Source organism: Longimicrobiales bacterium (genome assembly GCA_035764935.1).
Lineage (GTDB): Bacteria > Gemmatimonadota > Gemmatimonadetes > Longimicrobiales > RSA9 > DASTYK01.
In genome coordinates this window covers 1-41,525 of the sequence record DASTYK010000188.1, presented here as the reverse complement: position 1 = coordinate 41,525, position 41,525 = coordinate 1, and the positions used below count along the sequence as shown (strand labels likewise).

The window sequence follows — 41,525 nt, the reverse complement described above, 5'->3', positions numbered from 1 at the left end:
CAGCGGTGAAAACAAAAAGCGCCCGGCGAGTAACCCGCCGGGCGCTTCGTCGAAGCAGCGCGCCTCAGGTCTCAGGCCGAGCGGATCGCCTCCGTCAGCTTCGGCAGGATCTCCTGCGCGTCACCGACGATGCCGTAGTCGGCCACCTTGAAGATCGGCGCATCGGGATCCTTGTTGATGGCGACGATCGTGCGCGCACTGCGCATGCCGGCCAGGTGCTGCATCGCGCCCGAGATGCCGACGGCGAAGTAGAGCTGCGGTGACACCGTCTTGCCTGTCTGCCCCACCTGCTCGGCGTGGGGGCGCCAGCCGGCATCCACGACGGCGCGCGAGGCACCGAGCGAGGCCTGCATGCCGAGCGCGTCGCGCAGATCCTCGAGCAGGTTCCACGACTCCGGTCCCTTCATGCCGCGGCCGCCGCTCACCACGATCGCTGCCTCGCCCACGTCCGGGCGATCACCCGAAGCGGCCTTTACTTCGCGCACCCGGACGCGCGCCTGCGACGGGTCGAGCGCGGGCTCGATCGTATCGACCACCCCGCCCTTCGCGTTTTCCGTTGCACGGAAGACATTCGGTCGGATCGAAACCAGGCGCGGTCCGCCGCTGAACGTCAGCGTGGCGAACGCGCGGCCGGAATACACCGGGCGTGTCACGTTCAGCTCACCGCCACTCGCATCGATCGCCGTCACGTCCGCGGCCAGTGGAACATCCAGCTTTGCCGCGACGCGCGGGGCGAGGTCGCGACCCTGCGCGCTGGCAGCGAACACGATCGCGTAGGTGTCGCCGTCGGCCTGCGCCGCGATGGTCGCCGCCGCGACCTCGGGCGAGTACTGCGCGAGCGCGTCGTTCTCGACGACGAGCACCCGGTCCGCACCGTAGCGGCCGAGCTCGCCGGCCGCGCCGCCGACACCCGAGGGGCCGAGCAGCACTGCGTGCACCTCTGCGCCGACGGCGTCGCCGATCGCGCGCGCTGCGCCGACCACTTCATTCGATACCTTGCGCAGCGCACCCTCGCGCTGCTCCACGACTGCCAGGATCTTTGCCATTGTTCCCCTACAGCACCTTGGCTTCTTCGCGCAGCAGTCGGACCAGCTCCGGCACTGCGTCCACGCCCTGACCGACGATGCGACCCGGCGGGCGGTCCGGGGGCGGGCTCATCGCGGTCACGCTCAGCCTGCTCTCACCGAGCTGCGCCGGCTTCTCCTCGAGCGGCTTCTTTTTCGCCGCCATGATCCCCTTGAGCGATGGATAACGCGGCTCGTCCTTGCCCTTGGTGATCGTCAGCACCGCCGGCAGCGGCGCCTCGACCACTTCCACACCGCCCTCGATCTCGCGGTGCGCGACGACCTTGCCGTCTTCGACCTGGAGCTCGGATACGACCGTAACGCACGGCAAGTCCAGGAGCTCGGCAAGCATCGGCCCGACCTGCTGCTGGTCGTGGTCGACGCCCTTCATGCCGAGCAGCACGAGATCAGGTGTGGCGTCCTTCAGCTCGGCAGCCAGCGCCTTGGCCGTGGCGAGCCCATCGGGCGTGACCTCGCCCCTGAGCAGCACCGCGCGATCGGCGCCCATCGCGAGTGCGGTGCGGAGCTGTTCGCCAGAACTGGCATCACCAACGCTCACGACGACGACTTCGCCCGCGCCCTTCGACTCCTTCAGTCGCAGCGCTGCCTCGAGCGCGAACTCGTCGTACGGACTGATCACGTGCTTGATGCCGGCAGGATCGATCGCGGCACCGTTCACCTTGATGCGCGCCTCCGTGTCCGGAACGCGCTTGATACACACGTAGATGTTCACGTCACTGCCCCCTGAATGGCCTGAGTACGGCGGCCCGAAAACCGCGGCCAATGTAGGAGCCGGCCGGACGCGTGTCTACCAGATGCCAGGAACGGCACGCTGAACGAAGAGGGCCTCCGAGTGGAGGCCCTCCGTGATCCTCGCGCGACCGGTGAAGCGAGCGTCGCGGCGCGTGCCTGCGCGGCTACGGCACGGCCGCCGGCTCGCGCGCGGGCTCGATCTCTCGCTCGGGATCGTACGGCTCCGGCATCCAATCCGGCGCCTCGCGGGCAGGTGCGGCCTCCCGCCGATCCGGCTCCGATTCGCGCGGCGGTTCCCGTCGCTCGGGGGCGCCGGGGCGCGGCAGCGGTCCATCGGGACGTGGTCCGGGAACGGTCGACATGTACTGCCTCCTTCTGCTGCGAGTAGCGTCCATGCCGAAGGGTGCAGAAGACGTGCCGACGGGTGATCGTGCGCGCTACCAGCGCGATACGTGCGGGTTGCCGCGCTCGTAGAATCGCAGCGGCAGATCGTGTGCGCGCGTGATGCCCACGCGTGTACGCGTGACCACACGTCGCGCGGGCACGCGCGCACCCTCGAGAATGCAGAGCGGCGGCGAGTCGAGCGGATGACCATCCTGTGCACCGGTGATGCCCAGCGCCTGCGCCAGCTTGCCGGGGCCGCTGCACAGGTCACGCTCGGTGCGTACTACCGAACGACGCACGCGCATCACGTCCAGTCCCTCGATCGGCTCCAGCGCGCGGATCAGGACCGCTGCCGGGTACTCTGCACGGTCGGTGACCACGTTGAGGCACCAGTGCACGCCGTAGATGCGGTACACGTACGCGATTCCGGGAGGGCCGAACATCGACTCGTTGCGCATGGTCCGCCCGATGCGCTCCGCCGCGTGCGACGCATCGTCGTGCGGACCGATGTACGCTTCGGTCTCGACGATGCGACCGACCGCACGCGTTTCGCCGATCGTCGAGACGAGGAGCTGGCCGAGCAGCGCACGCGCGACGCGCTCCGCGCCGCGCGCATAGAACGACTGCGGCAGCGGGAGCGCGTCAGGCCTGCGGGCGCTCACTTCGACGGGCTGGTCTTCCTGGCTGCGCGGCTCGACTTCCGTGCCGTCTTGCGCGCGGTCTTCTTCGCCGGTGTGCTGCCTTCCGAACTGGCCTCGATCTTCTTCGCGGCTGCCCCGCCCTTCGACGCGGGCTTCTTCGCCGCGCCGCGCGCACCGGTCTTTGCGGCCGCCTTGCTCGCCGGCTGCTTCGCGCCCCGGCGTCCGCGCTTCGCTGCGGGCCGGGCTGATGACGCGTCTGCTGCAGGCGCGCCGCCGTTCGCGTTGCGATCGGCTTCGAATGCAACCAGGAGCGCATCACCCCGACGTTTGCCGAGCAGCTCCCGCACGCGGTCCGGCTCACTGGAGAGCACGCCGAAGATGCTGCCGGAGCCAAACGACTCCACGAGCTGTTCGGCCGTCCTGCGCCCGACACCCTTGTAGCTCGACAGGTGGCTGAGCAATGCATCGGGCTCGCTCGGGAACCACGCAGGCGCAGCGGCGGACGCGGCCGGCTGCGCGGGCTGCGCGACTGACGACTCGGGCGTCGGCTGCTTTGCCGCCTGCGCGACCTTCGCACCGCCGGCAACGTTCAGTGTCTGCCCCTCGAAGAGCGGCGGCGGACCCGACGGCGCTCCACCGCGGCTGCGCGACCCGCGACGCAGCCCGATCGGCTGCGGGGGGCGGGACGTGCGCGCCGGTGCCGCCTCCTCGAACATGGAGGGCTGCTCACTCGCTTCGGGCTTCGTACGCGTGGTGGATGCCGCAGCCGGCTGCTCCGGTACGCGCGGCTTTGCTGCCTCCGCGGCGGGTGCCGTGGCCTTCGCTGCAGCCGGTGCCTTCGGCTGCGCTGCCGGCTGCGCGCCCTGCGCGGCGGTCTCCGACGCTGCGGGCGCAGCCGCGGCCGCACGCTCTTCGCGCGCTGCGCGCGCGGGCGCCTCCGACCGGCCGCCCGAGGAACGGCCGCGTCCGCGTCGGCCTCTGGACTCGTCGATCACGTCGGCCACCCCGGCGGCCACCTCGTAGTTGCCGTTGTCCAACCGGTGCAGCGTAACGACGTCCTCGTCGTGCGCGCGCCGCAGGAAGCGGCTGAACTTGCTGAACCCGAGGTTCGACTCGTCCCACTCCGGATCCAGCTCCAGCAGGCGACGCTTCACGTCGGAATCGCGCGCGACACCGCCACCCGCGGAGCGCTGCGCGTCCTGCGTCGCTCGCCGGAGCAGCGCGAACGCGGCATCCAGATCGTTGCCGACCGGCGCAACGCGTTCCGCCTCCGGCTCCCTGCGCGCGGGCTTCCGGTCCGCGTCGCGCCCCGGCTGCTGCGCAGCACCTCGGTCCGCAGTGCCGGCGCCGCGGCGTGCGCCCTCTGCAGCAGCCCGGTCGGGCCCGGCGGCCGGTGCAGCCGGCTCGGCAGCCGCGCCAGGCTTCGCGGCTGGTGTGGCCGTCGCGGCAGCCCGGTCGGCTGATCGATCGGCGGAAGGAGCGGCAGAAGCGGCGGTTGCCGCCTCGGCGGTCGCGGGTGCGTCCTCCGGCTTGCCGGCGGCAGCCGGCCTCGCTTCCTGTGCTTCGGTCGCTGCTTCCGGCGCCGCCGTCTGCTCGCGCTCCTCGCGGCCGCGGCGCCCGCGCCCGCCACGACGCCTGCGGCTGCGCTGCTCCTCCTCGTCTGCGGCGGGAGGCGTGCCGTCGGCCGGTGCGATCTCGAACTGGCCGTTCTCCTGCTTGCGCAGCGATAGCACGCCGCGGTTGGCCGCCTCCTGCAGGAACTTGTTGAACTTGGTGAAGCCGAGCGCCTTCTCGTCGAAGTTGGAGTCCAGCTCGAGCAGCACCTGCTTCAGGCGATCCGAGCGCATCACGTCGTCGTTGTCCGCCATCTGCCGGATCGCGACGTCGACGAGCTCCCACGGATCCTCGCTCACCGCAGGCGCTTCCTCGCCCGCCCGGGTCAGCCCCGTCAATGCAGAGTACGAGTAGTACTCGTCGCAGTTCTGCACGAGCAGGTCACTCGCGGACTCGCGGATGCCGACGCCGATCACGTACTTGCCGTACTCCTTCAGCTTGAGCACGAGGCTGCTGAAATCGGAGTCGCCGGAGAGCAGGATGAACGTGCCGATCTCGGGACGGACGAAGACCAGCTCGAGCGCATCGATCGCGAGGCGGATGTCGGTCGCGTTCTTCTTCGCGCTGCCGTAGGCGGGCGCGAAGATGAGGTCGACGGAGCTCTCGGCGAGGGGCACGATGTACTGCGGGTAGCGCCGCCAGTCCGCGTAGGCGCGCTGCACCGCGACCTTGCCCTTGATGATGTCGCTGTTGAGGAGGTTCTTCAGTTCCTTGGTGAGGTCGCTGCGGATGCCCATCGTGACGTTGTCGAAGTCGATGAGCAGTGCGGCGTGCGGCGGATTGGACGACTGGCCGGTGCGCCCCTGTCCCTGGTGGGGTGCCCGTGCGAACTGTGCTGACATGTCTTCCTGATTCCCCTGCGCGCATCCTTGCGCGCGGTCGGCGGGCCCCCTTCCTCTGCTCGCGGCGGCTGCAGGAGGGCGGCGGGCCGGCGGATTTTCGTGTCCGGCGGCGCGCGGCTCTCCGGTCATCGTCGCGAGACGAGCCGAAGGAGGCGTCGCTATTCTCTGTACGCGTGCGTCACCACGACGCACGCGCGTGTTGCCCGCAGGACGCGGGCCGCCGGGCGGCCGCTATGGCCGCCGGCTCGACTCCTCGGCGCTGACCATGCGGGCCAGCTCGACTCGGCGAACCTTGCCGCTGCCGGTTAGCGGGAAGGAGTCGAAGAACCGGACGAGGTCCGGTACTTTGTAGTCCGCGAGCGTGCCGCGGCACCATTCCTTGATCTCTTCGCCCGTCACGATCGCACCTTCGACGGGCACCACGCACGCGCACACGACCTCGCCCAGCACTTCGTGCGGCAGCCCGACGACCGCGACGTCCAGCACCGCGGGATGCGCGTGCAGCCGGTCCTCCACCTCGCGCGGATAGACGTTGAAGCCGCCGCGAATGATCAGCTCCTTGCGACGACCGACGATATGCACGAACCCGTCCTCGTCGATCATGCCCAGGTCGCCCGTGAGGAAGTAGCCCTCGTCGTCGAAGACCTGCGCCGTCTCGCCGGGCTGGCGGTAGTAGCCCTTCATGATACCGGGCCCACGCACCGCGATCTCACCGAGGCTCTCACTGGGCAGGATCGTACCGTCCAGGTCGAGCACGCGCATCTCCGTGCCCGGCAACGGGCGCCCCACGGTGAAGAGCTTCTTGTCGAGCGGGTCCTCCGGTCGCGTCATCGCGACGGTGGAGCTGGTCTCCGTCAGCGAGTAGGCGACGTGGAGGTTCGGGCAGAGCGCGTCGCGGATCCGCTGCACGAGCTCATCGCCGATGGGGGCACCGGCCACGATCCCGACGCGGAGTGACGACAGGTCCGCCTCGGTGACGTCCAGCTCGCGCATCTCCGTGACATACACCGTTGGCACGCCATAGTGCACCGTCACCCGGTGCTGCTCGATCAGGTGCAGCGCCTCGTCAGGCAGGAACTGCTCCTGCAGCACCAGCGTCGCGCCCGCCATGGCGGTCCCGATGATGCCGGGGCCGAGACCGAAGACGTGGAAGACCGTCGTGACACCGAAGACGACGTCGTCCGCCGAGAGCCCGATGGCGTCGGCGGTGAGTGCCGACGTCGAGATCAGGTTCTCGTGCGTGAGCGCGACCCCCTTGGGCTTGCCCATCGTGCCCGATGTGTACAGGATCGCGAACGTATCCTGTACCGGATCGAGCTCCGGCGTCACGACCTCCGTTCCGGACTCCCCGCTGGAGACCAGATCCTCGAACTGGTAGATCCGGTCGTCGTACCACAGGTCCTCCTCGCCTACCGTGACCAGGTACTGCAGCTCGGGCAGCGACGTGAGGAAGCCCTCGAAGAGCTGGAGGTAGTCCGTGCCGCCGAAATCCTCGGCACTGATCACCACCGTGGCTTCCGAGTGCCGCAGCATGTACTGCAGCTCGGGCACGGTGTAGCGCGGATTGAGCGGAACGATCACGGCGCCGAGCTTGGCCGCCGCGAAAAGGGAGACGACGAATTCCGGCCAGTTGGGGAGGTCGACGGCGATCCGGTCCCCGCGCTCCACGCCCAGCTCGATCAGCGCCGCGGCGAGTGCCGTGGACCGGGCATTGACCTGCGCGTAGGTGAAGCGGCGATTCCCCGCAATGAGGAAGACGCGGTCGGGGTTCTCGGCAGCCTGCGCTTCGAGGACGCCGGCGACCGTGTGCCCAGCGAAACGCTGGTCGAGCGCCATTACGCCTCCAGAGCCGCCCACCAGGGGCCCACCGTCGCGGTCCGCCGACATACCGTCACGCCGCCGAAGATAGCGGACGCCGCGCACGGCAGTCAAACACTTGCGTCGCGTCGTTCCCTCGGCTGACAGCGGCTCAGCGCACGCAGCGCCACGGCGTCCTCCACCGCGATCGTATGCGAGCCGCTGCGGTCCGTGGCCGTTGAGCCGGCCTCGCTCAGCAGGGCGTAGCGGATGCGCGCCGCGCGCGCCTTCTTGTCCGACGCGGCAGCGCTCAGGATGTCGGCAGGCGCGAGGCCGGCGGGCAGCGCCGTCGGCAGGCCGAGCCCCTGGAGCACCCTGCGCAGCTCGGCCGCGGTGCCCGGCTCCGTCACCTCCGCCGCCTCGCCGATCTCCGCTTCGGCGACCATGCCGATCGCTACGGCGTAGCCGTGTGGGACTGCATAGGCCGAGAGTGCCTCGATCGCGTGTGCGACCGTATGGCCGAAATTCAGGATGGCACGGACGCCCCGCTCCAGCGGGTCGGCCTGCACGACGGCGGCCTTGATCTCCACGGAGCGCCGGATCAGGTGCGCGAGTGCCGTCGGCTCCCGCGCCAGCAGCGCGCTGGTGCTCGCACCGATCCAGCGAAGGTAGTCGGCATCCGCGATCGCCCCGTGCTTCAGCGCCTCGGCCAGCCCCCCGCGCAGCTCCCGCTCCGGCAGCGTCCGCAAGGCCAGCGGGTCGATCGCGACGAGGCGCGGCTGCAGGAACGCGCCGACCAGGTTCTTGCCGGCAGGCACATCCACCGCGGTCTTGCCGCCGATCGAGGCGTCGATCATCGCCAGCAGCGAGGTCGGCACCTGCACACAGGGCAGGCCGCGCATGTACGTGGCGGCAACGAACCCGCCCAGGTCGCAGGCGACGCCGCCACCGAGCGCGATGATGCAGCCATCCCGGCCGAGCCGGCGCGCCAGCAGCGCGTCCGTCATCTCCGCCCAGGTCTCGCGTGACTTGTGCGCCTCGCCGGCCGGAAAGGATACGACGTCCGCCCGCACGCCCTCCTCGCGCAGTGCGGTCGCGAGCGGCCAGGCATACGTGTCCGCTACGTGGCTGTCGGCCACGATGCCGTAATGCGCCGCGGGCACGGCCTCGAGGATGCTGGACGGGACGACTTCCAGCAGGCCGGCGTCGATGTAGACGTCACAGCCGTCCGGCGGAAGTGCGAGTTGGAGATGGATCAAAAGGCGGCTCCTTGCTGGCGGGCAAGGTAGGCCCATGTGCGCGCAGCGGGCAAGCAATCGCCCGCTCCGGCACGCCCCCGAACAACCCCCTTACGCACGGGTGGGTCGTGCATTATATACGATGTCGGCGCGTGTGCGCCGGACATCATGAGCACGACCGGACAACCGCGTTTCTGCCCGAGAGCGAAACGCGCTTTTTCATAGGGGTAGCGTGCAGGATCTGCGCATCGGCTTCGCGTTCAACCAGAAGCCAACCGAGGATGCCCCGGAAGGGGAAGACGAGCCCCCAAGTCTCGGCACCCACGACCGCTACGCGGAGTGGGACGACCCCGCCACGATCGACGCCGTCGCCGCCGCGCTTGCGCGTGCGGGAACGGTGATCCGCCTCGAGGCCGACGCCGACTTTCCTTCGCGTCTGCGCGATACGCACCCCGACATCGTCTTCAACATCGCCGAAGGGCTGCACGGCCCGAACCGGGAAGCACACGTCCCGGCGATCTGCGAGTTCTACGGAATCCCCTACACGGCGAGTGATCCGCTGACGCTCACGCTCGCGCACCACAAGGCGCGCGCGAAGCAGGTGTTCGCGGCCGCGGGCGTGCCGACGCCGGAGTGGTGCGTGGCGGCGCCCGACATGCCGTTCGCTGCGCCCGGCAGCGGGCCGTGGTTCGTGAAGCCCGTGCACGAGGGCTCCAGCATGGGCATCAGCGAGGCGTCGCTGTGCACCACGACGGCGCAGCTCGAGGCACACGTTCGTGCGATGCATGAGCGGTACGCGCAGCCTGCACTCGTCGAGCGGTTTCTGGGCGGGCGCGAGTTCACCGTGGCAGTCCTCGGCAACGGTGCGGAAGCACACGCGCTCCCGCTGGTCGAGATTGCGCTCTCCGCGCTGCCGGCTGGAGCCGTGCCCATCTACGGCTGGGAGGCGAAGTGGGTGTGGGACGTGCCGGAGAATCCGCTCGAGATCTTCGCGTGTCCGGCGCACGTGGACAGTGCGCTCGCACGCGGGATCGAGGATGCGGCGCTACGCGCATACCACGCGCTCGGCTGCCGTGACTGGGGACGGGTAGACGTGCGGCTGGACGACGCCGGCCAGCCGCATGTACTGGAGATCAACCCCCTGCCCGGCATTCTTCCCGACCCGCGCCAGAACTCCTGCTTTCCCAAGGCTGCACGCGCAGCCGGCATGGACTACGACACACTGATTCTCACCGTGCTCGACACGGCGCTCCGGCGCATCGGACGGGTCGCATGAGAGCCGCCATCGTGTACGACGCGCACGCGGATGCGCCCGGCGCAGCTCCGGACGTCGCCGGCGTGCTCGAGACGGTGGATGCTGTTGCGGCTGCGCTGATGTCGCTGGGGCACGGTTGCGTGCGCATCGGCGCTTCCGCGACCGGCAACTGGATGCACGCACTCGAAACCTGCGCGGTGGACGTCGTATTCAACCTGTGCGAGGGACTGGACGGCGATGCAGCGGCGGAGGCCGACGCCGCGCGGGCGATCGCTGCGTCGGACCTGCCCTTCACGGGTGCCGACGCGGAAGCCCTTGCGCTCGCGCGTCGCAAGGACCGGGTGAACCTGCTGCTGCAGTCGCGCCTGCCGGTGCCGCGGTGGGTGCTTGTGGACGAAACGTTCGATACGCAGACGGACTGGACGCACTTCCCTGCCATCGTGAAGCCGGCCGGCGAGGACGCGGGAATCGGAATCGGCCAGAGCGCGGTCGTGCACGACGCTGCGGAGCTCGAGCGTGCGCTGCATGACGCGCGCGCGCACGTCCCACTGCTCGCTCAGCAGTTTCTCGATGGCGTGGAGCTGGTCGTCGGCTTCGTGGGTGATACGGCACTGCCCGTTGCGCAGATCGACTACAGTGCGATGCCCCCGCAGCTCCCGCGCGTGGTGGGATACGCGGCAAAGTGGAACACGGGCTCGGTCGAGGACACCGGCACGCGTGTCGTCTGCCCTGCCGGCGTCACGCCCAGGCTCGCGCAGCAGGCGATAGAGACTGCGCATACGGCGTGGCGTGCGATCGCGCGTCGTGGGTACGGTCGCGTGGACCTGCGCGCAGACGCGCACGGTGTGCTGCACGTGCTGGACGTGAATCCCAACGCGGACCTGGCACCCTCCGCCGGCCTGGCGCGCATGGCGCACGTGGCAGGATGGAGCTACACGGAGCTGGTCGAGCGCATCCTGGACGATGCGCTGTCTGCGGTGCACGCATGAGCTCGCCCGTGACCGACGCCGTCTGCATCGGCGGCCTGCTTCCCACCCACCGCGCGGCGCTCGAGCGTCTGCTGCGCGACACCGGCTACTTCCGCGCGGACGAGATCGACGTCGCGCTCGAGGTGTTCGACGCGTACTGCGCGGCGCCCGATACGGATTACAGCGCTCACGCCGCGCTCGCGGCGGACGGCGCGCTGGCCGGCTACGTGATCTATGGCCCCACACCGTGCACGGTCGGGACCTGGGACATCTACTGGATCGCCGTCGCACCCGCACTGCAGCGCGCGGGCGTCGGTACACTGCTCATCGACGAGGTCGAGCGCCGGCTGCGCGGACGCGCCCGCATGATCCTCGTCGAAACGTCCGGCCAGGAGCTCTATGCGAGCACCCGGGCGTTCTACGAACGGCGCGGCTTCACGGAAGTCGCGCGCGTGCCCGATTTCTACGCCGATGGCGATGATCGTGTGATCCTCGCCAGACGCGTACTCTGACCCGGACGGGTGCCATGGAGAGCTGGCAGGAAATCCTGCGACAGAGTGTCACGACAGTCGACGAGCTGGTGGAGCGTTTCGGCGCGGAGAACATCGACCGCGAAGCCGTACAGAAGGCCATCGATCGGTTCAACCTGCGGATCACACCGGCCGCGCTCGCCAAGATCCAGGCGCCCGGCGATGCGTTCTGGCGGCAGTACGTGCCGACGCCGGCGGAAAACGACATTGTCGATGGCATCGTCGACTCGCTCGACGAGGACGCGGATTCCCCCGTGCCGAACCTCACGCACCGCTACCCGGACCGCGTGCTGTTCCTGGTGTCGCCGGTGTGCGCGAGCTACTGCCGCTTCTGCACGCGCCGTCGCAAGGTGGGCGATCCCGAGAAGATCCCGCTGAACCAGTTCGACTCCGCGTTCGCCTACCTGCGCGAGCACACGGAAGTACGCGACGTCATCCTCTCGGGCGGCGATCCGTTCCTGCTGTCGGACCGGCGCATCGAGTTCTTCCTGAAGACGCTGCGCGAGATCCCGCACATCGAGATCATCCGCATCCATACGCGCGTGCCGAGCCACCTGCCGCAGCGCGTTACGCCGGAGCTGGTACGGATGATCCAGCAGTACCATCCGGTATACGTGAACGTGCACTTCAATGACCCGGCCGAGATCACGCCCGAATCGGAGATTGCACTCGCGCGACTCGCGGACGCCGGCATCCCGCTCGGCTGTCAGACGGTGCTGCTCAAGGGCGTCAACGATGACCCGGCCGTCATGAAGCTGCTCATGCAGAAGCTGCTCAAGAACCGCGTCAAGCCGTACTACATCTACCAGGCCGACGTGGTGGCGGGCGGGGAGCACTTCCGCACGTCGATCGAGAAGGGCATCGAGATCATCCGCGCGATCCGCGGCTGGACCAGCGGGCTCGGCGTGCCGCACTTCGTGATCGACGCGCCCGGCGGTGGCGGCAAGATCCCGATCCTGCCGGAGTACGTGCAGTCGATCACCAACCGCGAGGTCGTGCTGCGCAACTATGCAGGCGAGGAGTTCCGCTATCCGTTGCCGCAGGACGAGACGACCGGCGATGTCGTGCCGATCGAGCGGAAGCGGAGCGCGCGGAACCGCGTCGGCGGTGCGCGGCGGGCGACGGGTACCAGCGGCAAGGGGCGGCCGCGCCGCCCGCAGTCGGACGGCGGCCCCGTCTGGCTCGACGTCTAGCTACTCGACGATGCGCGGCGGCAGCTCGGGCAGTGCCGCCGCGCCACTGACGCGCCGCAGCACCGACACCGCCGGCATGCCGTCTACGGTCGCGCGACGTACCTGCAGCCCGCCGCCGTTCGCCGGCACGCGTGCGGCCGCGTCGGCAAACCTCTGCGCCGACGCCTCGTCGTCCCACACCGACCACCAGACGAATGCGGTGTCGCCCTGTTCGGTGGCGATGAGCTGGAACGCGTCACCGTCCCACCCCTGCGACGCGCGCGACGCGCTCACGCCCAGGTGCTCGCGCAGCCAGAGCCGCGTCTCGTACTCCCCCAGTACGTTGCCGTAGACGGGCTGCCAGCCGTCGGGTACCACGAGCTCCAGCGCGGTCGGCTCATCGACAGCCGTGAGGTACCGCTCCTGTGGGTGCAGCACCTGTTCGGTGGACGTGGGAATGAGATCGGTGAACGTCGGTACCCCGCGCGCGGTCCATACGGTGTGCACGAAGCCCGCACCGGAGACGTACGGAAAGATCATCGTCTCCCGGATCACGGCGGGTGCCCGCTGGAAGACCGGGAACTGGCTGTTCTGCGCCTGCATCGACGAGCCGAGCTGCATGGCCGGATTCGGCAGAGCCAGCGGATCGATCGTGCGGCCGCTCATCTGCTCGGCGAGGAAGGCGAGCATGACGAGCGTCGCGTGACCCTCGATGGCCGCCTGCGCCGCGGTCTGCCGGTCATTGCCATCCAGCACCGCCTTCTCGACGCCGGCCTCACTCGCGATCAGTGAATCGAGATTCACGTGCTGATCCTGCAGCGCGTGCACGAGCTCGTGCACCAGCACCGGTCGCAGCAGCTCGCGGTCGACACCCTCGATGACGTACAGCCGGTCGGTCTCCGGGTCGTAGTAGCCGATCACCTGCTCCGTGTACAGCTCGAGCAGCAGGGAGCGCAGGTCCAGCGTGTCCGGCATCAGCCCGAGGGCCGCGTAGCTCTTGCGGATCGCCTGGATCCGTTCGGGCGGCATCTCCCGATCGAGCTGCCGCTCGATGTACGCGCGAGCTTCGTCGCGACTCTGCATCGCCATCTGCAGCGGTTCGCGGCGCTCCAGCCCCGAGAGCCGCTCGAGCCCGGGGATCAGCGAGTCGACGAGCGCCTCGAGTGAGGGATCCACGTCCTCTGTGGCAGCGCGCTCTCCGTTGCTCGTGCATGCGCCGAGCAGCAGTGCAGCCGCTCCGGCCAGCAGCCATCTCGTCATCGTTGCTCCCCGGCCGCGTCGCGCGGCAGAATTCCGTTACTCATCTAAGTCCAGCAGTGCAGCGCCGTCGGCGACGCGTTCGATGCCCTGCCCCTCCACTTCAGCCAGCCGATCCGCCCAGCGTGTGCCGTCACGCGGGTCACGCAGGTCCGGGTCCAGATCCGCAAGCGGTCGCAGCACGAACGCACGCTGCTGCATCCGCGGATGCGGCAGCACCGGCGCCTCCGTGCGGATCACGTCGTCGTACTGCAGCACGTCGATGTCGATCTCGCGCGGTCCGTCCCGGAACCGCGGCATGCGGCCGAGCCGCACTTCCACGTGTTTCACTGCTGCGAGCAGCGACACGGGCTCGAGCTCCGTGCGGATGCGGACCACGAGGTTCCAGAAGTCCGGCTGCGCCGCGAAACCGATTGGCGACGTCGCATACACCGGTGAGACGGCCTCGATGGTGCCGAGCGCGCTGATCGCACGCAGCGCCCGCCGCAGCATGGCCTCCCTGTCTCCCAGGTTCGTACCAAGACCCAGCCATGCAGTGGCAGCGGCCGGCCCCTCAGTTCCGGCCGTAGCGGTCCTCCAGTCGAACCACGTCGTCCAGGTGGGCCGTCGACGCTTCCAGCAGGTCCGTGTCGCTCACCGCGATCATCCGGTGCACGGTGCCCGGCACGACCCGGAAGCTGTCCCCTTCCTTCAGCTCGACGTCTTCGACGCTCTCGGCCGAGGGGCCGGCGAGGAAGCGCAGCGTGCCGCGCAGCACGTGGATGGTCTCGTCCTTGGTGTTGTGGTACTGCAGCGAGAGCGCGTGTCCTGCCTTGATGTGCAGGATCTTGCCCACGTACTGATCCGTTTCCGCCCAGATCAGCTCGTGGCCCCATGGCTTCTCCACACGGCGCGGCGTGTGGCGTCCTGACCCCTGAGTCATGTCCCTTCTCACGTTTCTTGCCTGATCCGTACTTGGACAGCACCTTGGAGGAGACTCACCGAGCCCCCGCACTCATGCGAAACCGCGGCCTCCCCCTGCTGTGGACCCTCGTCCTGCTCTGCGCCGCTTCGGCCGCAACGGCACAGGTGCGCGTGAGTGGCCGCGTTCTCGCCAACGACACCGGCGAGCCGCTGGCCGGCGCGGAGGTCACCGCGCGTTCGACCTGGGGCCGCTTCCTGCGCCAGGCGGTCACCGACGCCGACGGCCGCTTCGAGTTCATCATACAACGTACGGCCGCGGTCGACCTGCGGGCGAGTCATCCCGCCTACGAGGCGAACACGGCACCGACGCTCTACTTCGATGAGCACACGTTCTTCGAGATCGAGATCCGGCTGGATCCCGACGTGATGCTGCTCGCACCCCTCGCCGTCGTCGGCCGCTCGCGTGGTCCCAGCCCCTTCCTGGAGGAGTTCCGGGAGCGTGTGCGCCGAGGCATGGGCACCTACATAACCCGAGCGCAGATCGACCGCCAGCGACCCATGTTCGTGACCGACCTGCTACGCGGCGTTCCGGGTGTGGAGCTGCGTGGTGGCGGCGTCGGCAGTCGTCCGGTCGTCGCGGTCGGGCGCTCGACGGGCCGGACCTGTACGGCAAGGATCTTCGTCGATGGCATGCTGCTCAATCCGACCATGATGACACCGAGTGGCCCGCGTGCAGACATCTTCCGCATCGACGACGTCGTGCATCCGTCATCGGTCGAGGGCATCGAGATCTATCGTGGCATGAGCACGATGCCACCCGAATTCCTGACGGCGGACGCGGAATGCGGAGTCGTTGCCATCTGGACGCGACGCGGCGGGTGAAGCGCCCGCGCCACCCGCGCTGCACCTACTCGTTGTCCGGCGGACTGGTACTGATCACGATCGCACCCGCCACGTGACGGGAGCCGAGGCCCGGCAGTGTAGCCGACGCGGTCGCTCCATCCAGCCAGCGCAGCTGGTACGCCATGTCGGGCGACAGCTGCTCGAGTGTTCCCAGACCTCCCAGGAACGACTGGTTCTGGTACACGACGATCTCGGTGGACAGGCCGAAGCTGCGTTCGCCTCCGCGCGCCTCCAGCCAGCGCGGACGCAGGCGCTGCACGACCTCATACAGTGAGCTCACGCCCGAGACTCCCATGATCTGCTCGCGCGTGAGGACGTCCTGGCGCGAGGCGCCTTCATCAGATCTCGTCGCGCTCGTGCATGCCGTGAGCGCTGCCACGCACAGGAAGAGGCAGACGGCTGCAAGGCGCGGTACGTTCCTTCGCATGATCGGTGCTCCAGTTCGAGGATGTGCTGCAGAGTACTGTTAAGAACGGTGGCGGCGCTCAATCGAACACCAGCGACATCCCGACACCGAAGCCGCGAGGAGCGCTGTCCAGCCCGAACTGCGCGTTCAGGTGGCGGCCGAGCCGGAGGAACATACCCGCCAGGAAGTTGACGCTGCTCCCATTCTCGTCGGGAGAGCGCACCCAGTAGACGCCGCCCAGCCCCCGCGAGCCGGTCGCGTCGACGTACTGGCGGTACATCGTTTCGCGTGCGTAGCCGCCACCCGCGTACAGCATGAGGGAGGGCGTGACCGGTCGAACGACAGCGATATTGAAGCTGCGCCAGCTACCTTCGCTGTCTCGATACTCGTCGCCCAGTTCGCTGTCGACCTCGGCGGCGGTCAGGTCGGCTTCGTACGTGTCGCCGCGCGCCGGACTGTCGACGTCGAACTTCGCGTCGGCGTACAGGCCGATGCCGCCAAGCGCCGGGACGACGAACCAGGCGGCGGCGCCCGCGAGCAGCTCCGGCGCATTCGCGGCGTAGCCGACGCCGAAGGCAGGCCCATCGACTGCCGCCACGGACTGGGCCATCGAGGTGCCGGGCAGCAGCAGAATCCCGGCAAGTGTACAGATCGGTGCCTGCACCAGCTTGCTACGTCGCATGCTCTACCTCCGCCTTATCGCAGAGTGGTATGCACCGCAGGGGAAAATCTTGCGCGACCCCGCCTGCTGTGTCCAGACTTGAGAAGCAACGGCTCTCATGCACGGATTCCCTCGAGGGACATGACGATCAACCACGTTCGACTGATTCCTGCGGCCGTAGTCGTCTTTTGCGGATGCGTGACCGGTACGGAGCCCGAGATCTACCCGTGGGAAGGCAGGATCGTCGGCAGCGAGGTCAGCGGGAACGTGGCCGTGCTTTCCCAGTTCGGCCGCACGGAAGTATCCATCCAGATTGCAGGTGCCCAGCCGGATGCCAGCTACGCCTGGCGGATCAATGAAGACACCTGCGCCCACGAAGGGGCCCTGGTAGGCGGAGCCGCTTCGTACCCGGCCCTCGAGACGGATGCCTCGGGCTCCGCCGTGCAGGAAAACACGCTGCCCGGCATGCTGCGGCACGGCCGCGCATTTGCAGCACGAGTCCTGGACGGTGCCTCGGTTGTGGCGTGCGGAGAGCTGGAGCCGGCGAGCTGAGATCACGGTTACGCTGGCCGCCAGCCGCACGTTATATTTCAGCGTTGGTCACCCTTCAGGAGTGTCGCGCGATGAAATCGATCCGCCTTCTCTTCCTGTCCGGCGTTCTCGCGGCCGCGGCGTGCTCCAGTCCGACCGAGCCGCGCATGCCGCAGCCGAATCCTGATGAGGACGAGGAACCGCCGGTCCAGGGTCTGATCGAGCCTGCTGCACCGCTCCTCTCGGTGTACCTGGCCTGAGCCCTGGTTGCCCCGGGCCGGACGCAGGTCACGAGAACCGCTGTTACGAGTGAGGGGGCGCCGAAGCGCCCCCTCGACTCGTTTCTGCCTATGCTCCTTCGTGCGGCCAGTCGTAGTTGCTTCCCGGTGAACCCATCTCCCCACCGAGCCCGCCGTAGGAGTTGCACTCCGGCAGCGAAAGCACCTGGACTTCCTTGCACGGGACGGGGAACTGCAAGGGCGTACCGATCCACAGATCACCCCACCCGCGGCTGTCGAAGTACCACGGCGCGCCGAGCAGGCCCTCGAAGACGACTTCGAGTCGCTTCTCCCACTTGAGCATCTCGAACAGATCGCCGCAGGTCTCATCCGGCAGGCGTGGCACACAGCTCGTATTCGTGCCCGCCGCGTCGGTCGCGTTAAGGCCGGCAGCAACGCGCGTCACGTTGATGAGGTCGGCCGCCGCCTGCAGCTGACCCTGCCGGTAGAGTCCCTCCGCCTCCAGCAGACGCATCTCGTTGTAGTCGATCTCGTTGTGTGTGAAATCCGACCACGCGTTGTACAGATCGTGCCGGTAGTCCTTGTAATAGGACCAGCGCCAGGTGCCACGATCCGGGCGGGCATGCACATTGGCAATGTTCGTCGGCGTCTTGAAGTAGATGCCAGAGCTGTCCTGCTGCTCCTCCAGCGTGGTACCCTGCGGGAAGCGCAGGTCGGGCGTGATAATGAGAACGGGATCACCGTTCGGCAGATTCACGTCCTTTGCAGAGAGCGGCAGGTCCAGCCACGCCTGGTAATTGCCGGACTGGTCAGCCATGCCGTAGATGAAATACGGTGACTGGGACCAGCCGCTGGACGTGCCGTAGTCCAGCATCTCCTGGTACCAGCCGTTGTTCGCATCCATGTCCATCGAGAAATCTTCGGTGATTCCGGCCCGGACGTCGGCAATCACGGCCGTCCAGTCCACTGCAGCGCGTTCCTCGGGTGTACGGGCAACTGCCGCCCGGTAGCGAGCCTTGAAGGAATGCGAGATCAGCGCCAGGTCTTCTGACGTCAGCCCTGCAGCCTGCAGCCAGCTCGTCGGAATCTCGAACTCGTTGGCCTCGGCAAGCGCGATCGCTTGATCGAAGTAGCCCAGAGCTGCGTCGAGCATTTCCTGGTAGCTCACCGCAGGCAGAGGGATCGGGAAGCCCTGCTCGTCGAATACCGCGACCGTCTCATCGACGATGAAGCCGTTGTCGAAGAGGATGGCCAGCGTTGCGTGCGCATTGGCGAGAACGAACTTGCCGAACGCCTGCGCACGCACGATCTCGGTCGCTGACAGTTCTTCTGCGATCGCCGGGTCCTCCAGGGAGCGCAGCCCCTCCGAGGCACCCGCGATCGCGCGGTAGGACTGATACCAGGCCGACGTAAGGTGCAGGTACTCGGGATGTGCCGGGTCATTGGCCGTGGCCTGGCGGGGGATACGGCCATAGAACTCCATACCTCCGTTCGCCCACGGCGCCGTGTGCTGGAACGAGGCATTGCTGAGGAACAGCCCCGGTCCATCGTAGGAGTAGTTACCAGTGAACCAGGAGTTATAGCTGCTGGAGATCAGCGACACGACGTCGCCAGCGCTCGAGAGCGCACGCTCCTGGTTCGCGTCGTTCGGGTTCGCCACGTCCAGGTCGGCGCAGGCTGCAGTTCCTGCCAGGAGCAGCGCACCGACGGCAAGCTTCCGGTGAAGATGTCTCATCAGTATCGGCTCCTTAGAAGACCACGTCGATGGCTGCGGTGAACGTGCGGAAGTTCGGGTACTGGAAGCCCTCCACGCGCGCGAGCGCGGCAGAGCCCGTCTCGCCACCACCCTTGCCGACTTCCGGATCGAACCCGCGGTAGTCCGTCCATGTGTAGAGGTTGCGGCCGGTCAGGCTGATCCCGATCGAGTTGAAGCGGCTCAGGCCTGGAACGCCGCTCAGCATATCGCTCGAGAAGCGGTAGCTGACCGATACCTCGCGCAGCTTCGTGAACGTCGCGTCCTCCACGAACAGGTTGCTCGGCTGGAGTCCGCTCACCCCGTACATCGCGTCGTAGTAGCCGATCGGCTTCTGCTGCGCCTCCGGCACGCCGGTCTGGTCCATGATGCCCGAGTAGCGCTTGAAGGTGCCCCACTGCAGCGGCTGGTTGTAGACATCGAAGCCGTGCGAGTGTCCGAGCAGGGCGTACAGGCCGATGCCCTTGAAACTGAAGTTGGTGGAAAGCGCCGCGTTCCAGTCCGGCATGCTGTTGCCGACGGGGCAGAACAGCGTGCGCTGACCCGTCGAGCGGTCCGTGCACTCACCGGCGAACGGCGTACCCCACTTGACCCTGGCGTTGCGGATCGTCACGTCCGAGTCCGTGCCCCACTGCGGGTCGTCGAGCCCGCTGGCACCAACCCACACCAGCAAACCATCGTCGTTCACGGCGAAGCCGTCGCAGCTCATGCCGGTCGGCAGGTCCGCGCAGCTCGTCGCATAGTGCGTTCCGTAGAACGTGCCGATCTCCTCGCCGGGCCGCGCGTAGAACACCGAGCCCAGTCCCTGGCCACCGACGCCATACTGGAAAACGGGCACGTTCAGCTCGGTGATGTCCGAGCGGGTGCGGTCGAACAGCAGCTTCGCCGACCAGTTCACGTTGTCACGGTTCAGCAGGCGCGCATCGAGCGTGACTTCCCACGTCTTGCTTTGAATGGTGCCAGCGTTCTGCCACTGTGTCTGGTAGCCTGTGTACGCCGCCAGCGGCACGGGCAGGATCAGGTCCTCGGTGCTGGCGTTGGCGTATGTCAGGCCAAGGCCGATCCGGTTGTCGAAGAAGCTGGCATCGATGCCGGCCTCGTGCTCCGTCGTATGCTCCGGCTTGAGCAGCGTGTTACCCAGAGTCACCGGACGTACGAAGCCACCGGAGACGCTGAACGTCTCGTACTGCGCCTCGAAGTTCGGACGGCCACCGGCGGTACCGAGCGAGTAGCGCAGCTTGAACTCGTCAATGCCGGGAATGGAGAACCAGGGCTCCTGCGACAGGCGCCAGGCACCCGCCACACGGTAGTACCACTGCCGACGCTCGTCCTCGCCGAACAGTGAGCTGCCGTCGTTGCGGACCAGGCCGTCGATCACGTACTTGTCGAAAATGTCGAAGTTCGTGATGACGAAATAGCCGTCGGCGCGGATCGTGTTCTCGTAGGATCCGCTGCTGAGCGTAGACTGGTCCAGGTTGTCCAGCGTCGGCACATCGCGAACCGCGAACTGCGATCCTCCCGATTCGACCTGGCTCCGGTCCTGCGCCTCATAGAGGTAGCGCAGCTGGGTTCGGTTCGTGATCCCATCCGTGAGATTCAGTCGGAAGGTACCCGTCAGGCTCGCGTTGATCGCATCATCGCGCCGGCGGAACTCCCAGAGGTTGCCCTCGTTCAGCGAGGCCGACGAGTTGATCGTGCGGTAGCCCTTCGGATAGTAGTCGCGCTGATCGAGATCACGCCGGTCGTAGCTCGCATTGGCATCGATGTCGAACCAGGAGATCGGGCTGAATCGCGCGTTCAGCGACCCCAGGAAACGACTGTGCCCCTCCGAGTACTTGCGGTTGAACATCTGGTACAGCGGATTCGGGCTCTCGTTGTTCGTCGGGTCGACGAGCAGCACGATCTCTCCCGGCGCATCGGGATCCTCCGACATCAGATCCACACCCGCCGGCATGCGGGTCAGGTCGAAGAGCGGGTTGCCCTGCGACTCGGGGAACTGGCCCTGGTCCGACGTGCTGTAGAACGCGCTCGCCTGGACCTGCAGCTGCTCCATCACCGCCTGGTCCACGTTCACGCGCAGGTTCGTGCGATCGAACCCCTCCATGCCCGGCATGACGCCTTCGTCCTGAAGGTTGCTCACCGAGACGTGGAAGTTGGTGGCACCCGTCCGCCCCTCCGCGGACAGGTAATGCTGCATGAAATTGCCCTCTTCGAAGAAACGGTCGACCTGGTTGTAGGTCGTGCCCGGCCAAGGCACCGCCTGCACCGTGTTCCACGCAGTGCGCGCCTGACCCGGCGCCGCCCACTGGCCCGCCAGCCGCGGTGACGTGCACGCGAGCCAGTCGCATGGCTGGCCGTTGCTGCTGTTCACGAACTGGCCGTTGGTGACCTCATACTGGTGAGAGCGCGTGAGCAGCTGGTCGGGAATGCTGGCCAGCGCGGAGCGGCCGAACTCACTTCGAACCGTGTAGCGCACGTCGTTGTCCATCATGTTGCGACCGCGCTTGGTGCGGATCTGCACGACGCCGTTCGCCGCACGCGACCCGTACATCGACGCCGCCGCAGCACCCTTGACCACCTCCACGCTCTCGATGTCCAGGGCCGACATGTCAACCAGGCTCGAGCCCAGGATCACGCCGTCCACGATGTACAGCGGCTCCTGGTCGCGACCGCTCGCATTCAGCGACGTCGGGCCGCGCAGCAGGATCGAGGGCGCCGAGCCCGGTCGGCCGCTGCCCTGCACGACCGTCACACCCGACACTTTGCCCTGCAGCGAGCTCGCCGGGTTCGGTGTCGGCACCGGCAGGTCCTCGAAGTTGACCTGCGCGACCTCGAACGGGAGCTTGGTGCGCTGCGTCGCTCCCGCGACACCCGTCACCACGATCTCGCTCATCGCGATCGCCTCGGACTCCATCCGCAGGTTCACTGTGGTCCCCTGTCCCGCCGTGACGGTCACCGTCTGCGTCACCGTTCCGTAGCCGATCAGGTCGGCCCGCACCGTCTGCTGCCCCGCAGGGACCTGCAGAATCAGGTACCGGCCGTTGGCCTGCGTCAGCGTACCCAGCCCCGTCCCCTCGATGCTGACCTGGACGCCGGCGAGCGGCTCCCCGGTCCCCGCACTGGTGACCGTTCCCGTGACGGACCCGGTCTGCTGCGCCGCTGCCGGCAATGCCGTCAGCAGCCCTGCAGCCAGGCAGGTGAGTGCGCTTCTGAGCGAAATCACACAACCCTCCTTGGTGAGGTGTATGCCGCCGCCACGCAATACAGTGCGTGCCCCACCGATCCGAACGAACGTTCGATGGAAGGCACGTCCATGTGCGCGGCAACGACTCAGTTACGGCCGACGCGGTCGGCCGAAGCTGCTGATGCTGGGTGCTGCTGGTGCGACTGGAACGCCTGGTACTGACTACCGATGTTGCGGCTGGCGGATGGCTCTGGTCAGGGGATTCGACCCCGGTTGCGCGCCGGTGAGCCCTCGCCGCCTACGGTTCATCCCAAGCTGAGAGTGACACGGCCAAGCTAAACCGCGACTTCGCGACGCGAAAGAGGGTTGTTGAGGGGATTCGGGGCACTGGCGGACAGATCCCAGGGCGCCTGCCGGGTTGGCTCCCGACGCCGCTCCTCTGTCCAGCCGATTCTGGCTCACGCCTGAAAATGCACTCTGACGAAGTGGCGCTTCCCCCGCTGCAGCACCGCCGAAGCGCCGGCGGCCGCCGCGACCCTGCCGTTGCGGTCACTGGTCTTTGCGCCATCGACACTTACGGCGCCCTGCCCGATCAGCCGAATCGCCTCGCTGTTGGAGCCGGCGAGGCCCGCGGCCACCAGCAGGCCGGGGAGCCAGGCACTTCCGTCCTGCACGCGCAGGCTGGGCTCCGTCAGCCGGAGTGTCACCTCGGGCATTTCGTCGGGCGCTGCGTGCTCACGGAACAGTCGGTCGAAGTGCGCCTCGGCAGCGTCGGCGGCCGCCTCATCGTGATAGAGGGACACGATGCGTCGGCCGAGGGCACGCTTGGCCCGGTACGGGTTCGATGCCGCGTCCGAGAGCGCCTGCTCCAGCTCCCTGCCCTGCCATGCACCGGCCAGGCGGATCCATTCCTCCAGCAATGAGTCCGGCACGGACATGGTCTTGCCGAACATCTCCTGGGCCGGCTCGCTGATGCCGATGTAGTTGCCGTACGACTTGGACATCTTCTGCTCGCCGTCGGTGCCGCGCAGGAGGGGCATGATCAGGCAGACCTGCGGCTCCTGGCCATATCGCTCCTGTACGGTGCGCCCGACGAGCAGGTTGAACTTCTGGTCGGTCCCGCCGAGCTCGACGTCGGCCTGGAGCGCGACGGAGTCGTACGCCTGCATGAGCGGGTAGAGGAACTCCATGACAGAGATCGCGCGTCCCTCGGCATAGCGCTTCGCGAAGTCGTCGCGCTCGAGCATCCGTGCGACCGTGTACGTCGCGGTCAGCTCGAGGATTGCGGCGAGATCGAGCGGTGCGAGCCAGCGCGAGTTGTACTCGATGCGCACGCGCGAAACGTCCAGGATCTGTCCGGCCTGCGCGGCGTACGTCTTCGCGTTGTCGTCGATCTCCTCGGGCGAAAGGCGCGGTCGCGTTTCACTGCGGCCCGTCGGGTCACCGACGCGCGCGGTGTAGTCGCCGACGACGAAGATGACGTCGTGTCCGAGCTCCTGGAACGTCCGCAGCTTGCGCATCGACACGGCGTGGCCGATGTGCAGGTCGGGGCGAGTCGGATCGAAGCCCTGCTTCACGCGGAGCGGGCGTCCGTCGCGTGCGCTGCGCTCGAGCTTGCGGGCGAGGTCTTCCTCGGGGACGAGCTCCACCGCGTCGCGGCGAATCTCGTCCATCTGTTCGTTGACGGGTGCGAAGCGATTCATGGCGCGGATACTACGCGCCGAGCGGAACACGCGCGAGGCGGGTGGCGCCGCGCGCGGCGTCGATCGTCCGCTCGTGCAGGCGGTACTCGAGTCCGGTTTGCTCCAGTGCAGCGCAGATCGCGGCCCGCAACGGTCCGCCCGGCCGAGCGAGGCCTCCTGCCAGTGCCAGCTCGGGTGCCGTCTTCCACGGCGCCAGCCGCTCGTGCAGCACCACGACATGCTCGGCCAGGGCATGCGCCGCGTCGTCGCGCAGAGCGACGGCGGCCTCGTCACCGGCATCCGCCTGGCGCAGCACCAGCGGCGCGAGCGCCGCGACCTGCTCCTTGCCGGCGCGTGCAGCCCACTCGATCAGTGCCTGCGGCCGGTCGAGGCCGAGCTCCGCGATGATCGCCTCGTGCAGGTCGGTCGACGGACCCCGGCCATCCGCAGCGCGCGCTGCCGAGCGCAGTGCGCCGAGACCCAGGCCGTAGCCGCTCCCCTCGTCGCCGAGCAGCGCGCCCCAGCCGCCACACCGGATGAGCCGGCCGTCCTCGGCCCGGCCCCATGCGATCGAGCCGGTCCCCGCGATCAGCAGGATCCCGGGCTCCTCGCCGAACGCGTCGGCCAGTGCAGCCTCCGCGTCCGTGGTGATCGTCACGTGACGTGCGACCTGCTCGCGGACCAGCTCGGCGCGCACGATCTCGCGCAGCTCGGCACGACCGGCTCCCGCGAGGGCACAGCAGAGCGCGTGCACCGGCGCGAACGTGTCAGCGGCAGCGATGGCGCTGCGCGCAAGCACCGCGAGCCGTCCGACGCAGGCCGACGGATCGGCGGGGTTCACGATGCCGGGGCCACCCTCGAGTCGGGCCCGCTCGTTTCCATCCTCGTCGATGACGACGGCGGTGGTGTGGGTCGCGCCGCCGTCGATGCCGACGATGAACCGCTCACCCCTCATGCGATGAAGCTCCTGCATGGATCGTGTCAGGCCGTCGGGCTGCACTGATGCCACCGACGACGAGCACGATGATCGAGCCGAGCAGCGAGAACCAGAGCGGATCGACCAGCCGGGGGATCAGCTCGAACTGCTGCGCCGCCCAGAGCAGGAACAGCAGCGCGATGGCGACGCTGATGCCGAGAATCGCGTCGCGCTCGCCCGCACGCTTCGAGAGCACGGCGAGCAGGAAGCCGCCCAGCAGGCCGCCATACGTGAAGGATGCGATCTGCAGCGCGATCACCACGATTGGCGTGCCCTGCTGCACGAGCTGGAACAGGAGCGCGCCGCCGATGAGGATCGCGGCCCAGAGCAGGGTGAAGCGCTTGCCCATGCGCATCAGGTGCTCCTCGTCGCGGTTGCCCGTGAGCGGCGCATAGATGTCATGCGTGGTCGCGGACGCAAGCGAATTCAGCGACGAGGACACCGTGGACATCATGGCAGCGAGGATGCCGGCGACGATCAGGCCGGACAGGCCGGGCGGCAGGCCTTCCACGATGAACAGCGGGAAGATCTCGTCTGGCGTGCCGAACTCGCGACCGCCGTAGTAGGCGAACAGTCCGACGCCGACGAACAGGAACAGCGCGAACTGCAGGACCACGAGCACACCACTGCCGACGACCGCCTTCTGCGCGTCCCGCAGGTTCTTCGACGCGAGCAGCCGCTGCACGATGATGTGGTCGACACCGTGCGACGCCATGGAAAGGAAGGCGCCGCCGACGAGCCCGGTCAGCAGCCAGCGCGCGCTCGCGAACCCGCCCTCGAGATGGATGATGCGGAACTTGTCCGCGGCCATGCCGGCGTCCACGATCCCGCCGATTCCGCCAGGGACCAGGCCTGCCAGCACGACCAGTGCGGCCACGCCGCCGAGCACGTACAGGAACATCTGCACGACGTCCACCCAGACCACCGCCTTGAGCCCGCCGTGGTACGTATAGATGACCGTGAAGATGCCGGCGATGATGATGGACTGCGTGTAGCTCATGCCGGTCACGAGCTGGATCGGAATCGCCGCTGCAAACACGCGGATGCTGTCAGCGAATGCCCGCGTCACCATGAAGATGATCGAGGTGAAGCGGCGCGTGCGTGCGCCGAAGCGGTCACCGAGCAGGGCGTACGCAGTCTCGAGCTGCCCCTTGAAGTAGCGCGGCAACAGCACGGTGGCCACCAGGATACGTCCGACCAGGTAGCCGAGCACGAGCTGCAGGAACCAGAAGTCGCTCGTATAGGACGTGGCGGGTGCCGAGATGAACGTGAGCGCGCTGGTCTCGGTCGCGACGACGGAAAAGCAGATCGCCCACCAGGGGATCCCGTGCCCCGCCAGGAAGTAGTCGCGGGCGCCCGTCTGGCGGCGGCCGAGCCAGGTGCCGAGAGCCGTGACGCCCAGGATGTAGGCGACGAGGACAACGATGTCGAGTGTCGTGAATGCCGGATGCATCGATCAGCCGACCCTGCTGGTGTGGACTTCCGCGGGCTCGCGCGCGATTCCCGACTCTCGGAGCGAGCGGCTGATCCACCAGAAGCAGAGTCCTGCGAGGCCGAGCCAGAGGAGCGCCGGGACGTAGGAGCCGAAGAGCAGCCGGCCAGAGCCGAACAACGTCGCGTAGACGCTCACGACGCCCGCAATCCAGTTCACCCAGCTCAGTGCGCCGCCGGCGATCGGCTCGTCGCCATGGCCGAGCCGCTGCGCGACGTGGCGCCAGCCTGCGCCGCCTGGCCGCACGCGCTCATAGAACGCGTCCAGTGTCTCGTCCGGGGTCGGCGGCGTGAGCAGCGTGACCGCGACCCACACGATCGTCGTGACGACCGTGGTCGTCAGCATCAGGTACGCGCCCTCCAGGACGTCGGTCGGGTCGAAGACGCCGAACACGGTGAGCACGATGAACGTGACGAGTGCGGCGCCCATCGCCGAGATCTCGCTCCACGCGCTGATGCGCCACCAGTACCAGCGGAGGATGTAGACGAGCCCGGTGCCCGCGCCGATCGCGATGATGATGCGCCAGGCGCCTTCGATGGAGCCGGCGCGGTGCAGCCAGTACGTGACCAGCGCCGAGAGCAGGAAGATGACGGCCGTGGCGAGCCGCGAGAAGCGCACGACCTTCCTGTCCGGCGCGTCCGGCTCGACGAAACGCAGGTACAGGTCGTTGATCAGGTACGACGCGCCCCAGTTGAGCTGCGTCGCGATGGTCGACATGTATGCGGCAGCGAATGCCGCGACCATGAGTCCCTTGAGGCCCGTCGGCAGCAGGTCCACGACGCTCCGCAGGTACGCCGTCGCCGGCTCTTCCCCCGGATACAGCAGCACGACTGCGAGCGCGGTGAGGATCCACGGCCACGGCCGCAGCGCGAAGTGCGCGACGTTGAACCAGAGCGTCGCAAGCACGCCGTCGCGCTCCGTGCGCGAGCTGAAGATGCGCTGCGCGACGTAGCCGCCGCCGCCCGGCTCCGACCCTGGGTACGAGGTCGCCCACCACTGCACGCCGAGGTAGGCGAGGAACGCAGTGATCGGCATCCAGGCGGAGTCGCGCTGCGGCAGGATCGAAAGGGCCGCTTCCGCGGAGCCGTAGTGCTCCGGCAGGCGCGCGACGAGTCCGTCGATGCCGCCGACCGCGTTGACCGCGAAGATCGCGAGCGCAATGGAGCCCGCCATGGCGATGAAGAACTGCACGAAGTCGGTGACGACCACGCCCCACAACCCTGCGAGCGCGGAGTACAGCATCGTCACGACGAACATGAGGATGAACGCCGGCACCGGGTCGATGCCGATCACGACCTCGAGGATCTTGAGCATCGCGAGGTTGACCCAGCCGATGATGATCAGGTTGATCGGCAGGGCCATGTAGAGCGCGCGGAAGGCGCGCAGGATCGCCGCGGGCTTGCCGCTGTAGCGGATCTCGGTGAACTCGACGTCGGTGAGCACGCCGGCGCGGCGCCACAGGTGCGCGTAGAAGAACACCGTGAGCATGCCGCTCATCACCATGTTCCACCACAGCCAGTTCCCCGCGACGCCGTTGCTGCCGACCATGCCGGCCACGGCCAGCGGCGTATCCGCAGCGAACGTCGTGGCGACCATGGACGTTCCGGCGAGCCACCATGGCAGCGAGCGGCCGGAGACGAAGAACTCGGAGACGTTCTTTCCTGCGCGCCGCGTGTAGGCGAGGCCGATGGCGGCGGACACGAGGAAGTACGCCGCGACGATCATCCAGTCGAGCGGTTGCACATTCGCTCCGTAAAGAGGGTCAACGCATTCTGCGGGGAGGGACGGGCATGTCGACGATCGCACGCTGCACCGCGTCGGCGAGCTGGCGGCGCAGCGCGTTGTGGCGCTGGTTGTGGCGTGACGGGTTCACCCGGTTGGTCAGCAGGATGACGAACACGTCGCGCTCACGGTCGATCCACATGCTCGTGCCGGTGAAGCCGGTGTGACCGAAGGACGACCAGGAGAAGTACTCGCCGGCGGAGATCGTCTCGCCGGGTGTGTCCCAGCCGAGTCCGCGCGTGCTCTGCGCGCCGAAGCGGCGCGTGAAGCGATCGACCGTCGCCGGATCGATGTAGCGGCGGCCGTCGTACCAGCCGCCGTTCAGCAGCATCTGCGCGAAGATGGCGAGGTCGCGTGCAGTCGAGAACAGGCCCGCATGACCGGCGACACCGCCAAGGCCGCGTGCGTTCTCGTCGTGCACCATGCCGTGGATGAAGCCGTCGGCCGTGCTGCCGGTCCGCTCGGTCGGCGCGATGCGGCCGAGCATCGTCATCGCGTCATCGGCTGCACCGCTGCGGATGTCCCAGCCCAGTGGATTGAAGCCGGTATCGATCATTCCCAGCGGCTCGAAAAGCCGCTGCTCGACGAACTCGTCCAGCGGTGCGCCCGCGATCTCCTCGACGATCATCGCGAGCAGGATGAAGCCGAGGTCGCTGTAGACCGTGCGCTCGCCCGGTGTCGAGTTCAGCCGCAGTCCGGCGATGTTCTCGCGGTAATCTGCGCGACCGCGCCCCTCGTTGTGCAGCGGCGCCCAGGCGGGCAGCCCCGAGTCGTGCAGCAGCAGGTTGCGCACGGTGACGGACCGGCGTTCCGGTCGGTTGCTCCATTCGGGCAGGTAGCGCGAGATCGGGGCGTCCAGGTCGAGGCGTCCCTCGTCGACAAGCATCATCACGGCGGCCGTCGTCGCAACGACCTTGGTGAGCGATGCCAGGTCGTAGATCGTGCCGTCCGTGACGTTGCGGAAGCCGTCGCGCCAGTCGAGCCGCCCGTAGCCGCGCAGCTTGACCAGCCTTCCGTGCCTCCCGATCGCGACGGCGGCGCCGGGTGCGGCGCCGTTCAGGATCGCGAACTCGACCAGCCGGTCGATGCGTTCCAGTGCGGCGGCGTCCATGCCGACCTCTTCCGGCGCAGCACTCCGCAGCGAGTAGTTGCGCGCCGCGCGCTCCAGCCCGGTGCCGCGCGGTGCTCCGTCGATCGACACGGGCAGCCGTCCATCGATCGGTGCAATGCCGGCCAGGGCGCGCGCGGCCGCTCGCTCCGCAATCGGCGAGCGCGGCTGCCACGCGAGCAGCAGCGCGTCCGAGCCCAGCCGCGCGGGCGCGTACGGATCGCCGAAGCCGACGACGATCAGCGGCCGTCCCGTCGCGCGCAGCCGCCCGGCGATCTGCTCCGCACGCTCCGGCAGCCGGAGATGTCCCTGTCCCGAGATCGGCATGAGGAAGGGCGCGAAAATGATTGCGTCCGCGGTGGCGGCGCGCTGCACCGCCTCGTCGAACGCGCGCGCGTCGCGCTGCTCGTCCAGCCGCACGAACTCGACACCGTCGCCGTAGATCTCGCGCAGCTCTGCGGCAAACGCACGGCCTGCGGTCAGGTCCTCGGGCGCACTGAACGCGACCACCGCCAGCCGGCTCACCATCCGCGGATCCACCGGGATGCGCCCATCGGGATCGCGTGCCAGCGTGATCGAGCGCTCCGCGATGCGCTCGGCCGCACGGAGGTGCGCCGCCGAACCGACGGTGGTGTTCACGCGCGCCGGCTCCACGTAGCGCGAACGGTGCAGATCGAGCCGCGCCTTCGCCTGCAGGATCCGACGGACCGCGGCGTCGATGCGCGCCTGGGGCACGCGTCCGCTGCGCACCGCCTCCACGACCGCAGCATGTGCGCGCTCCGGATCGGGAGGTGTCAGCAGCACGTCGACCCCGGCTTCGACCGCCCGCACGGCCAGCTCGCCGGGATTCATGCCCGGCAGTGTAGCGAGCGCCCCCATGCTCATCGCGTCCGTCACGATGATGCCGTCGAACTCGAGCCGGTCGCGCAGGTATGCGATCGCATCCGGCGACAGTGTGGCGGGGAGTTCCGGCTCGCCGGCAAGAGCGGGCACCGCGATGTGACCCATCATCACTGCGGAGGTTCCCGCCGCGATCGCGTCACGGAAAGGCGCGAGCTCGCGGGACACGAGCGTGGCGTGATCGACGCTGAGCCGCGGCAGCGACACGTGCGAGTCGGTGCTCGTTTCGCCGTGGCCGGGGAAGTGTTTGACCGCCGTCAGTCCGCCCGCACGCGTTGCACCGCGCACGAATGCAGCGACGAACGCACCCGCCTCGGTCGGGTCGCTGCCGAAGCTGCGGATGTTGACGATCGGGTTGTCTGCGTGCGTGTTCAGGTCGGCAACGGGCGCGAACAGCCAGTGGATCCCGACGGCGCGCGCTTCCGTGGCCGTGATGCGGCCGATGGTGTCGGCCAGGGCGGGCTCACCGGTCGCAGCAACACCCATGGCAAAGGGGAATGCCGTGCCGCCGTCCCCCTCGATGGTGTACGGCAGGTAGACCGGGCGCCACAGCCGCATGGCGGAGCCCCACTCCAGGTCCGCCCCCACGAGAAGCGGCAGAGTCGCGCGCGACTGCAGCGCGTTCACCTTGACCGCCGTTTCGGTCGGCGAGCCGAGGCCGACGATGATGCCGCCAATGCCGAGCTCGCTCACCAGCGACTCGGCACGAACGAACTCCGGCGATTCGACGTTCGTGAAATCGCCGGTGACGCGCGTCACGATGAGCTGCGCGACCTTCTCTTCCAGCGTGAGCTGGGCGAGCGTCTGCTCCACCCACACCGTCGGGTCCGCCGGGTCGGCGGCAACCGGCGATGCCGGCGCAGGCGGCGCGGATGCGCAGCCCGCAGCGGCCAGGGCGAGAAGGGCGGCGCTCCGCTTCATCACTGCGTGCTCACGCTCGTGCGCTGAAGCCCGTGGCCGATCGGATACTGCGGCGGCAGCGGTATGGGCAGGCGCCCGGTGATCTCCGTCTGCCCCAGCAGTGCCCGCGCGGCCGCGCGCTGCGGCGCGTCCCAGCCACCCCATGCGAGCACGTAGCCCTGCACGCCCGGGAGCTGGCTCAGCAGGTACGGGTTCCCGAACGACGTCACGACCACCGGCGTCGTCGTGCTGATGGCGTTCACGGCATTCGCGACCTCCGGCGGCAGTGCCAGCCCGCCCTTGTACGCAGCGACCGAGATGAACGGGGCGAACACGACGATATCGAAGCTGTCCGCACGCGCCTGCAGCGCGGCAATGTCCGCGGCGCTGCTGCGCCGGTCGAGCTGCGCGGTCCGGACCTGGTCGTTGCCGGCGAACAGCTCACGCTGGAAGATGCGGCCCGCCATCGGATCGTAGTCGTCGCTGTACACGACGCTCAGCACGCGCCCGCGCAGCGGCACCAGGCTGCCCTCGTCGCGCACGAGCGTGATCGAGCGGTCAGCCGCGGCCTGTGCGATGTCCACGTGCTCGTCGATTGCCAGCACGTTGTCGAGCCGGTCGAGGTCGACCATCCGCTCGTGGTGCAGTCCGAGCTGTGCCTTGGCCTCGAGCACGCGCCGAACGGATGCATCGAGCTGCGCCATGGGCAGCCGCCCCGCTTCGACCGCGCGCACGACGGAGTCGATCACACGCTCGACGTCGTCGGGCATGACCTGCAGCAGCATGTCGGCACCCGCGGCCAGCGCGAGCACCGGTGCATCGTCCGCGGAGAACTCCCGGACGATCGCACCCATGTCGAGCGCGTCCGTGAAGATCAGCCCGTCGAAGCCGAACTCCTCACGCAGCAGCCCGCGCAGCAGCTTCGGGTTCAGCGTCGCCGGGATGCTGTCGCCGGTGAGTGCGGGAAACGCGATGTGGGCACTCATGAATGCACCGACACCGGCGTCGATGGCCGCTCGGAACGGTACCAGCTCCACCTGCTCGGCCCGCGCGCGGTCCACGCTGATCATGAGCGGCTCGATGTGCGAGTCGCGCCCCGTGTCGCCGTGTCCCGGGAAGTGCTTCACCGTCGCGATCATCCCGTTGTCCTGCAGCCCCTCGACGTGCGCCACGCCGAAGCGCGCGACCAGCTGCGGGTCGGCCCCGTAGCTGCGCACGTTGATGATCGGATTGTTCGGATTGTTGTTGACGTCGACGACGGGGGCGAACGCGATGTGCACACCCGCGGCACGCGCCTCGAGCGCCGTGATCCGGCCGAGCTCCCGTGCGAAGCGCTCCTCGCCCGTCGCGCCGATACCCATCAGCGGCGGGAAGCGCGTCGCCGACCCCGTCTCGATGCCGTACGGCAGCACCGTGCCGCCCCGCAGGATCTGGCCGGGGCCGTGCTCCATGTCGGCGGAAACGAGCAGCGGAACATCCGAGATGCGCTGCAGCACGTTCAGCTTCGCGGCGATCTCGTAGGGTGGGCCGATCGAGACGATCACGCCGCCGATCTTCTGGTCCGTCACCCAGCTCCGGGCCCGCGCGAAGCGCCGACTGTCCTCCGCCATGTAGTCGCCGGAGATGCGCGGCATGACGAGCTGCCCTACTTTCTCACGCAGGCTCATCCCCGCCAGCGTGGTCTGTACCCAGTCGTCCGCGGACATCGGCTCCTCCGCGACGGGCGGCGCGCCCGCCGGTCCTTCCGGCACGGCAGGTGGTGCGGACGCGCAGGCCGCGAGACTCAGAACAGCGAGAACACGGAGGCTGGCTTGCATCGAAATCTCCAGCTCGGAAGGCGCGATCCCGCCCAGCGGCGGGCTGCGGCTGTAGTGAACAGACGGGGATCCGCATATCGTATGAATCGGGCGCGCCGCTGGCAATACGGCGTGGCCCTGCTCACCGCGATCCTCGGCTGCACCACGGCCGCCGACGACGACCTGCCCGCAGATCGGTCCTCCGCCCCCCAGGCAAACGCGCGCCCCGGCATCGACCGCCTGATCGCCGAAGGGGTCGGCCCGCTGGCCGGACTCCGCGTGGGGCTGATCACCAATCACACCGGAACGACCGCCGACGGCAGCCGCAGCACGATCGACGTGCTGCACGAGCACCCCGACCTGGAGCTCGTGTCGCTTTTCAGCCCGGAGCACGGCATCCGCGGAGCGGCCGAAGCCGGCGAGCACGTGGCGAGCGGCCGCGACGAGCGTACCGGCCTGCCGATCCATTCCCTCTACGGTGAGACACGCGCACCGACCGAAGCGATGCTCGAGGGGCTGGACGCGCTCGTGTTCGACATCCAGGACATCGGCACCCGGTACTACACCTACGTCTGGACGATGGCGCACGCGCTCGAGGCTGCGGCGGAGCACGACAAGCTGTTCGTCGTCCTCGATCGCCCCAACCCGATCGGCGGCGACGCCGTGCAGGGCAATGTGCTGGACCCGGCGTTCGCCTCCTTCGTCGGGCTGTACCCCGTCCCGATGCGCCATGGCATGACGGTCGGCGAGCTGGCGCAGTACATCAACGCCGTCCACGAGATCGGTGCTCGCCTGCACGTGGTCCTCGTCATGGACTGGCAACGCTCGCAGTGGCTCGACCAGACGGCCATGGTCTGGCACCCCCCATCGCCGAACATGCCGACGCTGGAGAGCGCCGCACACTACCCGGGCACCTGCCTGTTCGAGGGCACCAACGTATCCGTCGGTCGTGGCACCGACGCGGCATTCCAGCAGATCGGTGCGCCCTGGCTCGACGCGACAGGCGTGATCGAGCGGCTGCGTGCGCTCGGCCTTCCGGGCGTGGAACTCGAGGCCGTGACCTTCACACCACGGAATCCGGGCGACGGCAAGTACGCGGACACGGACGTCAATGGGATTCGCTACACGGTGACGGACCGCGCCACGTACGACCCCGCACGCACCGCGATCGCGACGCTGGTCGCGATCCGTGCGCTCCATGGGGACACGCTCGAGTTCCGCGTCGCGCACTTCGACCGTCTGTCCGGTACCGACCGGATCCGCCAGGGCATCCTCGCCGGCCAGTCTGCCGACGAGATCACCGCGAGCTGGGACGAGCAACTCGCCGCATTCGTGGAGCGGCGCACACCTCACCTGATCTACGAGTAGGCATGCATCCGAAGATGATCACGGGTCGAACCGTCCTCCTCGCACTCGTACTGGCCGGCTGCACGCAGGCGACGTCCGGACCCGCACGCACCGCGCCCGACGCCCGTACGGCGCAGGATGGCGCTCCTGCCGCAGCGCCCGCAGAAGCGACGGCCGCACTCGAACGTGCACTGCGCGAGCGGATCGCACGCGAGCGCGCCGAGGTGGCCGTGTCGTTCGTCGACCTGGAAACCGGGCGTCGTGTTTCCATCGATGGCGACGTCGTGATGCACGCTGCCAGCACCATGAAGGTGCCGGTACTGCTCGAAGCACTGCGTCGCAATGACGAGGGCACGCTGCGTCTCGACGAGCGGATCCCGGTCACCAACGAGTTCCGGAGCATCGCGGACGGCAGCACGTATTCCCTGTCCGCCGACGACGACAGCGACAGCGAGCTGTACGGGCGGATCGGCCAGCCAGCCACGGTGCGTGAGCTGCTCGAGCGGATGATCACGCGCTCGTCCAACCTCGCGACCAACATCATGCTCGAGCGATTCCCGGCCGACGACGTGCGCGCCACGCTCGCGCGCATCGATGCGCAGGGGATGAACGTGCTGCGTGGCGTCGAGGACATCCCCGCATTTGAGCGGGGCATGAACAACACCACGACTGCCGACGCGTTCGCCCGCGTACTCGAAGCGCTGGCACGCTGCCGGCTGCTGACCGCCGCCTCCTGCGAAACGGGGATCGAGATCCTCGCCCAGCAGGAGTTCGACGACATGATCCCGGCGGGTGTGCCGGAGGGCACGCGCGTCGCGAACAAGACGGGCTGGATCACGCGCATCCAGCACGACGGCGCGATCGTCTACCCGCCCGGGCGCGCACCCTACGTGCTCGTGGTGCTGACCCGCGGCTTCGACGACACCGACGCCGGCGACCGCCTGGGTGCCGACCTCTCGCGCATCGTGTGGCAGCACGTCACGTCGGATGCATTCGCGCTGCCATCCGATACTCGGGACGCCACGGTCGACTCGCTGATCGCGCTGCACGAGTCCGTGCTCGTCCCCGAGGTCGGCTACCGGCGTGTGCCGCACGAGCACTACTGGCGCACCCTGGCTCCCTGGCTCGGCGGAACGGTGCGGCAGGAGGAGGTCGGCCGCTCTGCGGAAGGGCGACCGCTGTACCTGCTGCGCTTCGGCAGCGGGCCGCGCACGGTGCTGCTCTGGTCGCAGATGCACGGCGACGAATCGACAGCGACGATGGCGCTCGCCGACGTCGTCCGCCTGCTGGACAAGCACGGCCCGCGCACACGGCTCTGGGCCGACTCGCTCACGATCCTGATGATCCCGATGCTGAACCCGGACGGCGCGTCACGCTTCCGCCGGCACAACATGTACGGGATCGACATCAACCGGGACGCGCGCCGGCTGTCCACGCCCGAGGCGCGCACGCTGAAGGCGGTGCATACCCGCTTCCAGCCCGGCTTCGGCTTCAACCTGCACGACCAGAACCCGCGCACTCGGGTCGGAAACGCGGAGCGAACTGCCGCGATCGCACTGCTCGCACCCGCCGCAGACGAGCCCGGCACCGACCCCGAAGTCGCGACGCGCGCCAAGCACCTCGCGGCCACGCTGCGCGACGCCGCGGAAGCGGTGGTGCCCGGACACGTGACGCGCTACGACGACAGCTACAATCCGCGCGCGTTCGGCGACCTCGTGCAGCAGTGGGGCACGAGCACGGTGCTGATCGAGAGCGGCGGCTGGTACGACGACCCCGAGAAGCAGGTCCTGCGGCGCACCAACTTCGTGCTGCTGACCCGCGCGTTCGACGCGATCGCAACCGGCAGCTACCTGGATACTCCGGTCGAGCGCTACACGCTGCTGCCGGAGAACGGCCGCGCGCTGCGCGACCTGGTGATCCGCAACGCTACAGTCGTCATCCCGGGCCTGCAGCCCTACCGTGCCGACCTCGCCGTCGACGTCGGCGACGGCCCGCTCGCACGTGACCAGGGCAGCATCAGCGAGATCGGCGACCTCGAGGGCGTCCTCGCCCGCGACGACTTCGATGCCGAGGGCCTGTTCGTGCACCCGCTGCCGGACGCGCTCGACCAGCGCGACGGCCGCAATGCACTCAGGCCAGGGGCGACAGCAGCGTTCGTCGTGCGGGCGGGTGCATCGCCGGACTCGAAGCTCGTTGCGCTGTTCAAAGATGGACGGCTGATCCGGCTGCCCTAGATCAAGGATCCCTTCGGTTCACACAGAGGCACGGCGGACACAGAGGTCACTGAGGGGCATGTTGTTCATGCTCACGCCTCCGTGTCCTCCGTGTCCGCTGTGACCTCTGTGTGAAAACCGGGAGAACGATCTACCCCTCGAGGAGAGCCGGCACGGACTGCTCCATACCGGCAGGATGCACGAGCACGGAGCCCTCTCCCGGTAGCCGCAGCTCGATGGGGCGGTCGCGGACGGCGCGGCGGAAGCCCTTCCCTTCCAGGACGCGGTGCACGTACACGCGCCGTGCGATCACCATCACCACGCACAGCACCGGCACGGCTACGAGCAGCCCGACCAGGTGCAGCAGGTGCGCCATCACCAGCACGGACAGGATCGAGAGGACGGGCGGGAGGTGGACCTGCCGCTCCATGATCATGGGCGCGACGATGTTGCTCTCGATCAGGTGCACCACCACGCCGAGCAGTGCGACGAGCAGCGCGTGCACCGGCCCGGTGCTGCCGAGGACGAACATGGCCGGGAGGATCGTGGAGACGAGGGTGCCGAAGAACGGCACGATCGCGACGACGGCGGTGAACACGCCGAAGGCGAGGGCGTACGGGACGCGCAGCAGCACGAGCCCGATCCAGGTGAGCGCGCCGAGGACGAGCATGGCGAGGATCTGCCCCACGATCCAGGCGCGCAGTGTACGGGAAAGGTCGCCCAGGATGTCGCGGACCAGCTCCCGGTGGACGGGCGGGAACAGCAGGATGAAGCCCTCGCGATACAGGGACGGCCGCAACGCGAAGTAGATGCCCATGACGAGCACGCTGATCAGCTCGATCAGGAAGCCGGCCCCGCTGAACACGTACGGCAGCAGCTCACGGAAGTAGCCGCTCACCTCGCCGATGATGTTGGAGACGTAGCTCTCACCCTCCTCCAGCTCGCCGAGCATCTGACCGAAGAACGGCTGGTCCCGGGAAAGCTCGATCAGCTCGCGCTCCCACCCCTGCATCAGCGATGGCAGCGTCTGCAGGATCGCCTGCGTCTGGATCAGCAGCGGCGGGATGATGAGATAGCCGACCCCGAAGACGCCCACCCCGGTCAGCAGCAGGGCGAGCAGGAGGCCCGCCGGGCGCGGCATGTGCAGCCGCCGCTGCAGCGCGTCCGTGATCGCGCTCAGGTAAAGGGAGAACAGGATCGCGATGAAGAGGAGGAGCAGGATCTCTGCGATGCTGTAGAGGAACAGCAGGAGCAGGACGGTGAAGACCGTCGCGATCAGCATTCCGTAGGGACGGCCCTTCATTGCGTGTCCTCGAATCGCCTCGTGCAGTTTGTTCGTCGTGTCGGGCGGCTGCCGTGCAACAGGCGGGCCCGCAAAGAAAAGCGGCCGGCTGTCACCAGCCGGCCGCAGCGCATCTACGCCTCTTCGTCGATCTCGGCGTCCTTGACGACGTCCTGGGTACCGCCGTTCCCTGCCCGGTCGTCGCCCGGCTGCAGGGCGGCGCGCTCGGCCGACCCGGGTCCGAGCATGCCCATCCGCTCCTTGAGCTGGAGCAGCCGGTACTCGACCGCCTCGCTGGCCGGCTTGAGCTTCTGGAACTCGGCCTCGAGAATGTCGCCGCGCAGCGACTCGCTAACCTCCGCGGCGGCGAGAGCACGGCGCTCCGTCTCCTCGATCTTCTCCGCCATGCGGTCGAACGTCTCGAAGGCCGATCGATCGCTGAGGCCCGCCATGGTCTCGTGGATGCGCTTCTGCGCCTGCGCCCGCTTCTGCTTCGCGACCAGCAGGTTCTTCTTGCGCTTGGCTTCCTCGATCTTGTCGTTGAGCTGGCGCAGCGAGTCCTTCAGCCGCTCCGTCTCGTCGTACTGCCGGCGCCACGTCTCCTCGAGCGAGACCGCCCGCTCCGTGTGCTCCTGCTGCCGGAGCAGCGCCTGCTTGGCCAGGTCGTCGCGCCCCTCGCGCACCGCCAGGACCGCGCGGTGCTCCCAGTCACCCGCCAGCTTCTGCTCGTCGTCGAGCTGGGCGCGCAGCTTTCGCTCGTCCGCGATCGCGACCGCCACTTCCTGCTTGGCCTTCGCGAGCTGCTCGCGCATGTCGATCAGAACCTGGTTCAGCATCTTTTCCGGGTTCTCGGCACGCGCGATCGCATCATTGATGTTCGAGCGAAGCAGCGTCGACAGCTTCTGCCAGATGCTCATCGTGTTCACCCTTCCTGCGCAGCAGGGACGAGACCGGTCAGGTCCGACATGTGGCTCGAAGCCGCAAGGACAAGGCTCTCGTACGAGCTGCGCAGCTCGCTGAAGTCGAGATCCTCGAGCTCCAGTGCATCCGACAGGATGACCTCCTGCGCCTCGATGCCATAGCTACCGTGAAGGATGTCGCCCGCGTTGAGCTCGAGCAGTCGCCGGTAGAATCCGGCCAGGCGGGTGTGATCCGAATCGGCCGGTAGGTCCATGACCTTCAGGCGCAGCACCACCAGTGGGGGGGCGTAGTCCACGACGACAGGAGTTGCCCCCTCCGCCGGACGAATCACCCACATCGATTCCTCGACTTCCTCGAAGTCGACGTCCATGCGGATGAGGTAGCTTTCAATGTCTTCGCGCGTGGTCATCTTCGCTCCTCGTAAATGCCCACAGGCATTTCGTCCGCCTGTGCAGTCCGTCCGTCATCGTACGGCGGGCTGCGTCCCCCGGTTTCTGTCTCCGAATCTGCCACAGCACCGTTGTCCGACACAAGCCAAAGGGCGGGCGCCCGAAGGCGCCCGCCCCTGACGACAACCGGAACTGCCCGATCAGATGTTCGGGTTGTTCCGGATCTCCACGTCCGGCAGCGGGAAGCAGCGTGCGTCACCGTACACCTGCCCCTTGCGGTGCGGCGTGCCGGCGGCCGGGAACTGCGGGAGGTTGAACCGCTCCACGTCCTCGGCCCGATGTCCCTCGAGGAACAGGACCGCGCGACGCTCCTCGATCACGTGATCCAGGATCTGCGCATCCGTCATTCCGCTGAAGTCCACGGGCGGCAAGCCCGCGTCCGCATGGAAGTCGTTGATGATGGCTTCCGCCGTGGCACCACCCTCGAACTCCGCGATGATGAGCTGTGCCTCGTCGTAGCTCGCGATCCGGAGGGGATCACTCAGCGACGTGTACTTCTCCTGGTAGAACATGGGCGTCGTCTGATCAGGACCCAGGCCGATCGAGTCGGAGACCGCGACACGTGGGTCATCGGCGCCGAAGTGGTCGTAGTGGTGGTAGAGCCAGCCAACGGACAGGCCCTGCCCACCGAGCGGCTGTGGGCCGTTGGAGGCGAAGATGCGGTTCTGCCGGACCGAGAAGTCCGTTGCCGTCTCCGCATCGTAGCGGAATCCCGGATCGACCTGTTCGGCCGCCGCTACCGCCGCGGCCCCGTTGTTCAGTCCGCGATACGCGCGAGCCTGCCCGACGAGTGCCAGGTTGACGAGATCGTCGCGACCCGCGGCTGCTGCGGCCGTCTCGGCTTCTTCGAACCGGGCGACCGCGATCGTGAACAGATCGGCCGGCGTCTTCTCCGTAGACAGGTCGATCGCAGCCGAGCAGAAGCCCTCGGCCAGCAGCAGGTACGAGTAGCCGTTGTACGCCGCGGCCTCCGCGATCAGCTCGTCGCGGTCGTGGCCCAGCGCGGCCAGCTCGGCGTCCGTCCACCCACGGAGTGCATCCAGGATGTTCTCCGATGAGAAGCGTGCCGTCGACAGCGGCGTGTAGACGCCGAGCGCCGTGCATCCGAACGTCGCGTACTGCGACTCCTTGGACGGTGCGTCGAAGAGCCGGCGATCCACGTCCCAGCGGGCGGCCGTGGACGTCGCGTCGATCAGCTCACCGGCGAGCACGCCCGTGAGTGCGACGTAGGCACCGTACGCACACTCGAAGTCCGCGATTGCCCCGTTGACAAGGAGCCGTGCGTTCTGAGGCGTGGTCAGGCCGTCCGCGGGCACCTGGTCCACGGGATCGACGTCGAGCAGTTCATCGAGATCGCACGCGGTCAGCCCCATGGTCAGGGCAAGACCGAGCGCTGCTGCCTTCGGGAAACCCCGCAGTCGATGCATTGCGGTCATCCTCGTCGTCAAGGTTCGCTGTTCTATGTTGGTCAGTTCGCTCATGCCCCCTCCTCAGAACGTCACGTTGAGGGTAGCGACGAACTGCTTGAGCTGCGGCAGCGTGTTCTGCTCCCAGAGCGCATGGCCACCGCGGTTGCCGCCGTTGAAGGCGGACTCCGGCTCCAGACCGGGGAATTTCGTCCAGGTCGCCAAGTTCCGGCCTGCCAGCGTGATGCTCAGGTCGCTCGCACCGATCCGCGCCGCATACTGGCTCGGGACCATGTACGAAATCGACACCTCGCGCAGCTTCGCGAAATCTGCCGGCTTGATCATGCCGCTCTCGTACGCGCTCCGGATCTCCGCGATCGTCGTCGCGGCGAACTCCTGCGGATAGAAGTTCTCCCGGCACATGATGAACAACACGCAGCGAACGCGGAAGTTGCCGTCCAGCTTGTGGAAGCCGGTCTTGAAGTCCATCTGGCCGAAAAGGCGCACACGCTCGAACAGCGTGAGCGTCGTATTGAAGCCGCCCTCGAACTCCGGGACCTGCCGGCCGAGGTAGACGTTCGGCGCACTGCTGCATGCAACCGTACCACCCTCACCGTTGTCGCAGAGGGCCTCCGTGATCGCGCCCGTGCCGTCCATCTGCGCACTCACGACCTTGCGACCATACCAAGAGGCGACGGGAGTCCCGATCTGGTGGCGCATGAACGTGCCCGCACTGATGAAGTTCTCGTCCGTGACGTCGCCGAGACTCTTCACCTCGTTGCTGTTCGTGGCCAGGTTGAGGGACATCTCCAGCGAGTGCCGGTCCGTACGCCACGGCTCGCCGCGCAGCAGCACCTCGAAGCCGCTGTTCGCGATCTCACCGGCGTTCACGTACTGCGTGCCGGAGAAGCCGGTGGACGGCGCGATCTCGCGCAGCAGGATCGCGTCGGTTGTGCGCTGGTTGTAGTACGTCGCTTCGATGCCGAGACGGTCGTCGAACAGCGCGGCGTCGAAGCCGAACTCGATCTCCTTGCCGCGCTCCGGACCGAGGTCAGGGTTGCCGAGGTTGCGAGGCGTGACGGTACCACTTCCGCCCGGTCCCGGCGCCGGGTCGAACGTGCGCAGCGCGACGAACGCATCGGGCTGCTGGCCGGACTCGCCGTAGGCCGCACGCAG

The 41,525-nt window shown here is 68.1% G+C and carries 34 protein-coding genes; 9 read left to right on the top strand and 25 right to left on the bottom strand.

What is annotated here, in order from left to right; translation table 11 throughout:
- Window positions 1-71 precede the first annotated feature (71 nt).
- The 7 genes from VFU06_16925 to aroB all read right to left on the bottom strand — a co-directional run bounded on the left by VFU06_16925 (window position 72) and on the right by aroB (window position 8,354).
- The gene (locus tag VFU06_16925) at window positions 72-1,046 is read right to left on the bottom strand and encodes an electron transfer flavoprotein subunit alpha/FixB family protein (protein ID HEU5211083.1); all 975 of its coding nucleotides are present in this window, start codon (window positions 1,044-1,046) and stop codon (window positions 72-74) included.
- 7 nt (window positions 1,047-1,053) lie between these two features.
- Window positions 1,054-1,797: an electron transfer flavoprotein subunit beta/FixA family protein gene (locus tag VFU06_16920; protein HEU5211082.1), complete on the bottom strand. Its 744-nt coding sequence runs from the start codon at window positions 1,795-1,797 to the stop codon at window positions 1,054-1,056.
- A gap of 184 nt (window positions 1,798-1,981) precedes the next feature.
- Window positions 1,982-2,179, bottom strand: a complete 198-nt coding sequence (locus VFU06_16915) for a hypothetical protein (GenBank protein ID HEU5211081.1) — start codon at window positions 2,177-2,179, stop codon at window positions 1,982-1,984.
- Between the two features lie 75 nt (window positions 2,180-2,254).
- A complete protein-coding gene (locus VFU06_16910; GenBank protein ID HEU5211080.1) occupies window positions 2,255-2,863 on the bottom strand; it encodes a DNA-3-methyladenine glycosylase in 609 nt (202 codons plus the stop codon).
- A complete protein-coding gene (locus VFU06_16905) occupies window positions 2,860-5,298 on the bottom strand; it encodes an NYN domain-containing protein (GenBank protein ID HEU5211079.1) in 2,439 nt (812 codons plus the stop codon). The genes VFU06_16910 and VFU06_16905 overlap by 4 nt, the downstream gene beginning before the upstream one ends.
- A gap of 231 nt (window positions 5,299-5,529) precedes the next feature.
- On the bottom strand, window positions 5,530-7,134 hold the full coding sequence (locus tag VFU06_16900; protein ID HEU5211078.1) for an AMP-binding protein: 1,605 nt from the start codon (window positions 7,132-7,134) through the stop codon (window positions 5,530-5,532).
- A 92-nt stretch (window positions 7,135-7,226) separates the two neighbouring features.
- Window positions 7,227-8,354 carry a 3-dehydroquinate synthase gene (aroB, locus tag VFU06_16895; GenBank protein ID HEU5211077.1) on the bottom strand — a complete coding sequence of 376 codons (1,128 nt, stop codon included), beginning with the start codon at window positions 8,352-8,354 and terminating at the stop codon, window positions 7,227-7,229.
- Between the two features lie 211 nt (window positions 8,355-8,565).
- Here aroB and VFU06_16890 point away from each other — a divergent pair, with 211 nt between their 5' ends.
- The 4 genes from VFU06_16890 to VFU06_16875 are packed head-to-tail and all read left to right on the top strand — an operon-like array spanning window position 8,566 to window position 12,279.
- Entirely contained in the window at window positions 8,566-9,609 is a 1,044-nt protein-coding gene (locus VFU06_16890; protein HEU5211076.1) for a hypothetical protein, read from the top strand.
- Window positions 9,606-10,577, top strand: a complete 972-nt coding sequence (locus tag VFU06_16885; GenBank protein ID HEU5211075.1) for a hypothetical protein — start codon at window positions 9,606-9,608, stop codon at window positions 10,575-10,577. Before VFU06_16890 ends, VFU06_16885 begins: the two co-directional genes overlap by 4 nt.
- Window positions 10,574-11,068 (top strand): N-acetyltransferase, encoded by a 495-nt coding sequence (locus VFU06_16880; GenBank protein ID HEU5211074.1) that lies wholly within the window; start codon window positions 10,574-10,576, stop codon window positions 11,066-11,068. Before VFU06_16885 ends, VFU06_16880 begins: the two co-directional genes overlap by 4 nt.
- A gap of 14 nt (window positions 11,069-11,082) precedes the next feature.
- Complete coding sequence (locus VFU06_16875) at window positions 11,083-12,279, top strand: KamA family radical SAM protein (protein HEU5211073.1); 1,197 nt, start codon at window positions 11,083-11,085, stop codon at window positions 12,277-12,279.
- Here VFU06_16875 and VFU06_16870 read toward each other — a convergent pair whose 3' ends face one another.
- Genes VFU06_16870 through VFU06_16860 form a run of 3 tightly spaced genes read right to left on the bottom strand, consistent with a single transcriptional unit; the run spans window position 12,280 to window position 14,437 of the window.
- Window positions 12,280-13,518, bottom strand: coding sequence for a hypothetical protein (locus VFU06_16870; GenBank protein HEU5211072.1), 1,239 nt, complete (start codon window positions 13,516-13,518; stop codon window positions 12,280-12,282).
- A 36-nt stretch (window positions 13,519-13,554) separates the two neighbouring features.
- Window positions 13,555-14,043: a 2-amino-4-hydroxy-6-hydroxymethyldihydropteridine diphosphokinase gene (gene folK, locus VFU06_16865; GenBank protein ID HEU5211071.1), complete on the bottom strand. Its 489-nt coding sequence runs from the start codon at window positions 14,041-14,043 to the stop codon at window positions 13,555-13,557.
- A 25-nt stretch (window positions 14,044-14,068) separates the two neighbouring features.
- Window positions 14,069-14,437, bottom strand: coding sequence for a cupin domain-containing protein (locus VFU06_16860; protein ID HEU5211070.1), 369 nt, complete (start codon window positions 14,435-14,437; stop codon window positions 14,069-14,071).
- A 74-nt stretch (window positions 14,438-14,511) separates the two neighbouring features.
- Between VFU06_16860 and VFU06_16855 the strand changes: the two genes are divergently transcribed.
- A complete protein-coding gene (locus tag VFU06_16855) occupies window positions 14,512-15,300 on the top strand; it encodes a TonB-dependent receptor (GenBank protein ID HEU5211069.1) in 789 nt (262 codons plus the stop codon).
- A gap of 25 nt (window positions 15,301-15,325) precedes the next feature.
- On the opposite strand, the gene VFU06_16850 is transcribed toward VFU06_16855, so the two are convergent.
- Window positions 15,326-15,748: a hypothetical protein gene (locus tag VFU06_16850; GenBank protein ID HEU5211068.1), complete on the bottom strand. Its 423-nt coding sequence runs from the start codon at window positions 15,746-15,748 to the stop codon at window positions 15,326-15,328.
- Between the two features lie 58 nt (window positions 15,749-15,806).
- Window positions 15,807-16,409 (bottom strand): hypothetical protein, encoded by a 603-nt coding sequence (locus tag VFU06_16845; GenBank protein ID HEU5211067.1) that lies wholly within the window; start codon window positions 16,407-16,409, stop codon window positions 15,807-15,809.
- Between the two features lie 120 nt (window positions 16,410-16,529).
- On the opposite strand from VFU06_16845, the gene VFU06_16840 reads away from it, so the two are divergent.
- Both VFU06_16840 and VFU06_16835 read left to right on the top strand, forming a co-directional pair.
- Window positions 16,530-16,940, top strand: a complete 411-nt coding sequence (locus tag VFU06_16840; GenBank protein HEU5211066.1) for a hypothetical protein — start codon at window positions 16,530-16,532, stop codon at window positions 16,938-16,940.
- Window positions 16,941-17,011: 71 nt separating this feature from the next.
- Window positions 17,012-17,179 carry a hypothetical protein gene (locus VFU06_16835; GenBank protein HEU5211065.1) on the top strand — a complete coding sequence of 56 codons (168 nt, stop codon included), beginning with the start codon at window positions 17,012-17,014 and terminating at the stop codon, window positions 17,177-17,179.
- Window positions 17,180-17,267: 88 nt separating this feature from the next.
- On the opposite strand, the gene VFU06_16830 is transcribed toward VFU06_16835, so the two are convergent.
- From VFU06_16830 to VFU06_16795, 8 genes are all read right to left on the bottom strand, one after another.
- Window positions 17,268-18,893 (bottom strand): hypothetical protein, encoded by a 1,626-nt coding sequence (locus VFU06_16830; protein ID HEU5211064.1) that lies wholly within the window; start codon window positions 18,891-18,893, stop codon window positions 17,268-17,270.
- A 13-nt stretch (window positions 18,894-18,906) separates the two neighbouring features.
- Window positions 18,907-22,134, bottom strand: coding sequence for a SusC/RagA family TonB-linked outer membrane protein (locus VFU06_16825; GenBank protein ID HEU5211063.1), 3,228 nt, complete (start codon window positions 22,132-22,134; stop codon window positions 18,907-18,909).
- Window positions 22,135-22,553: 419 nt separating this feature from the next.
- Window positions 22,554-23,798: a tyrosine--tRNA ligase gene (gene tyrS / locus VFU06_16820; protein ID HEU5211062.1), complete on the bottom strand. Its 1,245-nt coding sequence runs from the start codon at window positions 23,796-23,798 to the stop codon at window positions 22,554-22,556.
- Window positions 23,799-23,808: 10 nt separating this feature from the next.
- Window positions 23,809-24,732: a BadF/BadG/BcrA/BcrD ATPase family protein gene (locus VFU06_16815; GenBank protein HEU5211061.1), complete on the bottom strand. Its 924-nt coding sequence runs from the start codon at window positions 24,730-24,732 to the stop codon at window positions 23,809-23,811.
- Window positions 24,722-26,206 carry a sodium:solute symporter gene (locus VFU06_16810; GenBank protein HEU5211060.1) on the bottom strand — a complete coding sequence of 495 codons (1,485 nt, stop codon included), beginning with the start codon at window positions 26,204-26,206 and terminating at the stop codon, window positions 24,722-24,724. The genes VFU06_16815 and VFU06_16810 overlap by 11 nt, the downstream gene beginning before the upstream one ends.
- A 3-nt stretch (window positions 26,207-26,209) precedes the next feature.
- Entirely contained in the window at window positions 26,210-27,988 is a 1,779-nt protein-coding gene (locus tag VFU06_16805; GenBank protein HEU5211059.1) for a sodium:solute symporter family protein, read from the bottom strand.
- Between the two features lie 19 nt (window positions 27,989-28,007).
- Window positions 28,008-30,956, bottom strand: coding sequence for a glycoside hydrolase family 3 N-terminal domain-containing protein (locus VFU06_16800; protein ID HEU5211058.1), 2,949 nt, complete (start codon window positions 30,954-30,956; stop codon window positions 28,008-28,010).
- Window positions 30,956-32,752, bottom strand: a complete 1,797-nt coding sequence (locus tag VFU06_16795) for a glycoside hydrolase family 3 N-terminal domain-containing protein (GenBank protein ID HEU5211057.1) — start codon at window positions 32,750-32,752, stop codon at window positions 30,956-30,958. Before VFU06_16795 ends, VFU06_16800 begins: the two co-directional genes overlap by 1 nt.
- A gap of 81 nt (window positions 32,753-32,833) precedes the next feature.
- Here VFU06_16795 and VFU06_16790 point away from each other — a divergent pair, with 81 nt between their 5' ends.
- Window positions 32,834-34,099, top strand: coding sequence for a DUF1343 domain-containing protein (locus tag VFU06_16790; protein HEU5211056.1), 1,266 nt, complete (start codon window positions 32,834-32,836; stop codon window positions 34,097-34,099).
- Between the two features lie 2 nt (window positions 34,100-34,101).
- The gene (locus tag VFU06_16785) at window positions 34,102-36,312 is read left to right on the top strand and encodes a serine hydrolase (GenBank protein ID HEU5211055.1); all 2,211 of its coding nucleotides are present in this window, start codon (window positions 34,102-34,104) and stop codon (window positions 36,310-36,312) included.
- Window positions 36,313-36,442: 130 nt separating this feature from the next.
- Here VFU06_16785 and VFU06_16780 read toward each other — a convergent pair whose 3' ends face one another.
- From VFU06_16780 to VFU06_16760, 5 genes are all read right to left on the bottom strand, one after another.
- Window positions 36,443-37,594, bottom strand: coding sequence for an AI-2E family transporter (locus VFU06_16780; GenBank protein ID HEU5211054.1), 1,152 nt, complete (start codon window positions 37,592-37,594; stop codon window positions 36,443-36,445).
- A gap of 113 nt (window positions 37,595-37,707) precedes the next feature.
- Window positions 37,708-38,490 (bottom strand): PspA/IM30 family protein, encoded by a 783-nt coding sequence (locus tag VFU06_16775; GenBank protein ID HEU5211053.1) that lies wholly within the window; start codon window positions 38,488-38,490, stop codon window positions 37,708-37,710.
- A gap of 5 nt (window positions 38,491-38,495) precedes the next feature.
- Window positions 38,496-38,903: a hypothetical protein gene (locus VFU06_16770; protein ID HEU5211052.1), complete on the bottom strand. Its 408-nt coding sequence runs from the start codon at window positions 38,901-38,903 to the stop codon at window positions 38,496-38,498.
- 180 nt (window positions 38,904-39,083) lie between these two features.
- Window positions 39,084-40,370: a RagB/SusD family nutrient uptake outer membrane protein gene (locus VFU06_16765; protein HEU5211051.1), complete on the bottom strand. Its 1,287-nt coding sequence runs from the start codon at window positions 40,368-40,370 to the stop codon at window positions 39,084-39,086.
- Between the two features lie 63 nt (window positions 40,371-40,433).
- Window positions 40,434-41,525, bottom strand: a 1,092-nt coding sequence (locus VFU06_16760) for a TonB-dependent receptor (protein HEU5211050.1), incomplete at its 5' end; no start/stop codon positions are given.

Bases quoted from the DNA above. Each gene is read 5' to 3' on its own strand.
- VFU06_16925 (HEU5211083.1), bottom strand. From the start codon at position 1,046: ATGGCAAAGATCCTGGCAGTCGTGGAGCAGCGCGAGGGTGCGCTGCGC.
- VFU06_16915 (HEU5211081.1), bottom strand. From the start codon at position 2,179: ATGTCGACCGTTCCCGGACCACGTCCCGATGGACCGCTGCCGCGCCCC.
- VFU06_16905 (HEU5211079.1), bottom strand. From the start codon at position 5,298: ATGTCAGCACAGTTCGCACGGGCACCCCACCAGGGACAGGGGCGCACC.
- VFU06_16900 (HEU5211078.1), bottom strand. From the start codon at position 7,134: ATGGCGCTCGACCAGCGTTTCGCTGGGCACACGGTCGCCGGCGTCCTC.
- VFU06_16885 (HEU5211075.1), top strand. From the start codon at position 9,606: ATGAGAGCCGCCATCGTGTACGACGCGCACGCGGATGCGCCCGGCGCA.
- VFU06_16880 (HEU5211074.1), top strand. From the start codon at position 10,574: ATGAGCTCGCCCGTGACCGACGCCGTCTGCATCGGCGGCCTGCTTCCC.
- VFU06_16875 (HEU5211073.1), top strand. From the start codon at position 11,083: ATGGAGAGCTGGCAGGAAATCCTGCGACAGAGTGTCACGACAGTCGAC.
- VFU06_16870 (HEU5211072.1), bottom strand. From the start codon at position 13,518: ATGACGAGATGGCTGCTGGCCGGAGCGGCTGCACTGCTGCTCGGCGCA.
- VFU06_16860 (HEU5211070.1), bottom strand. From the start codon at position 14,437: ATGACTCAGGGGTCAGGACGCCACACGCCGCGCCGTGTGGAGAAGCCA.
- VFU06_16855 (HEU5211069.1), top strand. From the start codon at position 14,512: ATGCGAAACCGCGGCCTCCCCCTGCTGTGGACCCTCGTCCTGCTCTGC.
- VFU06_16850 (HEU5211068.1), bottom strand. From the start codon at position 15,748: ATGCGAAGGAACGTACCGCGCCTTGCAGCCGTCTGCCTCTTCCTGTGC.
- VFU06_16845 (HEU5211067.1), bottom strand. From the start codon at position 16,409: ATGCGACGTAGCAAGCTGGTGCAGGCACCGATCTGTACACTTGCCGGG.
- VFU06_16840 (HEU5211066.1), top strand. From the start codon at position 16,530: ATGACGATCAACCACGTTCGACTGATTCCTGCGGCCGTAGTCGTCTTT.
- VFU06_16835 (HEU5211065.1), top strand. From the start codon at position 17,012: ATGAAATCGATCCGCCTTCTCTTCCTGTCCGGCGTTCTCGCGGCCGCG.
- VFU06_16830 (HEU5211064.1), bottom strand. From the start codon at position 18,893: ATGAGACATCTTCACCGGAAGCTTGCCGTCGGTGCGCTGCTCCTGGCA.
- tyrS (HEU5211062.1), bottom strand. From the start codon at position 23,798: ATGAATCGCTTCGCACCCGTCAACGAACAGATGGACGAGATTCGCCGC.
- VFU06_16815 (HEU5211061.1), bottom strand. From the start codon at position 24,732: ATGAGGGGTGAGCGGTTCATCGTCGGCATCGACGGCGGCGCGACCCAC.
- VFU06_16810 (HEU5211060.1), bottom strand. From the start codon at position 26,206: ATGCATCCGGCATTCACGACACTCGACATCGTTGTCCTCGTCGCCTAC.
- VFU06_16800 (HEU5211058.1), bottom strand. From the start codon at position 30,956: ATGAAGCGGAGCGCCGCCCTTCTCGCCCTGGCCGCTGCGGGCTGCGCA.
- VFU06_16795 (HEU5211057.1), bottom strand. From the start codon at position 32,752: ATGCAAGCCAGCCTCCGTGTTCTCGCTGTTCTGAGTCTCGCGGCCTGC.
- VFU06_16790 (HEU5211056.1), top strand. From the start codon at position 32,834: ATGAATCGGGCGCGCCGCTGGCAATACGGCGTGGCCCTGCTCACCGCG.
- VFU06_16785 (HEU5211055.1), top strand. From the start codon at position 34,102: ATGCATCCGAAGATGATCACGGGTCGAACCGTCCTCCTCGCACTCGTA.
- VFU06_16780 (HEU5211054.1), bottom strand. From the start codon at position 37,594: ATGAAGGGCCGTCCCTACGGAATGCTGATCGCGACGGTCTTCACCGTC.
- VFU06_16775 (HEU5211053.1), bottom strand. From the start codon at position 38,490: ATGAGCATCTGGCAGAAGCTGTCGACGCTGCTTCGCTCGAACATCAAT.
- VFU06_16770 (HEU5211052.1), bottom strand. From the start codon at position 38,903: ATGACCACGCGCGAAGACATTGAAAGCTACCTCATCCGCATGGACGTC.
- VFU06_16765 (HEU5211051.1), bottom strand. From the start codon at position 40,370: ATGCATCGACTGCGGGGTTTCCCGAAGGCAGCAGCGCTCGGTCTTGCC.